This window comes from Pontibacter sp. HSC-14F20 (assembly GCF_019599265.1).
Classification (GTDB): Bacteria; Bacteroidota; Bacteroidia; order Cytophagales; family Hymenobacteraceae; genus Pontibacter.
The window spans coordinates 57672-115342 of sequence record NZ_JAHZTC010000013.1 but is presented as its reverse complement, the minus strand read 5'-3'; the positions used below and the strand labels follow the sequence as shown (position 1 = coordinate 115342).

The following is a 57671-nucleotide window of genomic DNA, read 5'->3' as shown; positions in this document are numbered from 1 at the left end:
ATGTACAAGCCCAGGCCCACCAACATCATCCACCACACCGGATCCATAGACTGAGCGGCAAAAAGCGCGGTTGAAATGCCGGCAATCGCGAAGCCAATTAGGATAAAAACGTGCGCTGTCTGCAGGGCCTTATAATTGTTTTTGATGAGCACCATGCTGCCGATCAGAACCAAGATGATGAGGGTGATAGGAGTTTCTGTTTTTGAGAAAATGGCTGGCTGATCGAAAAAGCCCAGCTCTTTCCACATTTCTGCCCCAAAATTATCGCGTATGTCCCGGAAGATAGTTGCAAAACAGTAGATGAGGACGCAGGCCACAATGCCGGCGAAAAACTCCTTCACAAAACGTTTCCGGTCTTCTTCGGTCATAGGGGCCCGCTCTGTTCGTAGCTGGATGTCTTCTTCGCTGGGTGGCGGAATCCTTTCCATCAGGAAAATAAAGAGCAGCAGCGGCAATGCGAAGACCAGACCGGTATAGAACGGCACCCAAAACTCCGACACGCCAAACTGCACCATCAGCCAGGCCCCCACCGACTTGACAAAGCCGGAGGCGAAGATGAAACTTACTGCTAATGTGGCCCCAATAAAATCAGTACTTCGCCTGCCCTCTACATAAGAGAAAACAACGCCCCAGAGCATGCCCAGCGGAAAACCGTTAACAAACAGAAAAGCAATGTTGTAAGGAGGCGGCACGAGGGCGAAAAACAGCCAGCTCAGCCAGGCTATACCTGTCAGGAGCAGAATAACGCCGCCCCGGCCCGTTCGTTTAAGCTCCGCTATATACTTGATGCCGTAGAATTTTGCCAGCAGATAACCCAGCACCTGACTGATCACCAGGATCGTCTTATAGCTATACCCGGCAATTTCCATTCCGTCGAAAGTGGCCACTGTGAAAGATTTCCGGAAGCCGAAGATCATGGTATAGGCAAAGAAAACCACCACGGCGGCGTAAAGTCCTACTTTAATCTGGCTGCTGTTTTTGTTGAAGAGTGCTGGCATTGACTTGAAGTATCCTGTTGAGGTTCTGCTTTCTTCCTAGAAATGTAGTGATTCTCGATGAGATTTCCCTAGTGAGCCCAGCCCTAATTTTACTAACTTGCCAGCTAGTTTGACAAAGCAAAAAAACAGTTTGAACAACCAGATCAGAAATCAGATAAAAGCCCTTGCGCTTTACCAGATCATCGGCGGCATTTTAGGTATAGCCCTCACCCTGTGGGTGATGTTCAGCGGCGAAATGTTTATTGACCAGACAGCACTGCGCATCGGTCTTTTCGCCGGCGGACTTTACATTTTTTCCATTCTTTGCGGACGCATGCTCTTCCGTAACCACAAACGCGGCCTCGTGCTCTCGCTCATCAACCAGCTGCTGCAGGTAGTGTACTTCTCGTTTGGAGCCTATGGCTTTCAGTATGTAGCAGGCTTGCGCATTGGTTTTGGCGTGGATATGGTCGAAGGCTGGATCTTTAAGTTCAGGCTGGCCCTCTCCTCTTTTCACTTCAGCATCGGCACCGACCTCGGCCAGAAGTTCATCGGAATCAACCTTGTTGCGCTGTTTTTGATTTTCTGGATCGAGCGTCTGATGGAGAAAACTCCCAGGTAGCGTGCCTGACAAAAAAAGAAATGAGCCCTGCGCTAAGTTACTCCAGGTATAGGTATAGCACGATCTCAAGCTTGATTCAAAAGCAAAAGCCCCGACCAAACGGCCGGGGCTTTTCATTTATACCTAGACAAGAGTCATTTGTCCTTAGACAAAGCTCTCCTTAAGCCTCAGGGTTCACATAAGCGGGATCACTGCCATGGTTGTCCGGCAGGTCACCGCCTTTGGCACGCAGCTCGGCCAGGCCCTTTTTACCATAGGCAATCCGGGTAATGACCACATACAATACCGGCACCACAAAGATTGCCAGGAAGGTAGCGGCCAGCATGCCACCAATCACAACCCAACCAATCGTCTGGCGCGATACGGCACCAGCACCGGAAGAAAGCGCCAGCGGCACCACACCCAAAATGAAGGCCAGCGAGGTCATGATGATCGGACGCAGACGAAGCTTTACGGCCTCAATTGTTGCCTCAATCAGTTCCATGCCCCGGTCCACGCGTTCCTTGGCAAACTCCACAATCAGAATGGCGTTTTTGGCTGCCAGACCGATCAGCGTCACCATACCGATCTGGGCGTACACGTTGTTGTCCAGCTTAGGCAGAAACGTCAGGGCCAGAATAGCGCCAAACATACCCAGCGGAATCGCGAACAGGATAGAGAACGGCACCGACCAGCTCTCGTAGAGCGCCGCCAGCAACAGAAGCACGAGCAGGATCGAAAGCGAGAAGATGTAGATCGTACTCGAACCTGCTGCACGTTCCTCACGGCTCAGCCCGGTAAACTCGTAGCCATAGCCGGCAGGCAGTACCTGCGCCGCCACTTCCTCCAGCGCATCCAGCGCCTGACCACTACTGTAGCCCGGGGCAGCACTGCCATTGATGTCCACAGAGCGGAAAAGGTTGTAGTGCGAAATCACAGCCGCATTCTCTACTACCCGCGAAGTAACCAAGGCACTCAGCGGCACGGATTCTCCCTGTCTGTTCATCACATAAAACTGCTTCAGGCTTTCGATGTCCATGCGGTAGGCGGTGTCGGCCTGTGCCACCACTCTAAAATTACGGCCGTAGCGCGTAAAGTCGTTCACGTAGCGGCTACCCATGTAGGTGGACATAGTGGAATAAATATCGGCAATGTTCACGCCCAGTCGCTTGGCCTTTTCGCGGTCCACGTCAATGTGGTATCCCGGTGTTTTGGCTGTAAAGAAACTGTACGCCATACCTATCTCAGGACGAGCATTGGCTGCTCCCAGGAACTGCCCCATCACCTGTTCCAACTCACGCACATCGCCGGCGGTGCGCTGCTGCAGCACAAACGAGAAACCACCCGAAGCGCCCAGACCAGGTATAGCCGGAGGCGCTACCAATCGCACGTTAGCCTCTTTGATGCCCGCTATTTTTTGCTGCACCTCGGCCATCACACCGTTCAGATGCGATGCCTCGTCTGTTCGCTGATCCCAGGGCTCCAGCTGCACGAAAAAAGTACCGCTGTTTGACTTAAATGAGAAGTTGATCGCGTTCAGACCAGCAATGGAGGTATAGTTCCGGATCGATTCCACGGAGCCCAGCTGGTTGCCAATCTCCTCCAGAATTTCAGAGGTTCTGCTCATAGAAGCGCCTTCCGGCAGCTCCACCGATACGAACATACGGCCTTCGTCCTCAGTCGGTATAAAGCCAGTTGGCTTAGTAGCGAATAGTCCGAAGGTGCCCACATAAATACAGATCAGGACGATGAGCACCAGCGGCGTTGCTTTGATACTCTTGCGTACGCCAACCGAGTACCGCTCTGTCGTGCGTGCAAACCAATTGTTAAAGTTATAGAAGAACTTGTTGATGCCGCGCGAGTCCTTATTCACGTTCATCGGCTTGAGCATGATCGAGCACAGTGCCGGCGTGAGGGTCAGTGCCACAAAAGCTGAAATCAACACAGAAATTGCAATCGTGATCGCGAATTGCTGGTATAGCCTACCCACAATGCCCGGTATAAAGCCCACAGGTATAAATACGGCTGCTAGAATAAGCGCAATGGCAATAACCGGTGCTGTGATATCTTTCATGGCCCTGCGTGTGGCTTCTCTCGCCGAGAGCTTCTCATGGTCGATGTAGTGCTGCACGGCTTCCACCACCACAATGGCATCATCCACCACAATACCAATTGAGAGCACGAAACCGAAGAGCGTGAGTGTGTTGATGGTAAAGCCCAGCGGAATAAAGAAGACGAATGTACCGATGATAGAAACAGGTATAGCCAGGATTGGAATGAGTGTGGCGCGCCAGCTCTGCAGGAACAGGAACACCACCAGGATCACCAGGATCAGGGCTTCTATCAGCGTCATGACAACCTCATTGATTGACACCTGCACCACCGATACCGTCTCAAAAGAAACGACATAATCCACATCGGCCGGGAAAGATGCTTTCAGCTCGTCCAGCGCGGCGTAGATGCCTTCGGCTGTTTCGAGGGCGTTGCTTCCAGGTGCCTGGTACAGGAGCATCATGGTAGCCGGGTTGCCGTTTATCTTCGACTGACGGCCATAATCAAAGCGACCAAACTCGATACGGGCTACATCGCGCAGGTATACCACCGAGCCATCGGCAGGGTTAGTGCGCACAATAATATCACCAAACTCCTCCTGCGTCTGCAATCGGCCGGTTACCGTGATCGGGTACTGAAAAGCCTGCGTGTTGTACTGCGGCGCACCGCCTACCGTACCGGCGGCTACCTGCAGGTTCTGCTCCTGTATCGCGGCCGTAATCTCACTTGCACCAATGCCATATTGCGCCAGTTTGTCGGGCTGCAGCCAGAGGCGCATACTGAAATCCTGGCCGATAGAAGTGATGTCCCCCACCCCGCTTACACGCATCAGGGCATCTTTGATGTAGATGTTGGTGTAGTTATCGAGGAACTGGATGTCGTGCGTGCGCTTTGGCGAGAAAATACCGATCACCATCATGATACTCGGGTTACGCTTACGCACCGTCACACCCAGTCGCCGTACCTCTTCCGGCAGCGTCGGCTGCGCAATGCTGGCGCGGTTCTGCACATCGAGCGTGGCAATGTCAATATCGGTCCCGATCTCAAACGTTACCGCCATGTTCATCTGGCCGGTACTCGTGTTGGTAGAGGTGATGTAGGCCATACCTGGCGTACCGTTGATCTGCGTCTCCACCGGTGTTGCCACCGATTGCTCCACCGTCAGGGCGTCAGAGCCGGTATAATTGGCCGATACTGAAACGGTGGGCGGCGAAATATCCGGATACTGCGTGACAGGCAAATTCATCATGGCCAGCGCACCCACCAGTACGATCACAATCGAGATCACCATAGCGGTGACGGGCCTTCTTATAAATACTTCTGAAATCATATTATCTGTTAATCTTCTGAAAGACCTATCTCCATTTATTTGCCGGCTCCTGCCTGTGGCTGTCCTTGCTCAGGACCACCTACTTGTACTTTAGCTCCCTGGCGCAGACGCTGTATACCTTCGGTCACGATCTGCTGCCCTTCTTTCAGGCCTTCGCGCACCACAATGTCAGCGCTCACCCGGGTACCCAGCTGCACGTTCTGCTGCACTACCGAATCACCCTGCACCACATATACATAGTACTCGCCCAGCTGTTCGGTCACCGACTTGTAAGGGATCACGATCTGATCACCCAGGTCCTGGTTCAGCACATTCAGGCTCACCGTCATACCTGGTATCAGCCTTTCGTCAGGGTTAGGGAACTGCACACGCACGGTTGTGGTACCAGAGCGGCGGCCGATGGCCCTGTCGATGGCGACCAGCTTGCCATTGTGCTCGTATTGCTGGCCATTGTTGAAGCGAATGGTGAAAAGTGAGTCAGGTTGCTTGCCCTGCTGCAGGTTGCTGAAACGACCAAGCTCTCCTTCGTTGATCACAATATCAACTGCAATCGGGTCGGAGGAAGAAATGGTGTTGAGTAAAGGCTGCCCCGGCGATACCTGCGCTCCTACCCGTACCTGCGAAATACCGATCACACCGCTAAAAGGCGCACTGATCACGGAATAACTCAGGTCGGTGGAGGCGCTACTCACCTGCGCCTGTGCGGCCGAAACCTGCGCGCGGGCGGTCTGTACGTCGGTGCGGGCATAGTCTACCTGCTGTCGTGCAATGGCATCGCGCTCGGCTAGGCGCTCGTAACGCTCCAGGTCCTTCTCGGCGCGAGCCAGGTTGGCTTTTGCGCTTTGCAAACTTGCCTGTGCCTGCTGTATACCTGCCTGGTATTTGTTCTGATCTATTTCGTAGAGCTTCTGCCCCTTTTTAACACGCTGCCCGTCCTGCACGAAGATGTTGGTGATATAACCGGATACCTGCGGACGCAATTCTACTTCCTGCAGCGGCACCACCGTAGCCGGATAGGTGTCGCGGCCGGTCACGCTTTGCTGCTTTACCTGAATCGTATTGACCGGAACGGCCATGGCCGCGGGGTTCATCTGTTGCTGTCCGGCATCGTCACCGCCGCAAGACACAAGTATAGTTGGGCTGATGATGGCTGCAAACAGCCAGGTGTACTTATTTTTCATTCTCCTGATTTTCTGATGTTATCGGTTGATGTCTATATTTCCAAGGGCGCGCTGCAGGTCCAGTTTGCTGGAGAGCACACTGTAAAGGGCATTGTAGTAGTTCAGTTGGGTGGTGCGCAGCTCGGTCTCGGCCACGATCAGGTCCACGTAGGCTTTCACGCCCTCGTCGTACTGTAGCTTGATGATCTCGTACACCTCTTCGGCCATTACCAGATTCTGCTGCACTGTGCGCCACTCCATATAATCGCCTTTGTAGTTAGCCAGCGCAGTCTGGTACTCGGTGTTAATAGCACGGCGCGTGTCTTCGATCTGCACATCCAGGCGGTCTTCCTGCAACTGCGCGATCTTCAGGTTCTGTAGCCTTCTGGTGCCTTGAAAGATCGGGAGAGAGGCCTGTATACCTACCGATGAGTTCGGGAAGTGCTGGTTGTAGAGGTTGGCGAACTCGTTATTGAAGTATAGCAGGTTGTAATTGGCAAAAGCCGAAACAGTCGGCAGGAAGCTCCATCGGTTGTAGGCCGTGTTCAGCTTCAGCAAGTCGCGTTGGGTTTGCAATTGCTGCAGCTCTACCCTTTTATCGAACGCGATCAGCTCGGTGGTATCCACCTGTACCTCCTGCTCCATGCGTCCATAGCTATAAGTCAGTCTCAGGTCCTGCTCCACCGGGTAGCCCATCAGCTGCTTCAGGTAAGCTAGGCTGGCTTTTATACTTTCCTGCACCCGCTTGCGGTCTGACCTGATGTTGGCCAGCGTAATAGCGGCTCGCTGGTAGTCAGTCTTGTCTACCAAACCTACCTCGTATCGACTGCGGGCGTCGTTGTACTGCTTTTCCTGACGCGAAATATTCTGATCCAGGATGCGGAGTTGTTCCTGCGTGAGCAGCACGTTGTAAAAAGCCTTACTCACCTCTACCACCGTGTTGATGCGGGTGTCAGTCACTTCTTGCTCCAGGAGTACTCTTCTGGAACGGGAGGCCTTGGATGCGAGGAGAAGGTTATTATCAAAAATGTTCTGAGTGGCCTGCAGTGCCAGGTTAGAATTGTACTTCTGTCCGAAGGTAATGATCTCTCCTCCGATCGGCTGCTGCTGCCTTTTGATGTTGTAAGTGCCCCCGAAATTGGCATTGACCTGCGGAAACCAACCAGACAGGCTGGCCCTGATCTCCCTGTCGCCAATCTGTTCGTCGATCAGCGCCTGTTCCATGGCCGCGGTGTTCTCCAGCGCATAGTTCACGACCTGTTCCAGCGTCAGACTGTCATTCGCTGCCACGCCCCTGGTGTCCTGCGCCAACAGGGCACCCGGGAACAGCAGGCAGCCTGCCAGCAAGTGTTTACAATATTTCTTTAATTTCATGTATGGTTTTAGTGTTCAGCTTTTAGGTTGAGTATTAAACGTGCAGGTATAGTATATGATGGTGGTGCATTGATCTTAATTCATTTCAGGTTTCATTTTGTGCTCTTATTTTATTGTTTAAACATTAGTAAGTTTACAATTTTTGGCGTTGCAGCAGTTGCTAGCGACCAAGGGCAATTCCATCCCAAAGCAGTTGCTGTATCTGCTGTAGCTCCTTTTTGTTGAAGCGTAGTCTGCCGCTGGCCGCCATTTTAGCCATGGAGAGGATACTGCTGTGAGCAAGCGTTCCCACAATTTTTGGACTGACATCCTTTAGTTCACCCTCCCGGATGCCACGTTCAAAAAAAGCGAACAGCAAGGTATAGAATTTGTCCTCCTCGAGCGGCGGCATGGTGGTGCGGAAAGGCGAATTCACAAATTGCTCAAAGAATCGGAGCATATCCTGGTTGTCGCGGTAAAAGGTATAGAGTCCCATCCACAGCTTAAAAAAGCTTTCCTTGAAAGGTATAGTAGCCACAGTCTCCTGCTCTACCACCGCAATAGCCTGCTGCTGTGCATAATTAAACAGTTCGCAGAGCAAATGTTCTTTGCTTTCGAAATAGTGGTAGATGGTGCCTGCTGCCACTCCGGCATGCTTGGCAACCAGGCTCATAGGTGTGCCATGAAAGCCGTTTTCTCTGACCAGCTCCATCGTACTCTTAAAAATAGCCCTCTTCTTATCCGATATCTGCTCCATAGCTTCCACCCTCAATTGAACGTTCATTCGGTTTGCAAAGCTACAGTTGTAGCTACAATTGTAAAAGCTATTCCGGCAAAAAGCTGAATTTTTTGGCCAAACGACCAGATAAACATTGCAGATAAACGGGATACTGCCCGTGAACGTAAATATAGATATAGCGCATTTGTTCAATTAATCCCGATACGTATGGTACTCGCACATGAACTCCGCCACACCCGCCGCATCAACAGCGCCAACAATCCGGTCTGGATGGACGCACTGAGAATCCTTCTCGGATTGTTCCTGTTCACCAAAGGCATGTTCTTTCTGGAGCATGTCACGGATATCTTCAACCTCTTTAACTCCAGCCAGGGAGTACTATACACCGGCAAATCTCACGTTCTCCCCAGCATGGTGCACATGGTGGGCGGCCTGATGATCGCTTTTGGGATGCTCACGCGTCTTGCCCTGCTTTGCCAGATCCCTATTCTGATAGGTGCGCTGCTGATCGTAAACCCGTTGCGTGATGGTGCCCAGGCAAGTTATGCTGAAGTGATTCCGTCGCTGTTTATCACAGCTCTCATCCTATTCTTTATGATCAAGGGTCCCGGCCGCTATTCCATCGACAACAAAGTATTGCGGCAAAGACAGCCGAAGGAAGAATAAGTTCACTAGGATAAGTTTCTGCTACTCAGTGCTGAAAAGCCACTCCAGCGCATCACCTGTTGAAAGAAAATCGCGGGATTCGCAGGGTAAGGGAGTCCTGAAAGCTATTTCGTAGATGGTTTCGATCGAGATCTGCTGAAAGATATCACTGCCCATTACATTGGCGACGCGGCTGAGTTTGCTGTGCTGCAGTATATCGGCTGCGTTCCTGGCAATCCAGGTCTGATCCTGCAAAGAAGGTGGTAGCATGAAGGTAAAGTCTGCAAGTATCAGTTCTACCTCGTGTGTGATAGTAAAATCGCAGGCAAAGATCATGGCTTCCCGGAGCGGTCCGGACGATATGTTGCCCCGCCACTGATTCCATATCATTTTATCTTCAGGGTTATGACGTATCGTAACGCAGTCCCGCTCCAGCGACTTTTCAAAGAGTTGTAGATTCATGCTCCATATCAGCTTTTCTTGTGTGCACTTTACCCTTCTTGGTATACGCTCTAAGCTGGAATAATATCATGTAATAATACAAAAGATTATACTACTTGAGGTAAAAAGGCGAAGCTAAGCCATGATCATGTTACTGGCAGTGTAAAACTTACATACCTGGTCATACCTTTGCAACAACAATAAACTCTGCCTCCATAAGGTATAGCCAGATGAGCAGGCTTTTCTATTCCAGCTTATCGACAAAGATCCGAAGCTCCTGGTATACTTGGGCCAGCTTTGGGGGCGGGAAATGTGCGTTCAGACCACTGGGATTGGGTAGCACCCACAGTTTGGTGTTCCCGATAGCCTGCTCCTGAATTCCTATACCTGCCTTTGCATTTCCGAAGGCTACGCGGTAGGCAGATATACCCAGCAAAGCCAGCACCTGAGGCTGGTACGCAGCCACTTTCTCCACCAGTTTGGCACCTCCTTCTACCAGCTCCGCAGCCGACAATTCAGCAGCATTGGCAGTGGCCCTGTCCACGATATTGGAAATCCCGAGCTCAAGGTCCAGCAGCTTACTTTCTTCTTCAGGCAGGTATAGCCGGGGCGTGAAACCCGACGCATGTAGGGTCGGCCAGAAGCGGTTGCCCGGACGTGCAAAGTGATGCCCAACCACAGCCGTGTAAAGCCCTGGGTTGATGCCGCAGAAAAGTACCTTGAGATTCGGAGCAATGATATCAGACACTGTTTTTCCGTTAGCTGCTGCCAGCTCTTCTTTGGTAGGTCTTCTTTTTTGAGGTTGCATATCTGTTGTTTACTGAAGCTTGGTGATTGCAGTTATATCTTTAGCTGCCTATACCATGGGCTGTGTGAAAAAAATTGGGTTGATGTGGGGTGAAGCTGCAGGAAGGTGAATTCGCTTTGCTGAAGAATATATGTTATTCCGTTTATCTGTTATATTTGGAGTATAGCACCAAGCAATAAGAATAAAAGTATGTCATGGTTACCAATGTATTTGGCGAAACAAGATGTCAAGCTACTTAACAACTGGCTAAATCAAGAAGAAGAACTGGCATTCCTGATTTCAAACGGAAACAGTAAATGGATTTCAAAAAAAGAACACGTCATCATTGAAGATTTAAGCAATCAAGAATCAGGAGTAGGTTTCGTAGAGTATAATTTGTGGCATGTACCATCTGGATCACTACCTCTTTTGGGCTTGAATTCGGTAGTGAGTGCTCAAATAACAGACCCTTGGACGGGATGGACAGAGGTAAGACCTGGAGCCAATCCTACCATTCCCTATTTTGGTGCGGGGCATCCTGGTGTAATTAATCTTGAAATTAAGATTGCCGGCGCGGGAGAAATTCCAATTTCTAACTTCGGATGGATAGGCAACCACTACAGGATTATTGGGAATGGGGCAGACAGGACGACGGAGAAGTTTTGGAATAAACTAAAACGCATGGCCAAAAAGGAAGCTACGCAGATTCCAAGGTGTAATGACCCCATTGGTAAAAAAGAAATTTATGCTTTCCCAGCAGCTTATAAAGAGATAGGGAACGGTCGTCTTTGCTCACTAAACTAAAAAGCCTTTACTGCTAATAAAGTGCATAATTTAGGCTCGGCTACGCTTCCCCACATTATAACGCGAGTAAAGTTGGCAAAAATTCATAATATAATTCCGCCCATACTTACACTAACATGAAGCATCTTTTCTTATTCTTACTACTGTTGTGTTTTTGCGGCACGAGCTATGCACAATTAAATTACCATATTGAAGTCTCATTTGCCGACCCCTATAACAACGCAGGCAGTGTGAAGGATGGCGATGTGGTGAAGTTGGAGCACTCGTTTGACGACGTTAAAAAGGAAGCGGTTGTAAAAGAGGGAAGGGCAGTATTCACGGGCACAGTGGCCGAACCCACCGTGGCAATGTTTAACTACAAACGCGGCGGGGTGAAATTACTGCTCGACGGAAGTAGCTATCGCCTGGCTTTGACAGTGAAAAAGGAAGGAGACAGCTTTACCTATGATGCTAAGATAGAGACAAGTTCTGCCTTTCATAACTTGTGGAGCGAGTTTTATATAAATAGGGGGAAGCAGAATAACCGCAAGCGTGAGCTGCTCGACAAGGTTGACAGCAGCCCGGATGAACAGCAGGCAAAAGCATTGCGCAGAGAACTCGCGCTGCTTGATTTAGAGATCTTAGAAAGCTTCAAGACCGTGACGCTTAAAAATCCGGATAACCATGCGGTGGCTTACTTCATGGGCGACGCCCCGGACTTCTCCTACAAAAACTACATCGGCATCTACAACGCGCTAGATGACGATGTGAAGCAGAGTTATTTAGGCCAAAGGCTGCTTGGCAAATTAAAGGCGGTAAAAAGCATGTCGGAAGCAGAGGAGGCCCCTACAAGTTCAGTTGGCAGGGAATATATCGGACAAAAGGTGCCTGAGATTGGTGGTATGGATGTTACTGGTAAAAGCGTGACGCTGGGTCCAAAGAGTCTAACCAGTAACTATACGCTTATCGAGTTCTGGGCCAGCTGGTGTGGTCCCTGTCGCAAGATTAACATCGACATGCGGGCGAAATACCCGGAGTACAGGAAGAAAGGCCTGGAGATTGTCGGTTTCTCACTTGACGCTGACGCGGAAAATTGGAAGAAAGCCGTGGAGAAAGATAACACAGGCTGGTTGCAAATCTCAGATCTGAAGGCAGGCCACTCTCCCGTGGCCCAGTTCTTCAATCTCAATGCACTGCCTGCCAATGTGGTAGTGGACCAAAATGGCATTATCGTGGCCATGGACGTGTACGGTGAGGCGCTGGAAAGACTTTTGCAATAAACCACAGGTCATACAGTTGGACTCTAGGTGGCACTCAAGGCAACCATCGCTCGAGGAAAGCAGCTGGCCTAGACACTGCGCATTCATGTAGACTATCTGAGCTTATGATAAGTGTTTCGTGTAAATATAGTTTTACAAAAAAACGAATCAAATGGATTATATTTCTACTTGCCCGCGGATGGTCGTTGCCCGGAATATCCCCTACTCTTCTCAAAAAAATATCCTTAATTTGGCCGAAAATTGGCTTACAGGGAAATTTACATTAAATGAGCGGCATTCAGGAGGCTCTTCGCTCCATACCACTTTCTCGCTTAGTGCATACCCACAATCAGCACTGGCCATACAATTACAATAGAAATGCTGCTAATCTTGACCCTTTCCTTCCCATTTATCTAAATTTGAACCGTATCTTTGCGTATAGAAAAATAACTAAGCATGCTTCACTTCTTTTTTAGTCAGCCCGATACAGTTTACGCCGTACAAACCGAGCGGGAACTAAACGCTACAGACATCCAAAAACTGGAATGGTTATTTGGCAACGCCACTCGAAAGCAGGAAACTGTGCTGAGTGGCTTTTTTGTTGGTCCTCGTGCCGCTATGATCACCCCATGGAGTACCAACGCAGTGGAGATCACGCAGAACATGGGCATCGAGGGGATTATCCGGATCGAAGAGTTTAAAACAGTTGCGGAAGATTTCACGGATTTCGATCCGATGCTTTCCCAAAGGTATAAGAACCTGGATCAGGAAATCTACACCATCAACATACAGCCAGAGCCTGTGCAGCCTGTAGAGGATATCGCAGCCTACAACAAGCAGGAAGGTCTTTCGCTGAGTGAGGAAGAGGTTGATTACCTAAATAAACTTTCTGAAAGAGTAGGCAGACCATTGACTGATTCTGAAGTATTCGGCTTCTCGCAGGTTAACTCTGAGCACTGCCGCCATAAGATCTTCAACGGCAAGTTCGTGATTGATGGTAAAGAGAAAGAAAGCTCACTCTTTAAACTGATCCGCAAAACTTCCGAAACACACCCGAACGATATCGTTTCGGCTTACAAAGATAACGTGGCCTTCGTAAAAGGGCCCGTAGTGCAGCAATTCGCACCAAAACGTGCTGATGTGCCAGACTATTATCAGGTAACTGACTTCGAATCGGTTATCTCCATCAAAGCTGAAACACACAACTTCCCGACCACGGTAGAGCCTTTCAACGGCGCTGCAACCGGCTCCGGAGGTGAGATCCGTGACCGACTGGCTGGTGGACAGGGATCACTCCCTCTTGCCGGCACAGCCGTGTACATGACTGCTTTATCACGCCTGGAGAAAGACCGTCCGTGGGAGCAGGCCACGCAGGAAAGAAAGTGGTTGTACCAAACGCCAATGGACATCCTGATCAAAGCCTCTAACGGTGCCACTGATTTTGGCAACAAGTTCGGACAGCCGTTGATCACAGGTTCGGTGCTGACTTTCGAGCACGACGAAAAAGCAGATCAGCTGGAAACGCCACGTAAACTGGGTTACGATAAAGTGATTATGCTGGCTGGTGGCGTGGGTTATGGCAAAGCGAGCCAAGCACAAAAAAGGCACCCGAAAACAGGTGATAAGATCGTGATTCTGGGTGGTGAGAACTACCGCATCGGTATGGGGGGCGCTGCCGTTTCCTCGGCCGATACTGGCGAGCATGGCACAGGCATAGAACTGAATGCGATCCAGCGCTCAAACCCTGAAATGCAGAAACGCGCCGCCAACGCTATACGCGGCTTGGTGGAAAGCGAGCACAACCCGATTGTGTCGATCCACGACCACGGTGCCGGCGGTCACTTAAACTGTCTTTCGGAGCTGGTAGAAGAAACGGGTGGCAAAATTGACCTCGACAAACTGCCGGTTGGCGACCCGACCCTTTCTGCCAAAGAGATTATTGGGAACGAATCGCAGGAGCGTATGGGCCTTGTGATTGGTGAAAAAGATATTGAGACGCTTCAGAAGATAGCGGAACGCGAACGCGCCCCGATGTATACCGTAGGCGACGTGACCGGCGACCACCGCTTTACTTTCGAGTCAGGGTCTACCGGCGAAAAACCGATGGACCTGGAGCTGAGTGACATGTTTGGCAGCTCGCCAAAAGTGGTGATGAACGATAGGACAGTTGCCAGAGAATACCAGCCAGTTACTTATGATCAAAGTCAGCTGCATACCTATTTGGAGCAAGTACTGCAACTGGAAGCCGTGGCCTGCAAAGACTGGCTCACCAACAAAGTAGACCGTTGCGTAGGTGGACGTGTGGCGAAGCAGCAGTGTGCTGGTCCGCTGCAATTGCCGCTGAACAATTGCGGCGTGATGGCGCTGGACTTCCAGGGCAAAGAGGGTGTTGCCACTTCCATTGGACACTCCCCTATCTCGGCGCTGATCGATCCGGCAGCGGGTAGCCGCAATGCCATTGGCGAATCACTCTCCAACATCGTGTGGGCTCCTATGAAAGACGGCTTGCAAAGCGTGTCGCTTTCAGCTAACTGGATGTGGGCCGCCAAAAACGAGGGTGAAGACGCCCGTCTCTACAAAGCCGTAGAAGCCTGTTCTGAATTCGCGATTGCCCTGGGCATTAACATCCCGACAGGCAAGGACTCGCTTTCGATGAAGCAGAAGTACAAGGACGAGGACGTAATTGCGCCGGGTACGGTCATCATTTCGGCAGCTGGCAATTGCAGCAACGTGCGCCAGGTGGTGGAGCCGGTGTTGCAGCACAATGGCGGTAATATCTATTACATCAACCTGTCCAACGACGCCTTTAAGCTAGGCGGTTCTTCTTTTGCGCAGGTCCTGAACAAGATCGGCAACGAAACACCGGATATTACAGACGCTTCTCTGTTCAAGAATGCGTTCAACACACTTCAACAGCTCATCAAAGAAGGCAGGATTGCCGCAGGTCATGACATCGGCAGCGGTGGTCTGATCACGACCCTGCTGGAGATGTGCTTTGCCGATAACAACCTGGGCGCTTCCATCGATTTGACTTCACTGGGCGAAGCGGATAGCGTGAAGGTGCTCTTCGCTGAAAACATCGGCGTCGTGTTCCAGGCTTCAGCAGAGGTTGAAGAAACGCTGAATGCGAACCAGGTGCCTTTCTATAAAATAGGTATAGCAACCTCTTCTGCCACGCTGGAACTGAAGAACGGAAACGATGCCTATACCTTTGATATCGCGCAGCTGCGGGATACCTGGTTTAAGACTTCCTATCTGCTCGATATCAAGCAAAGCGGTCCGCACAGCGCCAGAGAGCGTTATGAGAACTACAAGAAGCACGAACTCACCTATACCTTCCCGGCAGGATTTGACGGTAAAAAGCCAGCGATCGACAGCTCCAAGCCAAGAATCAAGGCGGCCATTATCCGGGAAAAAGGAAGTAACTCCGAGCGTGAAATGGCCAATGCCATGTACCTGGCCGGCTTCGACGTGAAGGACGTGCACATGACCGACCTGATCTCCGGAAGAGAAACGCTGGAAGATATCCGCTTCATCGGCGCGGTGGGTGGTTTCTCTAACTCTGACGTACTGGGTTCAGCCAAAGGATGGGCAGGTGCTTTTATGTACAACGAGAAAGCAAAGAATGCTATCGAGAACTTCTTCAAGCGCGAAGACACCTTATCGGTAGGTATATGCAACGGCTGTCAATTGTTCGTCGAGCTTGGCTTCATCACGATGGGCCATGACCAGAAGGCGAGAATGCTGCACAACGTAAGCCAGAAGCACGAGAGTATCTTTACCTCCCTGACCATACAGGAAAACAAATCAGTGATGCTTTCGAGCCTGGCCGGCAGCACATTGGGGGTTTGGGTATCGCATGGTGAGGGCCGCTTTAGTCTGCCGCATACCGAGGATAAGTACCAGATCGTTTCGAAGTACGCCTACGAGACGTATCCTGCCTGCCCGAACGGCTCTGACTACAACACGGCCATGATCTGCGATGAAACGGGTCGCCATCTGGTGATGATGCCGCACATCGAGCGTTCGCTCCTGCAGTGGCAGTGGGCGCACTACCCGAAAGGCCGCCACGACGAGGTATCGCCTTGGATGGAAGCTTTCGTAAATGCCAGAAAATGGCTGGAAGCGAACCAATAGGTATAAGGCTTTAAATAAATAAAAAGGCGCTCCGGTTAATTCCGGAGCGCCTTTTTTGTCCTCTGCCTTACTAAATCAAATACCCTGCAGCTGCTGCATGTAGGAAGCCCCGACTGGCACTTCATTTCCTTTGATGCATACCTGGTGGCGCTCTATTTTATCGATTTGCTTTTTGGCCACGATGTAGGACCGGTGCACCCGGACAAAACTGTCGGCAGGCAGTTGCTCGCTCAGTTCCTGTATGGTCATGCGCGAAAGGAGCTTTTTGCCTTCCAGCACAAAAGTCACATAATTACCTGCCGCCTCCAGGTATAGAATCTCGTCATAAAGTACCTTCACCTGCTCGTACCCTGTTTTCAGAAATAGGTAATCCTTTACCGGAGCCGTCGTGCCGCGCAGTTGCAGGAGTTCCTGGGCTTTGTTACAGGCCTTCACAAACCTTGGCAGCGAAAAAGGCTTCAGGAGATAGTCAACTGCATCTAGCTCAAAACTTGTAACAGCATGTTCAGAATAAGCAGTCGTGAAGATAACCATTGGCTTTTTCTGCAGGCTCGTCACAAACTCCAGCCCGGAAATATCCGGCATTTTAATATCCAGAAACAGCAAGTCGACTTGTTCGTTTTGCAGGAATTCAAGCGCTAAAAAGGCATCTGTAAAGCAACCCACCAGCTCCAGGTAGGGCACTTTGGCAGCATGTGCCCGTACCACTTCCAGCGCCATTGGTTCGTCGTCTATCGCTATTGCTTTCATACCTGTTGCTATACCTGTTCTGAAATCAAATATACTTACAATTGGAGTGTGAGGTGCACAAAGAATTCTTCTGGCGTATCGCGTATGATCAGTTCCTGTTTGCCCGCATACAAATGCTCAAGGCGCTGCTTCACGTTTTTCAGCCCTATACCTGATTTATCTTTTTCGGGATCCTGCTCCGACTTATTTTGCTTGCTGTTGTATACGTCAAAATACAGCTTATCCTGGTCCATATGCAAAGTTATTCTGATCCAGGATCTGTGTTGCAGGCTGATGCCGTGCTTAAAGGCATTCTCAATGAAAGGTATAAGCAGCATCGGGGCAATGTACTTGTCTCCTACCACGTCTTCTATCTTGGTCTCGATCGAAATGTTTGGAGAGGCAGAAGTACGCAGCAGCTGCAGATCAATGTAATTGCGCATGTACTCAATCTCGCGCGAAAGTAGTATTTTCTGCTGGTGATTCTCGTGCAGCATAAAGCGCATCATGTCGCCGAGCATCTGTATACCTTGCGCGGTGCGCTCGCTGTTTTCCTGCAGGGCTGTGCCGTAAAGGGTATTCAGGGCGTTAAACAAAAAGTGCGGGTTTATCTGGGAGCGCAGAAAGTCAAGGTTGGCAGTGGAGTTGCCCAGCTCTTTTTTGAGAACAAACATTTCTTCCTTACCGGCCAGCTGGCGTTTGAAAATCAGCCAGGTGATAGGGCCGGTTACCAGGAACTGGAACAGGGAGTTAAAAAAGCTGATTTCGAAAGCAGCGTCTTCACTATGCACGGCAACCATCAGTAACAGGGAAACAGGCACAAACGCCAAGACCTGTATCAACAGCACCCGGGCTTGGTAAGCCAGAAATTGTCGCTTTGCCTTGCGGGCTGCAGGTATCAGGTAACGAAACGAACCAAAATACAGGACTATCGCATTTAGGGAAATGATCGCCCACAAGGCTGTCTCATTATCACCGATGTTGAACACCACCATGATGAACACAGTTACCAACCAAACTATCGCCACCGTTATCAGTTCCTGGGTTACGAGGTGATACCGGGACTGAATGGCTGTGGCATTTTCAAGGAGATAGTGTGCCACATACTTGATGAAGGTATAAAAGCCGAACACCAGTAACAGCCACAGGGTGTTCTGAAAACTGCCCTGAAAAATATCTGTCCAAAACGCCTCTGCTGAATAGTAGATGAAGAGTTGGTGGCCTTTGTAATAGGTATCGGTGATGCCCGTCAGGAGACCAACCCCCACAAAGGTGAGCACCAGCAACAACGTGTGCCACCACACGGCCTCTTTGCGCATCAGGCGCGGCACTACTTTAAAGTTGAGCAGCAAAAACGCCAGGTAGATACAGGTATAGCGCACGAGCTGGGGCCAGAAAAAATGCTCGTAGTAATTATACAATACACCGGCCTGCATAAACTCATACTCATTCGGACTGTACTCGATGAAAAGCGAAAACAGGGAGGAAACAAAGATGGCGGTGGCGGCCCAAAATTCTACTTTAACCGTCTGGACAGGTTTTGCAATGTGCGTATCTAGTGTCATGTCATTCATAAAACAATGATAAATGAAAGGGTTGAGTATAAACAATAAATGTGATGAAAGCGGATGATTTTGTGACGGATGGTGCTAGAACATGGTGTCCAGCATAAAATGCATCCGTTTTGCCGACTGTTGCACATACAGTGCCTTCGTAGGAGCAGCAGGTTTCTGAATCGTCACGGGCCTGACATTGTCCATCATCTCCAGATCGATCAGCAGGTTGCGGGGATCTATACCTGCGTGGGCGGGTTTGGAAGGAACGGTGAGCTGCATCTGCTGTTCCTCTGCCTGCAACCTGTGCTTCTCCAGGTATAGCAACTTTCCTAACTGACCTTCCTGACCAGCGGCATACACCCCTACTTCGACCAGATCATGTACAGGTATAGCTGTTTCTCTGCCTAAGGTATCCACCACCGACTTCTGCGCCCGTACATCCAGCGTCACCTGCCATTGTCCATCCGCAGTCGGAACAGCTACCGCCTGTTTTGTCTCCAGATTCCAGTAGGTGTTTCTTTTAAACAGATCGGCCAATAGGTATTGCAGGGAATCAGGGGTAACGGCCTGGAGTTCGTGGTACAGGTGCAGGGAAGTGGGCAGGGGCGGCTCGCCTGAACCGTACTTTTGCAGCAGCTTGCGCAGTGCCTGGTTCACCTGCTCTTCTCCCAGGTATTCTTTTAGGATATACATTGCAAAAGGACCTTTTCTGTAACCCAGGAAGGGATCGCTGGCTCTCAGCAGCGGCACATCGGCTTTGGATCGGGGCGTGAGGTAGGACTGGCGCATCACCCACAGGAGTCTCTCCAGATGCCCGGCACCGTACGTGGCCTCTACAACCCCCAACGCGCTATACCAGGCCAGACTCTCGGTAAGCAGGGCCGCTCCTTCCATGGCAGCCGGCACCAACTGATGCGCCCACCATTGGTGCGCTATTTCATGTGCCCCTACTGCGAAAACGAGGTCTATATCCCGCCAATCTTCGGCAGGGTTCAGCATCGAGAAGTTCTCCGTCAGGGCAATAGTGCCCGGATAGGCCGATGCCCCACTTCCGGCCCCGGGATACTCCACCAGCCGGAGTTGGCGGTGCGGATAAGGTCCAAAATGTTGGGTATAGTATTTCAGCGATGCTTCCGCACTCTTAAGCAGCCGATCCGCCTGATGGGCATGTGTCGGGTGGTGGAGCACCTGAATCAGGATGTCCTGCCACTCGGTTTCGCGCAGGTCATAAGCAGCAGAGTAGAAAGTATAAAGGTTGCGGATGGGCGCGTCTGCCACGTAGTAAAAGTAGCGTCTTCCCTTATCCATCCAGGTAGATTGCAGGGAGCCGCTTGTGACAGCTGTCTGATCTGTTGAAGTGCCGACCACCGCCTCAAAGCGGATTCGCGCCTGATCTGCGTTCTGCTGTTGCACATTTCCTTCCTGCAGTGGCTGAACGGCCGGTTTTGGAGGAAGCTGATGCGCCTGTCGGTCGCGTGCAAGGTGCAATTCCCGGTTTGCCTGGTAGCCAATGGCAGGCAGCCACTCCTGGTTTATAAAGTAGCTTCCATTCGCTGTTACTGCATGGTCTGAACCTTCCCTGGCAAAGCCTTTGGGTTTATATTGTAAGTCAAAACTCAGCTCCAGTGAGTCGCCTGTTTGCAGGGCCTTTTCAAGGACGAAAATGGAATGGTGATGCTCTACATCCTCGAGCACAGTTCTGGCTGCCTGGTCGAAACGCATATACTTGGTATCTACACCAAAAGCTGTGGCTACATGGATGCTGTCAATGGCTACCTGACTTCTGTTCTGCAGGGTATACACTCCGCTCACCCACGCTTCCCCCTGATCCGGGAAAAATTCTACGTGCAGACTGGTGGCTGTCAGTGTGGGCTGGGGCATGTCCTTATGCTTTCCATAGAGGTGCTCGTAGGTGGCCCGACGCTCTATCAACTCCTCTTTCGACAGTTGCTCATGCAGTACATCTGTCTGGTAGAACACAAAAGCACCCAGGGTAAAGATCGCCAGCAATCCGCTAGCGGCCACCAGCACCAGTGATTTTGCCGGGTGCAATACCGCACGGCGCATTCGCTGCCCTATACCTGTTACCCGGCCTCTCACCCAAAACCTGAAAGCAAGCAGCGCCAGCAGCAGGGCCCAGACTGCCCAGTATAATTTAAACCAAAACCAGGGTGCTAACTGCGACCCGAAACCACGCATATCCGAGTAAGACCAGCCCAAGTCTGCACCGTAAACCAATAGCCTGTTGCCCACACCCAGTTCTGAGGCGAACACTCCGAAAAGAAAGGCAACAAAAGTGATGATGTGCGCCAGGTATTTATGATTCACCAGCACATGCACGGCCATCGCCAGCACAGCCAACAATAAATAGTCCACCAACTGCAGGCCGAAGAGTATACGCAGGTATACACCGATCTCCAGCGTTTTATACCCCTGCGATAGCTGCGTGGCTATACCTGCCAGCAGGAAAACTGTTTGCAGGGTGAGCAGCAGCAGCACCAGACTACTCAACTTACTCAGCAGTAAAACCCAATCAGGCACAGGGACCGTGTCTGCTATATCGCTGATACGGGCGTCCCGTTCACGCCAGACGAGTTGACCGGCGTATACGATCATGACCGCTACTACGATCATTCGTAACATGAACAGGTTGTAAATGGCTGTCATGCGGCCAGTTGTGGGAAGCGTCGGAACACCGAGCGAGCCCTCTAGCCACTCTGGCAAAAGCATCAGTAGCAATCCCGCTATACCTGACAAAGCAATCCAGCCCCAGCTTGTTATGTTCTCCCGATAGGTCTGTAAAGCGATGGCAGCCGTCTGATGCAGGCGGGAGTTCAGCCCGAAGTGCTTTTGTACCTGTGGAACGGCAATGGGGACATCATCTACAATCGGTGCCTCCACGGATTTACGCTTCATGATCCGGCTCCACCAACCTGAACTGGCATGGTGTGCAAACCGAAAGCGAACAAAGGCGATTGCCATAAAGCCTAAGGCGATCAGTAGCCAGAGTACCCGGTTCCAGAGCAGCCAGCCGTCCAGTGGCACTAATTGGGTGTTGATGTGGAGGGGAGTCTGTATTTTCCGGAACTCGCTTACGATCGTGAAGCCGGAGAAATCCAGCTGCTTGGCCAATTGCCAGAGCCCCAGATGGTCTGCCAGCATCTCCTTGCTCACTAGCGCCACCATAAACAGCAGTCCGCCACCCAAAAAGCTCAGCATGGCATGGCGACCCAGCAAGGCCAGCGAAAACAGGATAACTGTGGCCACAAAGGCAGCAGGAAGTGCTATCATGAGGTAGGAACTCAGGTAGGGTGAGAACTGGAAAGGACCGAAAAGCGCAGTGTCTATACCTGGCACCACCAGCGTCAGCAACAGGCCCAGTGGCAGCGCCAGCAACACCAGTGCGACTACAGCAAAGGCACCCATCAGTTTACCGCCCAGGTAGGCAAACTTACTAATAGGCGTTGTATACAGCAGCGGATCAATCCTGGTCCTTAAGTCGTGGGTCGCTGCTTCGCCGGCCACGGCTGCTATTACCAGCAGTGCCAGCAAACTGGCGATGGCTGAAATGGCCGCGATCACAACCGGGGCATTCAGGAAATAATCACCGCTGTACACATTGTCGGTAAAGCTCAGCACCATGGCAAAAGTCAGCAGCAGGAAAATGCCGAAGTAGATCCAGGTGGAAATGCGGCGCAGCAGGTAGCGCAACTCAAACCGGAACATTGCCCAGAACATCATAGCATCACCTCCTTTCGGACCTGCACCTGCCGTTTTCCGTTAAACCTGGCCATGGTGCTAAAATAAACATCCTCCAGCGATGCTTCTACAGACTCAAACCCATTGCCTGGCAAACTGCTGCTGTAGACGCGCACCACAAACTTCCCGGCCTGCAATCTGGTCGAGATCACAACATGCGCACGTTCTATTTCAGGGAGCTCCTCTTTCCGGATTACCTTACGCCATACCTGTCCCTGCATAGCGTCTATTGCCTGCATCGGCTCTGCTTCCAGGAGTATTTCGCCCTTGTTGATAATGGCCATGTGCGTGCACAGCTCCGATACATCATCCACGATGTGCGTTGAAAGTATCACGATGCTGTTCTCACCCAGCTCGCAAAGGAGGTTCAGAAACCGGACGCGCTCGGAAGGGTCCAGCCCGGCGGTAGGCTCATCCACAATCAGCAGTTTTGGGTTGCCAAGCAAGGCCACTGCCACACCAAAGCGCTGCCGCATACCGCCTGAGTAGCCGCCCAGTTTCTGTTTGCGCACATCCCAGAGGTTAGTTTGCCGCAAAAGTTGCTGCACCACATCCGTGCGGTCGGTACGGCTCGTGATACCCTTCAGAATGGCAAAATGAGAGAGCAGTTGCTCGGCCGTCACGTTGCGGTACACGCCAAACTCCTGCGGCAGATAGCCAAGTGTTTCGCGCACTTTCGCTTTTTGCCGCACCACGTCGATGCCTCCAAACAAGATCTGCCCTTCGTCCGGCTCCTGCAGCGTGGCCAGTATACGCATCAGTGTGGATTTTCCGGCACCATTCGGTCCAAGCAATCCATACATACCTGCTGGAATTGTCAGATTGGCGTTGTGCAGGGCCTGTACCCCATTCGGATAGGTTTTGGAGATATTTCTGATCGTTAATTCCATCGTTTCTTTTGTCTAGTCTTGTTCCTGTTGCACCTGGCCAGTTGATTACCAAGCCTTTAACAGGTATAAGAATAGAAAACAGGAAACAGGACTTCAACTAAATGTGATGAAACTCCGAAAAGATGTGCTAAACGAAATGTTGGAGCAGTCTTACCCTTCTCTTTGGGGTTTCTCAGCCGTACTTGGAGGCTTACTGTGCTGCTTTTACAGGAGGAACCTAGCCAATAGTGCATAAAAAAACGCTCAGGCTATGCGAGAGCGTTATTTCAAAGACAAATAATTAGCGCTATGCCTGATGCGCTGGACAGACCAGAGCAGGTATCCGATGAAGTCAGTTTAAGATTCTCAAATAAGTATGAAACGAATCGTGGTACTCAGCTTTACTCAGCATGTTATCGCGGTTTCGGTCCCAACTCTCAAAAATGCCCAGGATAAACTCGTCTTCTTTTACCATACGATCGTTGTTTAAATCCCAGTTGTTGAACAATTCAAGCCTGTCCAAGCCCTTTTCGAACTCTTCGCTAACCACATCACCGCTACCATCTTCATCCCAGGTGGCCCAGGTCTGCTTCTCGAACCGGAAGTCTTTCACAAATTTCTCCCATTGGTCTTTATTTATGGAGTATTCCTGGCTCATCATCAAGAACACGCCATTACTGAATTGTGCCTCATTAAATTCAACCCCATTCGTAAAATCAACCCCGTACCAGCCCCAGTCGATATAGTGATAAAAGCTGCCATTTTTGAAAGCATTGGCAAATGCTGCGCTGTTAATGTCGGGTGCATGAACATTGATCGAAATCGAATCTTTCGCCACATTATTTTGCCTGTCTTTTATTTCTAAGACCAGCTTATAAGTACCTGATTCTATATCGCGTGGGAAAAATGAGGCTCCGAAATCTAAAAATTTCAGCACATCAGTAAAAATAAACGGTTCTATCACTTCATGCTTTTGCCCGTCAGCAGCAACTAACCAAAATTTTAAGCTTCCCAAAGCCATGTTATCTGAAAGTCTGCCATCTATCCGAACCATGTCAATGACCAGATAAGTTGAGTTGGTTTCCGGACTTAAGATTTTAACCTTTGGACTCTCCGTGTCAGGTGGGTTATTATTTGTGTTGGGGCTTGGATCATCGTCATCGCCGCAGGATACCAGCACACACAAAAGGAGCATCAAGAAAAGTTTATAATTTTTTGCCATAGTCATAAGTTTCTAAAGGAAATAATAGACAAGCAGCACAAAATCTGCCTATAGGATAGACTGTAGTGGAATATAAAGAGAGGGAGGGCAATATGATCTTCCTGTGGGTAAGAAGAGCGATGTATTCAGGTCAGGTATCCGAAGCGGATATGAATTTTGAGTGACTCAAAATTAAGATAATTGCCGTGTAATTCAGACCTGCCCTGTTACGAAAGGTATAGCCTGTTTTACTTTAGCTCCAGGTATACCCAAGCCAGGTATAAGCAGGACTGGTGTATACCTTATGGTATACGCAAGCAGCTTTTTTCCAGCAGATGCCGGACTGATGTGCGGGGAGTTATTACGTAGATGCGCTTATTATACCTTCAAAAAGGATCCAAACGAGGGTAGATTCAGGACAGAGGATTCGGACATAATTATCGCATGCTATACCTTGTCTACCCTGACCCATTGCATGCCCGCAGCTTCTGCAGCCTGCACGCCAGGCTCTCCGTCTTCAAACACAAGGCAACGTTCGGGTGCTACGCCCAGCTTTTCTGCAGCTAGCAAAAACGGGTCTGGAAAAGGTTTGCCTTTTGCTGTGTCGCCGGCACATACCAGCACTTCCACCAGGTGATCTATCTGAAGTACTTCCAGCGTTTTCCGGATCATATGCTTTGCCCCTCCTGATACCACACCGATCTTTACCTTACCGGCATGGGCCACCAGGTGGTCTACCACAAACTGCACGGGCTTTGTCTCGGCTATGAACTCGTGGTAAAACAGCTCCGATTTTGATCTTTCGAAAGCCAGCGGATCAAAGCTGCTGCCGTAGCGTTTGTTAATCTCCACAACGACAGCAGGTATAGGCAGTCCGGCAAACTCGTCTATAATGGCAGGGTCAATGACCAGGCCCTGTCCTTGGGCCACCTTCACATAAGTATCTTTGTGCGCCTGCATGTTATCAGCCAGCGTACCGTCGCAGTCATACAAAAAGGCCTGGTAGTCCCCTGCTGTTAGCTTAAGTAGTTCCTCGTAGAGGCGCTTGTTCTGTATCGCGAAGTGATCTTGTGTCATGTTGTGGAGATTAAATTTTGCCCGGATGCAGGCATTGTTAGCGGATGGCGGCTACAAATTGCCCGATGGCTCTGCTTACAGCACCTTTTCTGGCAACCAGCCAGTTGAACAACAGGATGCCACATGCGGCGCAGATTATACCTGCCAGTACATCGAGTACATAATGGTGCGAGGTATAGACGGCCGCAAACCAGATGCCCACCGTGATGATGGTGAAAAGCACTTTCGCAACTATATCTAACTTGTTTTTCAGGGCATAGTAAAGCACGATGAGCGGATAAGCGGAGTGCAGCGAAGGCATGGCGGCAAACACATTGGAGCCCTTGGCATACAGCGAATGAAAGACCGTAATACCGAAAAACTCATCGAAGCGCACCAGACCTGCTGTGTTGCCGGGCGTAGATGCAATGAACTCGAAACCATGCAGCTGCACGTACCAAGGCGGCGCAGCCGGGTATAGGTAGTAGACTACAAAGCCCAGCAGGTTGACGAGCAGAAACGTGAGCGAGAAGTAGATAAACTGCTGTCGGTTCCAGAAGAACAGAAAGCCGGCGAAGGCCAGCGGCACCGGCACCCAACTGAGGTAAAAAATACCGCTCAGCACGTCCAGGAAGGTATAGCTGTGCAGCTGCCAGTACTCGTTGGGAGTAAGTATAACGCCACCATCACGTAGCCCGAACACTGCTTTCTCGGCGTTATACAGGTCCTCGATGTGCACGGCGTTGAACCAAAAGTTCGGGAAGGCCTTCATGTAATCGTACAGCACCCAGAACACTATAAAAATCGAAAAGCCGGTGATGAATTTGCGGGTGATGGGAGTGGCAAAATACAAGGCGTTCGCCAGGCCAATCAAAAACAGCTGATCTGTCTTAAAGCCTACCAGCAGGTACGACAGCAGCAGATACCCAACAGATAAAGCAGCCAGCACCAGTATTTCCCTGCGCGATACGCGCTTCTTCTCCCCTGCTGCCGCAGTAGTTGTACTCATGTTATTTTTTCTCAAAATCAGATCCGAAAACTTTGTTTCACAGCGCTGAGCTTAGTCTTTAGTAACAATGGAGGAGTGATGCAGTACTCCGACAAAGCAGCTAGTGAAATGCTTTGTCATCTGCAAACTAGGGTTTAAAACGACCCGTCACTGCCTTTCCGGTAGCGGCATCGTACCCGCTCAACTCAACATACAGCACATTGGGCACCCAGAATGTTCCGCCTTCGATGCGCACAAACACACGGTCCAGTATCGCTTCTTTCTTGTTGATGGTGGTGTACACGTTATACCTGCCTTCCGTGTCTTTGCGCAGGTAAAGCGCCAGTTTGCCGTAACTCACAAATTTGAGCTCGTAGTTGTCTTTACCCAGTTTTTTAGTGTTGACGCCGTAGGCAAATTTACGCTGCACATAGTTGAGTTCCCTGCGTTCTCCCCCATCGGCATACCGGATCCAGAACGGATGGATTGGCTCCGTCTCGTTCAGCGCTCCCTGCGCCGACCGGTTCAGTTCGTAGACCACGGTGTTGGCATTCGGGTCGCGCTGCACGTAAAACAGCAGCTCTTTCACACCCTTGGGTACCGGCAGCGTATCAGCTTTTGCTTCGGCTATACCTGCCGGACTGTTACCGCTGGCACTGCCTATACCTGTGTAAAGCAGCAGAAGTGCCAGGTAAATAAATTTCCTCACGTTGTTGTGCTTTTTTAGCGTGTTGCCATCTCTTTCTGCTCCATGGCTTTTTTGGAGTCCATGAGCCTGTTATAAGCCGTGATGTTCGTCATTACCGCCATCACGGTAATAGGCAGCGTGAAGACAGACATGGTTTCGAACACATGGAAAGGGATGCCCGGTACGTATACCTTGTAATCGGCCCCCACAAAATAATGGGTGATGCCGCAGGCAATAGCCGACACCCCGATCAGCACGATCCGCTCCGGTCGCTGCATCAGACCTCCCTTGCATTCCACGCCCAGCCCTTCAGCGCGCGCGCGGGTATAGCTCACCATCATCGAGCCGATCAGGGCCACAAATGCGAAAAGCGAACTGAGCAGGTAGTGGTGCGAGATCAGGTAGTAGCAGATGCCCATGAACATGATCATCTCGCTGTAGCGATCCAGTACCGAGTCGTACATAGCCCCGAAGGTAGACTTCATGTTGCCCAGCCGTGCCACCTGCCCATCGAGCATGTCGAATACGCCCGCAAAAAGCACCAGCGCTCCGGCCCAGCCCACATACCCGAGTTCTCCCCTGTTGCTGGTTTCTCCGCCCCAGATAAAGATACCCGCCACCCCGATGTTGAGGATAAGACCCGTGGTAGTGACGGCATTGGGCGTAAAGCCGAACCTGATCAGTAGCCTCACAAAAGGGTTGATTACCGTGTAGATCCCCTGCTGCAGCGCGTCGCGTAATTTTTCCATGCTCATGCGTTATCTGTTGATTGCTTAAAAATCAAACTTAAACCTGCCCCTTATACCTAATTCCGACACATTTGGATGATCCAGGTAGGTCAGGCGCTTCACCAGGTCAATTCTGAAGAAGTTAAAGATGTTGCCTATACCTACGCTCGCTTCCATATAAGGCTTGTTTTCCAGGGTATACGTGATCGGCAACCCGTTTGCATCAGTCGGGAAGCGCAATAGGTCAGGATTTTCGTTTGGCATGTTTTCTTCGCGCACTTTGCCATACAGGGCCTTAAAGGTAACAAACTCCCGCAATTTGGTTTTCTTGATCAAGGGGAGCTTGTTAAAGATGAAACCGTTGAAGCTGTGGTCGATGTGCACGCTGGCATACTGGTCGCTCACAAATTCCAGGAAGTTCATCAGGTTATAAGACTGCAACTGGTATGAGTAGCTCTGGTTGGCACGATGGATCGTCAGCAGCGGGAACGGCACCAGCCCGAAGGTATAGCCGCCTTCCGTCACGACATCCGAATAACCCAGCTGCGACAGATAAAAGCGCTTGCTCATGTTCAGGGCCACTTTCTGGTATTCAAACTGCCCTCCTAATGTCCCTTTCAGACCAGCCGCTGCCCGCAGCGTAAACACCGGGTATCGGTTAGCGACAGGTGTACGGTAAATCTTGCCCTGCAAAAACTGCTCGTTCGGTGCCCAGCGCAGTTCCAGCGAGGCCTCTGTTGTGGTCAGGTGTTTCAGTGCCAGTGTCTCGTCATCGCCGCCTCCATCTCCTACAGGTATATAGTGCAGCGAACCGGCTGGTGTCTGTTTCCAGTTTCGGAAACCGATACGGTAGGACATGTGGTTCTTGAACTCCCGCAGGTAATCGATGTTGTAGGTTTCGTTGTAAAGCCATTTATCGTTGTCGCCGCGCTTAAAGGAAAGCAGGAAATTGTCTTCCTGCACAAACTGCAGTTCCTGACCCGGTATGTTAGTATCCTTCTGGTAGCTCACACGGATAGCCCGCACCGGAAATTCCCAGATGGAGCGGTCGGTGAGCGAGTAAGTGCCGCCCAGGTAATACTTCCACTTTTCGTCCTTGAAACCATAGGCCGTGTAGGTCTCCAGCATCACTTTCTTGCTGAAGTTGTTGGTTGTGCGTCCGCCTAAGCGCAGCCGGAAGCCCTCTACAGGGTTGAAGCTATAAAAGGTGTTGATCGGACCAATCTCGACAGTAGAACCCGCCCGCTTATACCCTGCAATCAGGGCAGTGGCCCAGTCCATGGTGCGTCTGAAAGATCTCATGTTCACCAGGCTGTCGATGTTGGTATAGGTGTTGACCTCCACAGACGAGAGCGAGTCGTGCCGGCTGGCCTGCCAGAAATCCTCGTCCATACCTGCTGTTTGCTGTAACCGCACCAGCGCCTCGCCTTCGTAGCGCGAGGCAGGCTGCGCTTCATTTATTTTGTAGTCTTTAAAGGAAACCACACGCTCCCCGTAAAAGCCCATGTCGCTGTTCTGCGTCAGGCCGAAGTCTGCTTTAAGACCGCTTCTGCTCAGGTGGTAGCGTCCGTCCGGGTTCTGCTCAAAGTCCAGTTTGATTTTGAGGTCGCGCACCCAGTTGATGCTCACACCCTCGCTCACCTCCATGTCCACACTTTGCACCGCGTAAGTGCCATCGAGCGTTACATATAGACTACCGGTGAACATAAAGGCTGATGGGTTGCGCGGCTCAAACTGGAGTCTGGCCAGTTGCTGTCCCTCATCGGTTCTCACCGTGTCCTTGAGGTAGAACTTGTAGAACGTAGGCGCCATGTCGGCGATTGGGCTGAGGAACTGGTTGGTCAGGATGGTGATGTTGTTCTCGTAAATGTCGACGTCCTGGTACATGTGCTGCATGTAGGCCATGATGCCCTGGTTGTCGACAAACTCTCCGAAATCAACTTTCTTCTCAGCCTTCACCACAGTCTTGCGCGTTTGCGGCGACTTGCGGAAATAGTGCTCTGTCAGCTCCTCCTGTATGAAGAAAGGCAGCACTGCTCTGCCCGGGAGCACGGTTGTATCGATGTTGCTGGTGATGAAGTCATACTTGCGCAGCAGGAGATTGCGCTTCAGCTTCTCAGCCGTATTCACCAGCGACATCTGCGTTTTCTCGTACTGCTCGTACTGCACGTAGTCGTAGTTTTCCGGTCTGTTCTTCGGCTTGTTGGCCACAATTTCGCGGATCAGGTCAACGGCAGGGTTATTTTTGTTGCTGTAGTGCACCTTGCGCTTTTTGCCTACCACGACCACTTCATTCAGCTGCCTGGCGTCCGTCTCGAGGCGCACGTTCAGGGTCTGCTCTTCGCCCGGTTTGATGGTAAACGTCGCCGTTCTGTAACCCAGGTATGAGAGTTGTATTTTATCTTGTTGTTGGTTTGTCCTGATTTGAAAATTACCCTCGTAGTCGGTGCTGGTACCGATGCTGGTGCCAGGTATAAAAACCGAAACACCGATCAGGGCTTCTTTGGTGGTGGCATCAGTTACGGTCCCTTTCACGGTCGTAATCCCAATCTGGGCCATCACAGTGCCTGCATTTAATCCCGATAACAGTAGCACCAGAAAGCAAAGCGTAAAATGGATATATACCTTATATATACCCTTAGCGGAATACATATTTTTTTTGAATAATGTAGTTATAAGAAAATCCGACGAACAGCGAAACCAGCACTTTGGAGAAGATGTAGTTCACCCCGCCATATTGCGTCACCATATACACACCCGATGCATTCAGTACCAGGCTGCCGTTCCAGACCATAAAATATTTGAGAAATTGTGTAGGTATGGTTTTGTCTGAGGCTTTAAAAACCCATGTTCTGCCCAGGGAAAAATGTGTGATTCCGCCTGAAACAGTGCCCATTACAGTGCCTGTCACGTACCATAAACCAACCAGCTCCACGGCCAGGATCGTCATCACGAAGTCGACACCAGAGGCTATAAGCGAAGCGGCCTGTGCCCTTAGGAAGGTGAGCATCTAAAGAATGTTGAAGTAGAAAAGTAGCTGTAAAATGATATTTGCGTAAACGCCCGCCACTACGTCGTCCAGCATTACGCCCAGTCCTCCCCTCACTTTCTCCAGTTTTCGAATATACAGCGGCTTCACAATATCAAAGAAGCGAAACAGTACCAGGCCAACTAGCAGTGTGCTGAGTGTGACAGGTATAAACAGCATGGTAATCAGCATACCTGCTACCTCGTCTATCACTACTTTCTTATCGTCTTTGCCCCAGTATGGCTCCACTTCGTTGGCTGACCAGACCCCCAACACCGTGAGCAGCAGGGTGATGACAGGAAGCCAGTTAACAAGCTGGCTCCCGCCAGCCGGCTGCGCGGCATACAGGCACAGACAGGTAGCCACAGCTGCTACTGTGCCGCCTCCCTTGCCCATGTAGCCGATGCCCAGGCTGGTGGAAACTAGTTTGTGTACTCTTATCATTTGATCAGACTAGAGCGATTCTACCAGGTCCTGATAATAATCCAGGCCCAGGTGCGTGATCAGGTCTTCGCCCATGATGTGGCGCAGCGTGTTCTGCAGCTTGATCAACTGTTTGAAGATGTCATGCTCCGGACGCAGGCCTTCGGCAGTTTGCGGCGACTTGTAGTAGAACGACAGCCACTCCTGTATACCGCTCATACCTGCGCGCTGTGCCAGGTCCGTAAACAGGGCCAGGTCCAGCACGATAGGCGCTGCCAAAATGGAATCGCGGCACAGGAAGTTGATTTTGATCTGCATCTTGTAACCCAGCCAGCCGAAAATGTCGATGTTATCCCAGCTCTCTTTGTTGTCGCCGTGAGGTGGGTAATAGTTGATGCGTACCTTGTGGTACAGATCGCCGTACAGTTCCGGGTTGTCCTCCGGGTGCAGAATGTCTTCGAGCACACCCAGTTTCGATACTTCTTTTGTCTTGAAGTTATCCGGATCGTCGAGCACCAAACCATCGCGGTTACCCAGGATGTTAGAAGAGAACCAGCCATTGATACCCAGCGCTCTTGCCTGCAGACCAGGTGCTACGATGGTCTTCATCAGCGTCTGACCTGTTTTGAAGTCTTTACCGGAAATAGCCACGCCATTCTCTTTCGCCAGCTCCACCAGCGCAGGTATATCCACTGTCAGGTTAGGGGCACCGTTTGCGTAAGGCACACCCATTTTGAGCGCGGCGTACGCATAGATCATGCTTGGCGCGATGCGCGGGTCGTTGTTGCGCAGGCCTTCTTCAAAGGCAGCTACTGTCATGTGCACGTCGCTTACCTCGGTGTATACCTCCGTAGAACCACACCAAACGATTACCAGGCGATCACAGCCATTCACCTCTTTGAAAGTACGCATGTCTTCCATCAGTGCTTCAGCCAGTTCATACTTGGTGGCGGCTTCTTTCACGTTAGTGCCGTCCAGGTTGCGGGCATAGGCTTTGTCAAACACGGCTTTCATCGGCTTGATCGACTCCAGTTCCGCCTTAATAGAGTGCAGCAGCATCGGCTCCAGCACCTGCGCGTTTACAGCAGCTTCAAAAACGTTGTCTTCGTACACATCCCAGCCACCAAAAACGATGTCGTTCAGGTTTGCCAATGGCACAAAGTCTTTGATCAGCGGGTTGCGGTTATCTGTACGCTTGCCCAGGCGGATGTTGCCCATCTGAGAAAGTGAACCTACCGGCTTAGAGAAACCTTTTTTGATTGCCTCTACCCCTGCAATGAATGTGGTCGCAACTGCTCCCAGACCCGGAAGCAGGATACCCAAGCGCCCTTCGGCTGGTTTTACTTGATATTCCATCTTATTCACTTAAAGTCTAAAACTGTTTTAAAATTACTACTTATAGCCAATTGTTTTCTTTATACCATTTCAATGTTTGCGCCAGCCCCTTCTCCAGGTCATATTCCGGCACAAAACCCAGGTCCTGCCTAATGCGCTCAATACTGCAGTTCCAGTTTTCGGCAGCCAGCTCGTTGAGCTTCTCCTGGTTGAGTGCCGGCATCTTACTGCTGCTTGCATAGGCCGCCTCCAGTAGCCGGGCCATCACATTCACCACCCCCATCGGCACATGAAACCGGATGGACTTCTTCCCCAGAATGCGCTTGGTAATAGTAGCCAGGGCATATCGGTCGTAACTGTTGCCGTCGGACACGTTGTAAGCCGCATGATTTATACCTGCGCCGAGTGACTGTATCACCGCTTTGGTCAGATCTTTTACATACACAAAGCTCAGCCACTGCGGCTTGTTGCTGATGTAGGGTTCCAGTCCCAGGTTCAGGGTTTTGAGGATGATGAAAATATCCTTCTCCCGCGGGCCGTATACTGCCGTCGGGCGCAGCACCACCAGAGGCAGGTCTTTTATCTCGGCCAGGTATTGCTCAGCCAGCAGTTTGCTCTTGCCATAGGCTGTGACCGGTTGGGGCTTATTCTGTTCATGTATCGGAGTCGCCTCGTTGTACACCACCGGCCCCAGCGCCGCCAGACTGCTGATAAAGACAAACTTCCGCAGCGGTATAGCGGCTTTTGTGGCAGCCAGAGCCAGCTTTTGGGTGTAGCCGGCGTTTACCTGAATATACTCCTGCTCAGTCTTGGCTTTGGTGATGCCTGCCGCATGAATAATGTAGTGGTACTGCTTCTCCTCCAGTTCTTTCACCAATGCTTCGGTGTTGCTGAAGTCGAGCGAGGTATAGCGGATACCGAAAGGCTCCAGGTGTGCCACGTCGCTGGAAGGTCGCACGGCGGCGTATACCTCCAGTCCGGCCTGCACAGCAGCCTCCACCAGGTGATGGCCTACAAATCCGCTTGCCCCCGTTATCAGTACCCGTTCTTTCATAGCGCTTTCTCGAAAATCCTGTACTTTTTATAAGGCTTGGCACCCATTTTTATCAGCCCCTGGTTCATCAGCAGATTGTTTTCCAGTATCCAGGAGGCTTCTGCTGAATGCATTTTCTTTTCCCGGTGCTTCTGCATGGCAGCGCCATAAAAACAGGCTTCTATCCCCATTTTCCTATACCCTTCGATCACACCCAGCGCCAGAATACGAACGGCAGTTATCTTTTTGCGCAGCAGAAGCAATTTAAAAATACCAGTCGGTAACAAACGCCCTTTTCTGATCTTTTTCAGGATCTGGTTGATATCAGGTATAGCCAGTGAAAAACCTACTACTTTTCCGTTGTGCTCGGCAATCAGACAGAAATCCGGGTCCACGATCATTTTCAGGTCTTTGGCCATGTAGTCAAATTCCTTTGGCGTCATCGGCACAAAGCCCATGTTTTTATCCCAGGCTGAGTTGTAGATCCCGCGCAGACTTTCCGCTTCCTGCTTATAGTTTTTCAGATTGATCGGACGGATAATAATGCCTTTCTGCTCTAAGCGCTCGCGAAGCGCCGTTGCCATGCGGGCAGCTTTGTCGTTGTAACCTTCAGCCAGGAACTGGTAAGCCAGCAGGTCCACCTTTTTCTGAAAGCCCAGTTCTTCCAGCAACTGTATGTAGTAGCTGTAGTTATAGGGCATCATGGCCACAGGCGAACTGTCGAAGCCCTCCACCAGCATGCCGCAGGTTTCGTTGGTCGAGAAGTTCACCGGCCCGATCATGGTCGCTACCTGCTTTGTTAACAGCCACTGCTGCGCCTCCTGTATCAGCATGCCGGCCACTTCCCCATCATTCACGCAGTCAAAAAAACCGAAGAAACCGTCCCGGCTGTTGTTGAAAGCATTGTGGTTGTTGTTGAGGATAGCCGCAATCCGCCCCACCACCTGCTCATCCTGGTATGCCAGGTATAGCTGCAGGGTAGAGTGCTCATAAAAAGGGTGTTTACCCGGCGTCAACAAATCCTTCTGCGCAACATAAAGCTCGGGCACATAATGTGGGTCGTCTTTATACAGCGCATGCGGAAAGTCAATGAAGGCTTTCAACTGCTGCTTGGTCTTAACAGGCAGTACGCGCTTCATAAGGTGTGTTTCGGGAGTTAATGCCTAGCAATTTAAATGCATCAGCCATTTTAGTTACTGCCTCTTCAATCTGTCCGAAGGTATGTGTAGCCATAATAGAGAGGCGCAGCAAGGTGGAATCAGCAGGGACTGCCGGCGCCACCACCGGGTTCACGAAAATGCCATTGTCCTGCAGCACTTTGGTCACCTGAAAGGTCAGGTCGTTGTCGCGTACAAACACAGGTATAATCGGCGTCTCGGTCGGCCCCAGTTCCAGACCGGCGGCATTCAGGAGTTCTATGGCATAATTGGTGTTTTGCCACAGTTGCTCACGGCGCTCCGGCTCTGACTGAATGATGTCGAGGGCGGCGAGTGTGCTGGCCACCGAAGCAGGCGACATACTCGCGCTAAAAATGAGGGAACGGGCATGGTGCTTCAGGTACTGGATCGTATCGAAATCGCTCGCAATAAAGCCACCCAGCGAGGCGAGTGATTTACTGAACGTTCCCATGATCAGGTCCACCTGGTCTGTCAGCCCAAAATGAGAAGCCGTGCCAGCACCCTGTTCACCGATCACACCCAATGCGTGGGCATCATCTACCATAATGCTGCCACCGTAGCGTTCGGACAGGGCCACCAGTTCCGGCAATTTTACAATATCGCCTTCCATACTGAAAACCCCGTCCACTACGATCAGCTTAATGGCATCTGCAGGCAGGCGGCTCAGCTTGCTTTCCAGGTCCTGCATGTCGTTGTGCTTATACTTGATCACCTTGGAAAAAGAGAGCCTGCTTCCGTCGATGATGGAGGCGTGGTTGTACTCATCCAGCAGCATGTAATCGTTGCGCCCGGTGAGGCTGGAAATCACGCCCAGGTTTACCTGAAAGCCGGTGCTGAACACCAGGGCATCCTCTTTGCCAACATAGGCGGCCAGCCTTCTCTCCAACTCCATGTGGATGTCGAGCGTGCCGTTCAGGAAGCGCGAACCCGCGCAGCCACTGCCATATTTCATTATGGCATCGATGGCCGCCTCCTTCACCTTCGGATGGTTGGTAAGCCCCAAATAAGCGTTTGACCCAAACATCAGCACCTTCTGGCCATTGATGATCACTTCCGTATCCTGAGCAGACTCTATTGATCTGAAATAAGGATAGGCTCCCTGCGCCATCGCCCGTTCAGCTGCATGGTATGCAGCGCTCTTCTCACGGGCGAGGATTTTCTCACGAAGTAAATTGCCCATCTACAATACTTTAAATATTATTTGCATTTAATTAACTGGCACTAACCCAATTACGTCATTAGCCTGATTAAAGCTGAGTATAAAGCTTATCGGGTTCTCTTGGTTCATAAATTATAGAACTACTTATACCTAATATTGTTGCCTAGTATTAAAATTATTATTTTTTTAGGAATATTTTAGGATTATTCTTTAGAAAGATCAGAATTCTTTGTTTTCAGGCCCCGCATCAAAATATCATTGATCAGATCCATCCTGCCCTCCAGCGCAGCAAATTTATTCTCGACCAGCAAACCAACCTCCAGACCCCGAAAAGCACATACCATGGCGAATGCGATGGAGTCGATATCATCTGCTGCATACTGAGCAAATTCTTTGCGCTCAAGCCCAAACCGGAGGATGTTTCGGACCAGGCTGATTTCTCTTAACTCGTAGCGCCTGTGCAGATCCCTCAGACGCGGAATATTTGCTTCTATGTCGCCTCTGATCACATTGTAAAGGTTTGCCTTCTCTTTGAGGATATTGAACCTGGTCAGGCACAGCGTTCTCATTTTGTCTTCAGCAGTCTGCACTTTGTTCACCTCCTCCTGCAGCTTCCGGAAAACCTCATCCATTTCGCGCGTCAGGACTTCATCAAAGATCTCGTCTTTACTTTTATAGTAGTAATAGAGGGTGCTCTTTCCTTTCCCGGCTGCTTTGGCAATGTCCTCCATGGTAGTTTTGGACCAACCGAAATGCCTGAAGAGTTTTTGAGCCTCGTCGAGAATCTCTTTTCTTACAAGTTCATCCTTCTCGTTCATACCCGTTAGACCAAAATCGTTTTTCGGTCCAAAGGTAAATGAAAGTTAATTATCAAACTACTTTTGGAGAGTCAATATTTTTGAAATTTGTGTAGAGCGGGTTACCTCTACCTGCCTGGAAGCAACGCTATACCTGCTATACCTTAAGAAAGTGCCTGCGGTGCTGGTCCGCCGGCGGGCTTCGAACGGTCAGCGGGTAGCGGCACAAATTCCAGGTTATCGGTAGGCGGCAACAGGATGCGTCCTTCTTTCCAGTCGGCTTTCGCCTGTTCTATCCTTTCTTTGCGCGACGATACAAAATTCCACCAGATATAGCGTTCGCCAAGCGGTTCCCCGCCCAGTAGCATCAGTGTACTTGGTTCTTTTGCCAGTATGAGCGGATCCGCACCTTTGTTAAATACCAGCATCTGCCCGACAGTATACGTCCTGTGCGCAACTTCTATACTGCCTTTCGCCACGTAAATACCACGCTCCATGTGCTCTTTTGGCAAACCAAAGCGGGTGCCTTTTTCCAGCACAACATGCAAATAAAACAGGGGTGAATGAGTTTTTACATCGTTCCGGAGTCCGTAAGCATCTCCGGCTATCAGGCGCATCCATACGCCGGTTTCTGTAAAAATGGGTAACTGTTCAGGCTTGTAATTCTCAAAAGCAGGAGCTGCTTCTTCGTCTTTCTCGGGCAGGGCTACCCAGGTCTGTATCATTTCCAGTTCGCCGCCTGCCAGGGTGGCCGGGTCTTCGAACCGCTCGGAGTGCGCAATGCCGCTTCCAGCTGTCATCCAGTTCACTTCTCCCGGCCGGATGATCTGCTCAACGCCCAGGCTGTCGCGGTGCGTTACTTGTCCGCCAAACAGGTAGCTGACTGTAGAAAGACCGATGTGCGGGTGCGGCAGCACGTCCATGTCGTGGGTAAGCGGTGGCTGCACGTCCACAGGACCGGCATGGTCCATGAAGATGAAGGGACCAACCATACGGCGCAACCGAAAAGGCAGAATGCGTCGCACATCCATCCCGGGGGCGAGCGAAGCTTTGCGTGCTTCAATAACAATATCCAGCATAAATAAGCATTTAGATCAATCTTATACCTGATGTAAAAGCACCCGCTTCTTTAGCTAACAATGTTCGGAGTGCTGCCAGCTCTATTTATTGAAGTATACGCTGAAGGTCGTTCCCACGCCTATCTCGCTCTCCACTTCTATCCTGCCGCCGGCATTTTCCACTATCCTTTTCACCATATACAAACCCACGCCCGTGCCTTCTACGTGGTCGTGAAAGCGCTTGAACATGGTAAAGAGTTTGGCCTGTTGCGCAGGCCGTAAGCCTAAACCATTATCCCGAACCTGAAGCACCTGAAAACCATTTTCGTGGCTGCAACTCACTTTTAGACGAGGTTTTCTTTCCGGGTGACTGTATTTAATGCCGTTCGACAGCAGATTGTAGAGGATGCTGCGGAGGTTTTTCTCTGAAAAAGCCATGGTCGAGCAATCAGCAATATCCGTCTCGATGCGGGCGTCTTTTTCGGCGATCTTTTTCCCGAGATCAAGCTCCACTTCCCTTACTACGTCTGCCACCACCACGAGCTCCTCCTTATTCAGCTCCTCTTTCTGAATCTTGGAGATATCCGTCAGACTGGAGATCGTTTTCTTGAACCTGGACACAGAGCCCTGAATCATGCTGAGAATCCGTTTCACATCTGGTTTGTCAAGGCTATCTTCCGAAAGTTCGAGTAGTAACTCCCCTATGAGCATTTCGATGTTGGAAATCGGAGCCTTTAAATCGTGCGAAGCCGTGTAGATAAAGTTATCGAGGTCTTTGTTGATGTAGACGAGCTGCTGATTGGCAATATTGAATTCTTTGTTAGCTTTCTGCAGACGTTCTTCGCTTGCTTCTACCGCCATGCGGGACTGCACCTGCTCCGTTACCTCCAAGGCAAACACTACCACCCCGTCGATCTGGTTTTGCTCATTGTAGCGGGCCTGCTGTATGTAGCGGAAGTACCTGTCTTCCATTGTACCATCGAGCCGGGCAAACGGAATGTACATTTCTTTCTCCTCGTGGGTGCGCCCTGTCTCGTATACCTCCCGAAACGTTTTGTAAACTGTATTGCCTTCTATTTCAGGCAGCGCCTCCAGTATGGGCTTGCCGAGCAGCTCCCGTTCAGGAAACAGCGCGGCATATGCCGGGTTAACCAGCTCGTACACCAGGTCGGGCCCGCTTAAAATACAGATGGCGGCAGGGGCTCCCATAAACAGGCCTTGCAGGCGTTTGCTTTGGCGCTCCGCTTCTGCCTGCGCCTGCTCCAGCTCAAAAGTGCGGCGATTGATCACCTCTTCCAGCCCGAGGTTCATGGTTTGCAGTGAGGCAGCATTCGATTCCACCTGCTGGCGCGCTACTACAAAGTCCGTCACATCCAGCGCGAAAATCAAAATGCCGTTTACCTGGCCATCGGCATCCAGAAGAGCCTGGTATATAAAATTCCAATAGATGTCTTCGGTTGGCTGCCCTTCGTAGCGGGCCACTGGCACCAGCACTTCTTTCCCCTTGTAAGTCTCGCCGGTTCTGTATACCTCTTGCATGATCTCATAAACTGCCTGGTCTCTTAGTTCTGGCAAAGCCTCAAACAGGGGCAGGTTTAACATCTCGCGGCCCGGAAAAAGCTGTTGATAAGCTGTGTTGATCACCCTGTAGATGAAAGTGGGCCCTTCGAGCATGGCACAGGCCGCCGGTGCGTGATCAAAAAGGCGCTCCATACGCAGGCGCTGTTGCTCTGCCTGGGCCAGTGCCATCTGTTCTTTTTCACGACTTTCGCGCAGCTGAGCTTTCGTTTTCAGGTCATCTGAAATATTTTTTGTTTCATGCAGGATGCAGACCAGTTTGTTCTCACTGTTGTAGATGGGGGTGTTTGTAGTACTCCAGAAACGCTCAATGAATTCTCCAGGTTTGCCGGGGGCCTGGATGTCGTAGCGAATGACATCTATTTTGTCGGTTTGACGGGTAGCGACCGCACGCTCGATCGATGCACGAATAGTTGCCGAAGGAGAGTTTTCGGGGGTATGCGGGTTGTCTGTAAAGACAGTGAATAGCTGCTTGCCCATGATGTGCTCACGGCTTACAAGTGTTTCACGTAAATAAGCATCTGAGGCACCCATCACTGTCAGGTCAGGTGAAATGAGTAGTATTAACCCACTCTGTACTTCCAATAAGCGTTGAAATGGAATGGATTGACCAGGCTGATTCTCCTGAGCATTGGCTGCACTACGTAGCATGGGAGGCTTCATTAAATAACACTGATTACGTGTAGGTATAAACGATGTTACCAGGCTTTTGGGCAGAGCTGCCACTGAGCCATCTAACCAGACTATACCTCTACTCTAAAAATAGGGGAAGTTTTCTTGTCTTACTAAGGAATTTTCCGGAGCCTGTCTATACCTGAGTGTCAGGTATAGACAGGCTCCCCATTTAGCAAATTTTTGTTTGACGGAAGCTCACAATAAACCTGGAGCCTACTCCCTCTTCACTCTTCACAGCGATGCTGTCGCCGGCATTGTCGAGGATGCGCTTCACCAGGTACAGCCCTATACCTGAACCCTCCACATGGTCGTGGGCGCGCTTAAAAAGTGAGAAAATCTTACCGATCTGACTCGGGGCAAGCCCTAAGCCGTTGTCCTGCACGGAGAGCTCGTGTATACCTTCTTTGGTGATAACCGTGCTGATATTGACAATTGGTGTGCGATTGGGATCCGAGTATTTGATGGCATTGGATACCAAATTGAACAGAATGCTCCGAAGATTTTTGCGGGCATAGCGCAGCGTTCCGAATTCCATGCTGTTACATTGCACCACGGCACCGGTGTGTTCTATATAAGGCTGCAGACTGATCTTGATGTCTTCCAGCATATCCTTGATCTGCACGTCCTCAGGCGATTCCTGCTCATGCTTCAGTTTGGTGACATCTGACAAATCGGCGATCACATTTTTAAGCGTGCCGAGCGCACTCCCCATGTAATTTAACAGCACTTCATGCTGCTCCATGTCATTTCCCAGGTCTTCTTTCAGTGCCTGCAGCAGGCCTTCGAGGTTAGTGATGGGTGCCTTCAGGTCGTGCGAGGCGGCGTACACAAAATTGTCAAGCTCATTGTTGATCTTGATCAGCTCACTGTTTTTGTGCATCAGCTCCTCGTTGCGCCGCCGCTCGGTCAGGTCGCGGGTCACTTTGGAGTAGCCCAGCAGGCGTTTTTTGCTGTTATAGATCGGCGTAATCACCACGTTGGCCCAGAAAGCGGTGCCGTCTTTGCGAATACGCCAGCCTTCGTCCTCAAAACGACCCATCTCCTGCGCCTTCCTGAGTTCGTATTGCGGGAACCCCTTCGCGATAGATTCCCTATTGTAAAAAGTAGAGAAGTGGCGGCCAATGATCTCTTTAGGTTTGTAGCCCTTGATGCGCTCGGCGCCTTCGTTCCAGCTCATGACGATTCCCTCCGGATTCAGCATCAGGATGGCATAATCCTTCACGCTGTCAATCATGAGCCGACTTTTTTCTTCGCTTTCGCGCAGCTCTTCATTGATCTGGAAAAGCTGTTGTTCCATTTTCAGTCTTTCCGTAAGATCGCGGGTGATCTTTGAAAAACCGATCAGCTCCTTTTGGGAATTGTATATAGCCGTGATCACCGTATTGGCCCAGAAAGCCGAACCGTCTTTCCGGTAGCGCCAGCCATTATCCTCGAAGCGGCCGTGCTCTTTTGCCTGCCTGAGTTCATAATCCGGGAAGCTTTGTGCGATCAACTCCTGGCTGTAGAACCTGGAAAAATACTTCCCGATGATCTCGTGCGCTTCATAGCCATTCATACGGTGGGCACCGTGGTTCCAGGTAGCTACATTGCCATCCGGGTCCAGCATAAAAATGGCATAATCGGTAACCCCCTCGATCAGCAGGCGAAAGCGCTCTTCGCTCTCTTTCAGCTCCTCGAAGGCCCGGTACAGGTCATCTTCAGCTTTTTTGCGTTCAGACAGGTCGCGGGTTATTTTAGAGAAAGCGATCAGCTGCCCGGCATCGTTATACACGGGCGTGATGACCACATTGGCCCAGAAAGCAGAGCCATCTTTTTTGACACGCCAGCCCTCCTCTTCATACTTACCCTCGGCAATCGCTTTGGTCAGTTCCTGTGCCGGGTAGTTATCATCAATATCCTTTTGCGTGTAAAAGATCGAAAAGTGCTTCCCGATGATCTCCTCGGCATCGTAGCCCTTGATCTGCTTCGCACCGGTGTTCCAGGTGATGATATACCCTTCAGTATTGAGCAGGAAAATAGCATAGTCCGTGATGCTGTCAATAAGAATCCGGTACTGCTCCACGCCGTTGGTGTCTATACCTGCTGCGGTGGCAGTAGCTGGTTTTAAGTTTATATCCATTCCAAAAAGCTGCTTAGGCAAGGTGAGTAAGGTGTGTAGTGTCCAGCCTTTGCTGTATAAAAACTGCTGGTATTGGGCTAATATAAGCGAAAAAATCGGTTAAAAATGGTCTGGCTTTTAAAAATGGACGGGCTATACCTCCTGCGGCTGCAGGTCAGTGTTTCGCTCAGTTGGCATGGCAGGTTGGTCCAGTCGCCTGATGACGCGGGCGGGATTTCCTACGGCGACGCAGTTATCGGGAATGTCCTTTACTACGACCGAGCCCGCGCCAATACGCACATTGTTGCCGACACGCACCTCCCCGATGATGCACACGTTAGAGCCTAACTCCACATTGTTACCGATGATGGGGGAACCTGTGTAACTGCCGTCCTCGCGGCGTATATTACCCAAGGTAGTAGAATGGCGGAAAAAGCAGTTTTCACCGATCACGGAGCAGCCGTTGACGACCAGGGCCTGTCCGTGACCCAGGAAAAAATTCTTCCCCACGGTAGTCCAGTGCGGCAGCTCTATACCTAAAATCCATTCGACAAAGATCTTGTAGAAAGCCAGGTAAGGCAACCAGATGATACGGAAAAAGGTGTTGATGGAAGCAGGGCGGCCCAGTCGGAAAAGCACCATCACAAGGCGCCCTTTCAGGTTTCCTTTGTTGGCTTTCCAGTCCTGGAACACATAAGACAAAAACATAGGCGTGAGTAAATTATATTCCGCATACGCTATGTTGCGGCCCGGCGTTGCAACTTTTAGCCCAGGTTTTTATCCTCTCCGGGTTTCTGTTTGAGGGCTCCATAGAGCACAGGGCTGAAAAAACGCAGGTTTTCCAGTACACAGGCCATACCGAAAAATTTTTCAGGGTCAATCTCTGGTTCCTCTGCCATGGTGGCCAGCAGCATGTCCAGGGTATAGGTAAATGTGGCATCGAACTCTTCTTCTGTCATTTTTTGCGCTATTTTGGTGTAAGCTATACCTGAAACAAACTGGCAGGCATTTAATTTCAAAAGGCGACCATGTTTTGCATCCGGACACTATACACCCAACATGCGCCGCCTGCGACCGTACCTTATTAAAGTATAATCAATTTCCCGATAAAACAACGTACAACTATGACGACCAAACTTAAACCATTAAAAGACCAGGTGATGGTAATTACCGGCGCATCGAGTGGTATCGGACTGGCAACAGCATTTGCCGCCGCCGAAAAAGGCGCTCGCCTGGTGCTGGCAGCCCGCAATGAGCAGGCCCTGCAGGAAATTGCCCAGGAAATAAATGACAACGGTGGCCAGGCCATTGCCGTGCGGGCAGATGTAGGCCGGCAGCAGGATGTGCAGCGCATCGCAGATGCGGCCCTCTCCCATTTTGGAGGCTTCGATACGTGGGTGAATGATGCGGGTGTTTCCATTTACGGCCGCCTGCTCGAGGTGAGCGACGAAGACAACCGCCGCCTCTTCGACACCAACTTCTGGGGACTGGTATATGGTTCGCAAATGGCAGCCATGCACCTGCGCAACCGGGGCGGTGCCATCATCAACATCGGCAGTGTGCTCTCGGATGTAGCCATACCTATGCAAGGTATGTACGGCGCCACCAAACATGCCGTGAAGGGCTTTACAGATGCCCTGCGCATCGAACTGGAGGAGGAAGGTGCTCCTATTTCGGTTACACTGATCAAGCCGGCCGCTATCAACACACCCTACCCGGACCATGCCAAAAACTACACGAACCACAAACTGACCCTCCCACCACCAGTATATGAACCGGAAGAAGTAGCCAATGCCATCTTATACGCAGCGACACATCAGAAACGCGACATTATGGTGGGCGGCGGAGGCAAGCTCATGAGCCTGACCAACAAACTGGCACCGGGCCTGATGGACCTCTCCGGTGAAAAATTGATGACCGATCAGCAGTTGCTCGATGAGCCGGCGCAGCACCGCGAGGGCGCTTTGCATCAGCCAGGTGAGGGCGGTCGTATACATGGTCGCATCAAAGACACGATGCCAACCAGCCTCTATACCCGCGCTGTCACGAATCCGATGGTAGCAGGCGCAGTTGTGGCCGCCGCTGGTGCCGCCGCTCTGGCATTGATGGGCAAAAAGCGCACAAACAGTAAGAACAGCTATAAACAGGCGAATACCAGACCTGAGATGGTGGAGGTTGTAGAGATTGTCGAAGAAGTACACGTTACCCCGCGTCCTCCACAGCGACCTATCTAAAACGCAGTTACAGATTCGTACCTTTTTGTGCGGATCTTCACTATAAATAACTTCAAAACAGGTGCGAAGGCCAGAACTTTTGCACCTGTTTTTGTTTTACAAAAGAAACCGATGCATTTAAATTATTTCACAAAATTAGTATAATACAATTAAAACAAATATTAAGACTTATTCACCCTGCTTTCAAGCATGCTATACCTTGTGCTAAAACATGGCTTTAGATCCCATAAAAACTACATTCCAGATCTTAAACCCTACAGATACGTCTGATATTATATTTATAATTTGCAAATCACTATATCAAAAAACTACTAAATTACGTTGAATTATATTGTAAGACACGCTGTTAGAGGTACTGTGTCTGGTTAATGGATCCCCTTGAAACGGAGGTAGTTAAACTATTTTCAGGTATAGCAACCTGCACTGATGTATAACCACAGATTTTGCCGTTATATTTGCAGACTTTTGACCAATAGCATCGCTTATTTATAATCTCAATATGTTCGAAACGCTTCTTTATACCTTTCTTTTGAGTATCTCCCCTTTTGGAGAAGCGCGGGCAGGCATACCGTACGCCATTTTGAATAATGTGCATTTTATACTGGCCTTCCTGGTTGGTACTATCGCCAATACGCTGGTTTTCCCACTTTTCATGTGGCTGATCGATACCTTCAGTCAACGGTTCTGGCCATTCAGGATGTACAAAAGAGGAGTGGTGTTCTTATCAAAAAGGGCCAAAAAAATGGCAGGTAAGGATTTGCAGAAGCATGGCTTCTGGGGCCTGATGGTGTTTGTGATGATCCCGCTGCCAGGTACGGGTGCCTACATGGGCACAATTGCTGCCAGCATTTTCAAGATTGAGCGCAAACGGGCTTTCCTGGCGATCAGCATCGGTGTGCTGATTTCCTCGATCTTTATGGCCCTGGCAACGCACTTTGGTCACATGGGCGTTACGCAGCTTTCTTCTAATTAACGCAACTTTGCGTCTATACGCACAAGCCCTGTTTGCCATGCCGGTCCGGCCGAAAGCAAACAGGGCTTTTTGTTTGCCCGCCTTCCCCGCCTAGCAAAAGAATGTGTAATTTTGGCCCATGACGCTCAAAAGAATCACGTCCTACTTTTTGCTTTCGCTCCTGTTGCTGCTAAGTGTGGCCGGATGCAGTTTTATGCACCTCTCCCCGCAGTTTGGTGCTGAGGCCAAAGGCGAACGGCTACAGCTGATGCAGACTTCTTCCAATTACGAAGACGGTATCTTTCACAACCCGGTGCCTACCAGCATGGAGATTGGCTTTAAAGGCTACATCAAGATGATCAACTCGCGCCTCTTCGATAAAATAGAGAACCAGGCGCCTGACTGGCCTATACCTATAGAGAAACTGGATCCGGGTAAACTCGAAAACATCCAGGACACCGCCACGGTGCTCACCTGGTTCGGGCACTCCACTTTTCTGATTGAACTGGAGGGCAAGCGCCTGCTCGTAGACCCCATGCTGGGCGACAGGGCTTCTCCACTCAGCTTCCTGGGCCCGAAGCGTTTTTCCGACGAACTACCCATTACCGTAGAAGATCTCCCCTTTATTGATGCCGTGCTCATCTCGCACGACCACTACGACCACCTCGATTATGGCTCCATCAAAAAGCTGGCAGCAAAGACCGGACACTTTTACGTGGCCCTGGGCGTAGGCGCACACCTGGAGCGCTGGGACATTCCGGCCGAAAAGATCACAGAACTGGACTGGTGGGACGAGGCTGAACTGGCAGGTATAAAATTTGTGGCCACACCGGCACGGCACTTCTCCGGCCGCGGTATCTCCGACCGCATGAAAACCCTCTGGACCTCCTGGGTGATACAGGGCAAAAACGACAGGATCTTCTTCAGCGGCGACACGGGTTATTTTGAAGGTTTCAGGGAAATCGGCGAACGCTATGGTCCCTTCGACATCACGTTATTGGAATGCGGACAGTATAACGAACTCTGGTCCGGCATACACATGATGCCGGAGGAGACGGTGCAGGCTAACCTCGACCTGAAAGGAAAATTGATGATGCCGATCCACTGGGGTGGCTTTGCCCTGGCCATGCACAGCTGGACCGACCCGATTGAGCGCGTAACAAAAAAAGCAAAGGAACTGAACGTGCCCATGACCACGCCCCGCATCGGCGAACCCATCATCCTGAAGCGACAGATACCACAGTCAAAGTGGTGGGAATAGGGACAGGTATAGCCCTTTCGGAAACACAGCAAGGCCCGGCACAGTAATGGAGTATAGGTATAAATTTGAAGGCAGGAATTCGTGAAAAATAACGCAAACACAACACAGGCAGCAAAGCCCAAACGCCTGTTTGATTGCATTGACTGGCAACTGAAAAACTTTCCGCTGGAAGATATGCTGGCCGCCAAGGAAGACGGCGAGTGGCTCAGGTATAGCACGCGCGATGTGCAGGACAAGGTGAACCGCATCAGCGCTGCCCTGCTCGGCCTGGGCCTTACCAAAGGCGATGGCAGCCCCGAGGGCAGAGACAAAATCGCGATCATCAGCCCTAACTGCCCCGAGTGGATACTGGTGGACATGGCCATTCAGCAGATCGGTGCTATTTCGGTGCCCATCTACCCGACCATCAGCGACAACGAGCTGGAGTTTATTCTGCAGGATGCCGCCGTGAAACTGGCCTTTGTCGGCAATGAGGTGCTTTATCGAAAGATTCTGGGAATGCAGGACGCGCTTGCTGCGCTGGAAACTGTCTATACCTTCAAGTCAGTGAAGGATGCTCCTTCCTGGAAAGAGCTTTTAGCGGAGCCTTCTGCCTATACCTTGCAACAACTGGACTTGCTGCGCGATGCCGTGGATGAGCACGAACTGGCAACCATTCTCTATACCTCCGGCACCACCGGCACACCCAAGGGCGTAATGCTCTCGCACTACAACCTCCTGAACAATATGTTTGACAGTGCGCTCATCATCCAGGAAGTGGGCGTGTTCCGCAAAAAAGCCATTAGCTTCCTGCCGCTCAACCACGCCTTCGAGCGCATGGCCACCTACTGTTATTTCTACTGCGGCGTGTCGATCTACTATGCCGAAGGGATGGAAACCATTGCCGCCAACCTGCGCGAAGTCAAGCCGACTATGTTCACCACCGTGCCGCGCCTGCTCGAGAAGGTATACGAAGGCATTGTGGCTAAAGGATCTGAACTCACTGGTAACAAAAAGAAGCTCTTTTTCTGGGCACTGGAACTGGCCGAGCGCTTTGAAATCAACAAACCACTGCCGCTCACTTACCGGCTGCAACTGGCCATTGCCGACCGCCTGGTGTTCAGCAAGTGGCGACAGGCGCTGGGTGGCGAAGTGAAATCGATCATCACGGGGGCCGCTGCCTGCCAGGTGCGCCTGCTCCGCATTTTCACGGCTGCCGGCATTGTGATACAGGAAGGCTACGGCCTGACCGAGGCCTCTCCGATCATCAGTGGCAACCGCTATCCGGAGGAGAACCGTATGTTCGGCACCGTGGGTCCGCTGCTCAAAAGCGTGGAAGTGAAAATTGCCGCAGACGGGGAAATACTCTGCAAAGGCCCGAACGTGATGATGGGCTATTACAAACGTCCGGACCTGACTGCTGAAGTAATTGACCAGGACGGCTGGCTCCATACCGGCGACATCGGCACCATGATCGACGGCAAATTCCTGAAAATAACCGACCGCAAGAAAGAACTCTTCAAGACCAGCGGCGGCAAGTATGTAGCCCCGCAGCCGATTGAGAACAAGATGGTGGAAAGCAACTGGATTGAACAAATCATGGTGGTGGGCGAAACGCAGAAGTTTGTGGGAGCGCTCATTGTGCCGGCTTTCAACAAGCTGCGGGAGTGGTACGACACACAGGGCAAATCCTACCCGGGTAACCGGGAGGTGCTGGAAGACAAAGAGGTATGGACGCTGATCAAGCAGGCAGTGAACCACTATAACCGGGAGTTTAACCCGGTGGAACAGGTCAAGAAGTTCGCGCTTATACCTGGCGAGTGGTCCATCGAAAACGGGGAACTTACCCCTACCCTCAAGCTCAAGCGCCGGGTAATCCTGGAAAGGTATAAAGATCTTGTAAACTCGCTGTACGTATAGCCCGGCTCCCGGCCAAACAATGCCAGTTACCGGAGCAAACCGGAAAACCAACTGCTTTACGGAACAGTATGTACAGGTATGATTAACGAAGAAGAAACGCTGGAAGAAACCGGTACCGTATTGCCCGACCCACAGACGCTTGTACCAACTACGCTGAACAAATCGAATGTTTTGTTTATCGGGGCTGTGGAGAATGGCTATTTTAATCCGGTGCCGGATATGAAGCACAGTCCTCCCCGCTGGGAACCGGGCACCTACAGCCTTGCAGCGGGCAAGTGGCCCTCGCCTAACCTCACCGCCGACCTGCTCGACCTTACGCCCTACAATGGGCAGTCCATCATGGTCATTGCCTCTGACTGGAACGAGGAAGTGATCAGTGAAGCACGGATATTCGGTGTGCTGGATAAAGTCGCCTGTGATGTGATCCAGAAGTTCGCCTACGAGCACATGCAGGACAAAGAGGAAGAAATCGCCTCCTACATTTCAGGTATAAGCAATTAATACAAGTTGTAACTGTAAGAAACTACTTACAGGACTAATAAGGTATTAGTGCCGCCGTATTCATTGGGTGCCTCACCGTCAGCATCCGGGTCGTTGCGCCAATCCGCACCGTCTACCAGGTACTTAAACTCGTGCTGGCTGTTCTTGGGCAGTGTTTGCACACATTCAAATACGCCCTTCTTTTTCTTGCTCATTTTGATCGGGGTGTTCCAATCGTTGTTGAGGCCCAGTATTTCCACCTTATCTGCATTTTCTGTGCTGACTGAGAACTTGACCTTGCACTGGTCTTTCGTCTTCATGTAGGTTTTCTGAATCATTTCTTCGTGTTTTCTATGACGTAAGGTTACTTAAGCGAATCAGTGTTGGAAGGTATTGCATTTCCCTGCCCACAATAACATGTACTATTTCCTGACAAGTTTTGTTAATATATTGGGTTTCAGTCAGGCTACCCCCAAGCACCTGTGGAGGTACAGCTCCTCCTTACAGAGCCCCGATCATATTAGCATTGAGATTGACAAGGCTAATCAGACCCTCAGCTTTGCTGATTAATCTGTTCTGCATGAAAAATGACTGAATTTTAAAATAGCACCCTTTCAAAAGAAAGAATAAACGTATCTAAAGGCTTTACTTTTTAGCAACTTGCGACTTTATTTTAACGCAATGCATTCTATCACCACGAACCGGCTTTCGCTTAGTCTTTTTTTCCTTCTTTCCGGCTTCAACTTTTCAAGCTGGGCATCCCGCATCCCCACCATCGTTTCCAAGCTTCACCTGAATGAGGCCGAACTGGGCAGTATCCTGCTGACCATGCCGGTGAGCTCGCTGATCGGCTTGCCTTTATCGAGCTGGCTTGTCACCAGGTTCGACAGCCGGTTTCCCCTGATTGTGGCCATGGTCCTAAATGCTGCTTCGCTCTTGCTGATCGGGATCGCCGCCACACCATTTGCCCTGGTAGTGGCCTTATTCCTGTTTTCGCTGAGCATGCGTGTGTTCAACATCGCGATCAATACCCAGGCCATTACGCTGCAGAAACTCTACGACCGCAAAATAAACGGCGCCTTCCACGGTCTCTGGAGCACAGGCGGTATTGTGGGCGTGGGCGTTACCACACTGCTGGTTTCGCTTGGCATATCCATTGTGCCACACCTGGTAGCGGTCTCTATCATCACCACACTGATTGTGCTGGGCGCCTTCCCATACCTGCTGCGTAACGACCGCTCCACGACGGGCAATAAGCTCACGCTTGGCAAGCCCGATCCGTACATCCTATACCTGGGGCTGCTTGTGTTCTTTGCAGCCGTTTGCGAAGGTGGCATGTTCGACTGGAGTGGCATTTACTTCCAGCAGGTGGTGGGCGAAGAGGTCTTTACCGCAGGCTATCTCATTTTCATGTCGTTTATGGCGCTTTCGCGGTTCGTTTCAGATCGTATCATCGAGAAGATCGGGATGGAAAGAACCTACGTGCTCAGTGCCAGCCTTATTTTCTCAGGTATAGCACTGGCCATTCTGTTCCCAAGTTTCTGGCCTGCCATGATTGGCTTCTCACTGGTAGGCTTCGGCACCGCCTCGGTTATACCGATGACGTACACGCTTGCGGGCGCCTCCAAAAAGTACTCGCCTGGCATCGCCATCTCCATGATCGTAACATTCGGCATTGTGGGGATGCTCATGGGGCCGCCGCTTATCGGCTACCTGGCCCACGCCTTCAATCTGAAGGTATCATTCATGCTCTTCGCTTTCGCAGGTATCATGCTGATCCCTATCTCCAGAAAGTTCTTCCGGTTGGAGCGGTAAGTGAGTGTTTTAGGGATATCTGTTATCTATACCCGTTGTATGGTCTGTTAATCCGTATTTTTTTATTACCAGAAGGGAATCTCGGCTAAGGCTGAGGTGCCCTTTTTCAATGGCTATGCAACTCAACATGAGCAATTTATTACACACTTATACGCAGCAATTCTTTTTCAAACCTGCCTGCGCCACTTAGAATAACCCGGAATAAAGCCGTGACTTATTAAATTTTCTTCTTAATTTAAAATTCTGAAAAACGCTGGTTTTTACAATAACAGGCTGCTAACCTATACTTTACAATATTTTTATCCTGCCATCAACTTATGGAAAACATTATCAGTTCGGTGAACGACATCGTCTGGAGCAATGCACTTATCGTACTTTGCCTAGGGGCAGGTGTATACTTCTCCTTCGCTACCAAATTTCTGCAGATCCGCTATATCGGCGAAATGCTGCGCCTGCTCTTTAAGGGGGAATCCTCGAACAAAGGCATCAGTTCTTTTCAGGCTTTTACAGTAGCCATTGCCGGGCGAGTAGGCACGGGTAACATTGCCGGTGTTGCCACGGCCATTGCGATGGGCGGACCAGGTGCCGTCTTCTGGATGTGGGTGATCGCCTTCCTGGGCAGTTCGTCTGCCTTTATAGAGGCCACGCTGGGCCAGATCTACAAGCAGGTAAAAGATGGCCAGTACAGAGGCGGCCCGGCCTACTACATCGAAAAAGGACTTGGCGTAAAGTGGTATGCCGTGCTCTTTGCTGTCGCTACCATTATCAGTATGGCCCTGTTCCTGCCGGGTGTGCAGAGTAACAGCATCGCATCAGGTATAAGCAATGCTTTTGAGATACCGGTGGCATATACGGGTGGTGCCGTTACCCTGCTGCTTGCGCTTATCATTATTGGTGGTGTTAAGCGCATTGGTAACGTGGCACAGATTGTCGTACCGTTTATGGCGGGTGCTTATATCCTGATGGCGGTGGTCATCATTCTGATGAACATTTCGGAGGTTCCGGCCATCTTTGGCCTCATCTTCCGTTCTGCATTTGACCTGGAGCCTGCTTTTGCCGGTGTGTTTGGCATGGCCATCGCGTGGGGCGTGAAGCGAGGCATCTACTCAAACGAAGCAGGACAGGGTACTGCCCCGCATGCTGCTGCGGCCGCCGAAGTAAGCCATCCTGCCAAGCAGGGTTTGGTACAGGCCTTTTCTGTTTACGTCGATACGCTTTTCGTTTGTTCAGCTACAGCCTTCATGATCCTGTTTACAGGGCAGTATAATGTGGCAAACCCGGAAGGGGGCTTCCTGGTGGAGAACCTGCCGGGTATACCCTACGGGCCAGAGTATACGCAGCTAGCTGTTAGCACGCACTTCCCTGCCCTGGGTAGCGGCTTTGTCGCTATTTCGCTGTTCTTCTTCGCCTTTACCACTATCATGGCGTACTACTACATTGCTGAAACCAATCTGAGCTACCTGAACACCAAAAACAGAAAATGGATGCTTTGGGCGCTTCGCCTGCTGATACTTGCCGCCACCTTCTACGGCTCGGTGAAGACGGCAGAATCGGCCTGGACACTGGGTGATATTGGGGTGGGCATTATGGCGTGGCTGAACATAGTGGCCATTTTCCTGCTACGCAAGCCCGCCTTACGCACCCTGCAGGACTACCTGGCGCAGCGCAAAGCCGGCCTCGACCCGACATTTGACCCGGAGAAACTAGGTATAAAGAACGCCGGAGACTGGAACAAAGCCATAGGTGTTGACGAGCAGGAAGCACCAGATCAAAAAGAACTGAAAGCAGTTTAGCTGCGCAGTTAAGGGTTATAAACAAGAAAAGAGACGCTGGTGCAGCGTCTCTTTTCTTGTTATAGTAATGCCGTTTCGTGCTCAGAGATTATCTCCTTGAGAGGATTATAGGGGTGTAATCGTTAGCAGGCACTTTCGATTTTTTTATTGGCCACTACCCCTCTCCCAATTCACTTCCGGAAACACCACTTCCAGCTGCCGTTTGATCACCCGGTAATTCCCTTTCCAGAAGCTCGCCAGGTCCGACACGGTGGTGATCGGCTTTAGCTCCGGGGTAAGCAAAGCCAGTTCTACGGTCATTTCGCCTTCGTCTACCATCGGGCTCTCCTCCCAGCCCAGCACGTCCTGCAGCTGGATCTCCAGCTTTGGCTGAGAACCATCCGCTTTATACGATAGCTCTATACCTGAACCATCCGGCAAAATTAATTTTGCAGGAGCCAATACCTCCAACCTTGCCAGCTGCTCTTCGTTCAGGAACTGCTTTTCCAGGATTGGTAGCAGTTCCAGCTCCATCAATTCATCCGGGTGCTCGATGTCGAAGAGGTAAGGCTTCAGCCAATCCCAGTTCGTTAGCAGCAAGGTACTGGTACTCACATCAGGCCAGAACTCGGAGGGGCGCCATTTTCTTAAACTCAGCACACGGTTTTGCCATTGCGTTAACTCGTGGTTGAAGTCCAGCAGGTGCTCGCCTTCTACTTTGATGGCCTCGGAAATGGCCGGTACACGGTGCTTCTCGTTGGGTGGTGGCAGCGGTTTGCTTTGCAGCACGATGCTTCCAATGCGGGTGTCTAGTGAAGCGGTAAGCTCGCCGTCGTTTAGGTCCCAGTGGTAACTTTCCTGCTGCTTCAACAGCGGAGACAGGTCGCGGGGATTGAGCGGCGAGGCCAGGAAAATACGGCCCGGGTTATCACCGGAGCCGGCATGCATGTGCGCTACGGCCAGCCAGGACTCGTGAGCCAGGTCATCGCGGTGGCCGGCGGCGGCGTATTGGCCGCTGGCCAGTTGAAACTGCGCGTTGTTGCCGGGGCGGGCGTAGGCAATGCGCTCGGGGTAGCAATGCGCCAGCAGCACACCGGTTTCATAGTCGTCGAAGCTGCCGTTGTCCGGCTCAACCACGAACAAAGAGCGGTACGAACGGGCGATCTTCTCGATCTTGGCAAAACGCTTCCCCTGTCCCTGTTCTTTTCTATACCTACGGAGGGCTTCCACTCTTAAATTAATGTCGATGCCGGCGTTTCGGTCCAGCGGGTCGCGTTCTTCCAGCACAGCGGCTATGTCGGAGGCCAGTGGCACCTGTTCTGTTTCCTCAGCTTTGAGCAGCATATGCGCAATGCGTGGGTGACAGGGCAGCGTGTGCATACGCTTGCCGTGCTCTGTAATGCGGCCATGCTCCAGCGCCTGCAGCTGGTGCAACATCTCGGTGGCATATTGCAGGGCGGCACGCGGCGGCGGGTTCAGCCAGGTCAGGCCCCGGATATCCGTGATGCCCCACTGCGCCATGTCGAGCACTAGGTTCGACAAATCGGCTTCCATGATCTCGGGAGTTCGGTGCGGGGCCATGCGCTCCTGCGTGGTTTTGCTCCACATGCGGTAGGCGGTGCCGGGCCCCAAACGACCGGCACGACCGGCACGCTGGTCGGCGGCGTCTTTGGAGATGCGCACCGTTTCGAGGCGGGACAAGCCGGACTTCGGATCGAAGCGGGAGGTTTTGCCAAAGCCCGTATCCACCACTACCGAAATGCCTTCTATCGTCAAACTGGTCTCGGCGATGCTGGTCGCCAGCACTACTTTGCGCCTGCCTTCGCGGTCAGGCATAATGGCGGCGTACTGTTTACCGAAAGGCAGCATCCCGAACAGCGGGTGAATTCTGAATTCGCGCAGCTGCCTGCGCAGGAGTTCTTCTACTTTGCGGATGTCGTTTTCGCCGGGCAGGAACACGAGGATATCCCCATCCTGCTCCTTTGCCGCCTGCACCACTACTTTGGCCGTCATCTCAGGTAGCATGCGGTCGTCGGCGTCACCGGTGTAAAAGGTTTCGATGGGGTATTGCCGCCCCATGCTTTGCGCCACCGGGGCCTTGAGCAGACTCGTGAGCTGTGGCATGTCCAGCGTGGCCGACATCACCATAATGCGCAAATCCGGACGAAGTGCCTGCTGCGCCTCGCGGCTCAGCGCCATGGCCACATCGGCATGAATGCTACGCTCATGAAATTCATCGAAGATCACGATGCCTATACCTGTGAGGGAGCGGTCGCTGTGGATCATGCGGGTGAGGATGCCTTCGGTCACGACCTCGATGCGGGTCTTGTCGGAAATGCGCGTCTCGAAGCGGATGCGATAACCGACGGTCTGGCCTACCTCCTCGCCCAGCAGCTGCGCCAGGCGCTCGGCAATGGTTTTGGCCGCCAGGCGCCGGGGCTCCAGCATGATGATCTTCTGATCTTTCAGCCAGGGCTCGTCTAGTATCGCCAGCGGCAGCAAGGTGCTTTTACCGGCTCCCGGAGGGGCATTTACAATCAAAGTGTTCTGCGCCGACAGATGCTCTCTTACGGCAGGTATGATTTCCCGAACGGGTAAGTCTATGGTAAATGGGTCGAAAGGCAAGAGAATTTAAATGTTAATGGGTTTAGGAGTACTTATTTTCTATACTTACGGAATTTTTGACCGGCCATTCCCTTATGAGGAAAGGAGTTTATACCTGCCAATTCCTCCAGCATGAGGTATAGACGGCTTTTCATCGAGGCTATAAAAGCTTAAAATTACGAGAAAGAAGCTAATTTTCCATTTTGGAGGTGTACACGGGAGGGCTTCCAATACTCATTTAGCTAAAGGCACCAGGATGGGCACTGCGCTTCGCTCCCTTTACTTTTTAAAATCATAGGGGATGTAATTTTCCCATTGCCAGGGCGTGAAGGTATCGCCAATCGTTTTTTCGAGTAATTCCTTAATGATGCGCTCCCCGTTATCGCTGTTTGTCAGGATCAGAATTCCGGTGCCTGTTTCCGGGAAAATAATGGAATAGTGCTGGTAGCCTTCTGAATGTCCTTCTTTGAAAGCGCCCACACCATGAGGTGATTTCAGCACGCTCCATCCCAAGCCGTAGCCTAAGTCGATGTTCCTGTTTTCGTCTGTTTCAATTTGTGCCAGAGGTCCGAACTGGCGCTTGCTCCTGATCGCTACCTGTTGTGTAAAGAGCTCCCGCATAGACTCTTTTTTCAGCAATTTCTGGTTCAGGATAGCAGCTAGAAATTTCGTGTAATCTGCCTGTGTAGTGCCCATACTGCCTGCTGCACCGGCATCATCTACCTCGTCTTTGGGGAGTACGTGCTGTTTGTTGTCATGCGCGTAGGCGTATTGCTTTTCCTGCCCCGGCTGCCACACATAAATGTAACTGGTCCCGCTCATGCCAAGCGGTTTAAAAATGCGTTCCTGCGCCATTTCTTCCAGGCCCTGCCCGCTAAGTTGCTCCAGCACAAACTGAAGCAGGCTCATTCCTTCTCCGGAGTAACTGTAGCGGGTTCCGGGTTCAAACTGAAAATACAGCTTCCCCTTCGCGTCGTAGCCCTTCTCTGTTAAAAAACGCCAGTTCGGAAAACCAGTGGTATGCGCCAGGCACATGCGAGCCGTGATGGCCTTATACCTGGTGTCGCCTTTCAGGTCGTGGTAGCCACGCCAGCTTTTGGTAAAGGTATAGTCCGGAAGCGGCTTTGGGAGGTAATGCTGGAGCGGGGTATCGAGCTCGATCACGCCTTCTTCTACCAACTGCATCACCAGCACAGCGAAAACAGCTTTGCTCAGCGAAGCGCCGTAAAAAATGGTGTTGCTGCTGAGGGTGTCTTTTGTGTCGTAGTTGCTGAACCCAAAAGCCTTCTGGTATACGCTTTGGCCTTCATTCAGAATCGAGATCGCCAATCCTGTCACATTTGCTGTGTCCATCAATCGCTCCGCCACCTTATCTATTTCCCGGGCCGAAATGTAGCTGCCATCCAGCTGCTGAATTTTTCTGGCCTGCCCAAACAGCGCAGTGCTGCCAATAAGTAAGGTCGGTAGTAAGAGCAGGATTGATTTTAACATGCCGCTTTCCATTTTAGGCGTGATGAAGTATAGAGCCAAAGCTAGGGTAGTAAATCAGGACATCCTGTGACACCCTCCTGTCATTTACGTGACATCTGGGGTTTAGCTTTCACCTGACCCGGAAGGGGCATATAGGATCAGGATTTTCTGCGCCTAAAGCTGCTCTCCGACGGCAGGTATAATTAGTACACTACTGCCCTAAGCCGCTTTTCCCTCAGATCAGCTTAAGCTGGTAAGTAAACCCGAAAGGTGGTCCCAACGTTTTGTTTGCTCTCCACTTCTATCCTTCCGTCTGTATTTTCCACTATCTTCTTGACCATATAAAGCCCGATGCCAGTGCCTTCCACATGGTCGTGAAAACGTTTGAACATAGTAAAAAGGCCTTTTCGCTGACCGGGAGTCATGCCGAGCCCGTTATCGGCAAAAGTCAGCACATGGAACTGGTCTTCTGTATGGCAACTGATCTGAACCCGGGGGATTCGATCAGCAGCGCGGTACTTGATGGCATTGGAGAGCAGGTTGTATACCACGCTCCGCATGTTCTTGCCGGAGATGTGGATAGCCGTGTGCGGCGCTACATTCGTTTCCAGCACAGCCTGGGTGGATTTTATCTGGGGCGCCAGGTCCAGGGTCACTTCTTTGATCACCTCCGCCACATCCACTAACTCGACATTGATTTCGTTCTGCTGCTGAAGCTTGGCCACCTCCGTCAGGCTGTCGATGGTTTTCTTGAAGCGCTCCACAGAGCCCTTCATCATGTCCAGAATCAACTGTGTGTCACTGTTCTGATCGCCTATGGCGGTGTACCCTTCAGGTAGGAGCGCCAGCAGACCTTCGATATTGAGGATGGGAGCCTTCAGATCGTGGGAGGCGGTATAAATAAAATTATCCAGGTCGTTGTTGATGCTGATCAGGTGTCTGTTGTTTACTTCCAATGCCTCCTGTTGTTCCTTCCGCTCGTGC

At 51.0% G+C, this 57671-nt stretch carries 45 protein-coding genes (2 of these 45 cut by a window edge); 12 read left to right on the top strand and 33 right to left on the bottom strand.

Going from position 1 to position 57671, the window contains the following annotated elements; translation table 11 throughout:
* Positions 1–998, bottom strand: the 5' portion of a protein-coding gene (locus K3G39_RS13710; RefSeq protein WP_220626734.1) for a DUF5690 family protein. It extends 304 nt beyond the left edge of the window; 998 of the gene's 1302 nt are visible here — the first part of the coding sequence; the start codon lies at positions 996–998; its stop codon lies off the left edge, out of view.
* Between the two features lie 130 nt (positions 999–1128).
* Here K3G39_RS13710 and K3G39_RS13705 point away from each other — a divergent pair, with 130 nt between their 5' ends.
* Complete coding sequence (locus K3G39_RS13705; protein WP_220626733.1) at positions 1129–1599, top strand: hypothetical protein; 471 nt, start codon at positions 1129–1131, stop codon at positions 1597–1599.
* Between the two features lie 160 nt (positions 1600–1759).
* Here the strand turns inward: K3G39_RS13705 and K3G39_RS13700 are convergent, their stop codons facing one another.
* The 4 genes from K3G39_RS13700 to K3G39_RS13685 form a co-directional block, all read right to left on the bottom strand.
* The gene (locus tag K3G39_RS13700; RefSeq protein WP_220626732.1) at positions 1760–4960 is read right to left on the bottom strand and encodes an efflux RND transporter permease subunit; all 3201 of its coding nucleotides are present in this window, start codon (positions 4958–4960) and stop codon (positions 1760–1762) included.
* A gap of 35 nt (positions 4961–4995) precedes the next feature.
* Positions 4996–6141 carry an efflux RND transporter periplasmic adaptor subunit gene (locus K3G39_RS13695; RefSeq protein ID WP_220626731.1) on the bottom strand — a complete coding sequence of 382 codons (1146 nt, stop codon included), beginning with the start codon at positions 6139–6141 and terminating at the stop codon, positions 4996–4998.
* Positions 6142–6159: 18 nt separating this feature from the next.
* Positions 6160–7494, bottom strand: coding sequence for a TolC family protein (locus K3G39_RS13690; protein WP_220626730.1), 1335 nt, complete (start codon positions 7492–7494; stop codon positions 6160–6162).
* A 160-nt stretch (positions 7495–7654) separates the two neighbouring features.
* Entirely contained in the window at positions 7655–8257 is a 603-nt protein-coding gene (locus tag K3G39_RS13685) for a TetR/AcrR family transcriptional regulator (RefSeq protein WP_255594336.1), read from the bottom strand.
* A gap of 162 nt (positions 8258–8419) precedes the next feature.
* Here K3G39_RS13685 and K3G39_RS13680 point away from each other — a divergent pair, with 162 nt between their 5' ends.
* A complete protein-coding gene (locus tag K3G39_RS13680) occupies positions 8420–8878 on the top strand; it encodes a DoxX family protein (RefSeq protein WP_220626729.1) in 459 nt (152 codons plus the stop codon).
* Positions 8879–8899: 21 nt separating this feature from the next.
* On the opposite strand, the gene K3G39_RS13675 is transcribed toward K3G39_RS13680, so the two are convergent.
* Together K3G39_RS13675 and mug are read right to left on the bottom strand one after the other, a co-directional pair.
* Positions 8900–9319 (bottom strand): hypothetical protein, encoded by a 420-nt coding sequence (locus K3G39_RS13675; protein ID WP_220626728.1) that lies wholly within the window; start codon positions 9317–9319, stop codon positions 8900–8902.
* Positions 9320–9542: 223 nt separating this feature from the next.
* Positions 9543–10106, bottom strand: coding sequence for a G/U mismatch-specific DNA glycosylase (gene mug / locus K3G39_RS13670; RefSeq protein WP_220626727.1), 564 nt, complete (start codon positions 10104–10106; stop codon positions 9543–9545).
* 189 nt (positions 10107–10295) lie between these two features.
* On the opposite strand from mug, the gene K3G39_RS13665 reads away from it, so the two are divergent.
* The 3 genes from K3G39_RS13665 to purL all read left to right on the top strand — a co-directional run bounded on the left by K3G39_RS13665 (position 10296) and on the right by purL (position 16264).
* A complete protein-coding gene (locus tag K3G39_RS13665; RefSeq protein WP_220626726.1) occupies positions 10296–10889 on the top strand; it encodes a hypothetical protein in 594 nt (197 codons plus the stop codon).
* 116 nt (positions 10890–11005) lie between these two features.
* Positions 11006–12148: a peroxiredoxin gene (locus K3G39_RS13660; protein ID WP_220626725.1), complete on the top strand. Its 1143-nt coding sequence runs from the start codon at positions 11006–11008 to the stop codon at positions 12146–12148.
* A gap of 435 nt (positions 12149–12583) precedes the next feature.
* Entirely contained in the window at positions 12584–16264 is a 3681-nt protein-coding gene (purL, locus tag K3G39_RS13655) for a phosphoribosylformylglycinamidine synthase (protein ID WP_220626724.1), read from the top strand.
* 75 nt (positions 16265–16339) lie between these two features.
* On the opposite strand, the gene K3G39_RS13650 is transcribed toward purL, so the two are convergent.
* From K3G39_RS13650 to K3G39_RS13545, 22 genes are all read right to left on the bottom strand, one after another.
* The gene (locus K3G39_RS13650; protein WP_220626723.1) at positions 16340–17014 is read right to left on the bottom strand and encodes a LytTR family DNA-binding domain-containing protein; all 675 of its coding nucleotides are present in this window, start codon (positions 17012–17014) and stop codon (positions 16340–16342) included.
* 35 nt (positions 17015–17049) lie between these two features.
* Positions 17050–18558, bottom strand: a complete 1509-nt coding sequence (locus K3G39_RS13645) for a sensor histidine kinase (RefSeq protein ID WP_255594334.1) — start codon at positions 18556–18558, stop codon at positions 17050–17052.
* Positions 18559–18642: 84 nt separating this feature from the next.
* Complete coding sequence (locus tag K3G39_RS13640; protein WP_220626721.1) at positions 18643–22290, bottom strand: M1 family aminopeptidase; 3648 nt, start codon at positions 22288–22290, stop codon at positions 18643–18645.
* Positions 22287–23198 (bottom strand): ABC transporter ATP-binding protein, encoded by a 912-nt coding sequence (locus K3G39_RS13635; RefSeq protein WP_220626720.1) that lies wholly within the window; start codon positions 23196–23198, stop codon positions 22287–22289. The genes K3G39_RS13640 and K3G39_RS13635 overlap by 4 nt, the downstream gene beginning before the upstream one ends.
* A 331-nt stretch (positions 23199–23529) precedes the next feature.
* Positions 23530–24399, bottom strand: coding sequence for a hypothetical protein (locus K3G39_RS13630; protein ID WP_220626719.1), 870 nt, complete (start codon positions 24397–24399; stop codon positions 23530–23532).
* A 426-nt stretch (positions 24400–24825) separates the two neighbouring features.
* Positions 24826–25455, bottom strand: coding sequence for an HAD family phosphatase (locus K3G39_RS13625; protein ID WP_220626718.1), 630 nt, complete (start codon positions 25453–25455; stop codon positions 24826–24828).
* A 37-nt stretch (positions 25456–25492) separates the two neighbouring features.
* Positions 25493–26443 (bottom strand): phosphatase PAP2 family protein, encoded by a 951-nt coding sequence (locus tag K3G39_RS13620; protein ID WP_220626717.1) that lies wholly within the window; start codon positions 26441–26443, stop codon positions 25493–25495.
* Between the two features lie 127 nt (positions 26444–26570).
* Positions 26571–27131 (bottom strand): DUF4833 domain-containing protein, encoded by a 561-nt coding sequence (locus K3G39_RS13615; protein ID WP_220626716.1) that lies wholly within the window; start codon positions 27129–27131, stop codon positions 26571–26573.
* Positions 27132–27145: 14 nt separating this feature from the next.
* Complete coding sequence (locus K3G39_RS13610; RefSeq protein ID WP_255594333.1) at positions 27146–27859, bottom strand: CDP-alcohol phosphatidyltransferase family protein; 714 nt, start codon at positions 27857–27859, stop codon at positions 27146–27148.
* A gap of 24 nt (positions 27860–27883) precedes the next feature.
* On the bottom strand, positions 27884–30397 hold the full coding sequence (locus K3G39_RS13605) for a DUF5686 and carboxypeptidase-like regulatory domain-containing protein (RefSeq protein WP_255594332.1): 2514 nt from the start codon (positions 30395–30397) through the stop codon (positions 27884–27886).
* A 79-nt stretch (positions 30398–30476) separates the two neighbouring features.
* Entirely contained in the window at positions 30477–30848 is a 372-nt protein-coding gene (locus K3G39_RS13600) for a GtrA family protein (RefSeq protein ID WP_220626713.1), read from the bottom strand.
* Entirely contained in the window at positions 30849–31310 is a 462-nt protein-coding gene (locus tag K3G39_RS13595; RefSeq protein WP_220626712.1) for a phosphatidylglycerophosphatase A, read from the bottom strand.
* Positions 31311–31319: 9 nt separating this feature from the next.
* Positions 31320–32645: an inositol-3-phosphate synthase gene (locus K3G39_RS13590; protein WP_220626711.1), complete on the bottom strand. Its 1326-nt coding sequence runs from the start codon at positions 32643–32645 to the stop codon at positions 31320–31322.
* A gap of 40 nt (positions 32646–32685) precedes the next feature.
* A complete protein-coding gene (locus K3G39_RS13585; RefSeq protein WP_220626710.1) occupies positions 32686–33678 on the bottom strand; it encodes an NAD(P)-dependent oxidoreductase in 993 nt (330 codons plus the stop codon).
* Complete coding sequence (locus K3G39_RS13580; RefSeq protein WP_220626709.1) at positions 33675–34796, bottom strand: hypothetical protein; 1122 nt, start codon at positions 34794–34796, stop codon at positions 33675–33677. Before K3G39_RS13580 ends, K3G39_RS13585 begins: the two co-directional genes overlap by 4 nt.
* Positions 34774–36015 (bottom strand): pyridoxal phosphate-dependent aminotransferase family protein, encoded by a 1242-nt coding sequence (locus K3G39_RS13575; protein ID WP_220626708.1) that lies wholly within the window; start codon positions 36013–36015, stop codon positions 34774–34776. The genes K3G39_RS13580 and K3G39_RS13575 overlap by 23 nt, the downstream gene beginning before the upstream one ends.
* 182 nt (positions 36016–36197) lie before the next feature.
* Positions 36198–36812, bottom strand: coding sequence for a TetR/AcrR family transcriptional regulator (locus tag K3G39_RS13570; RefSeq protein ID WP_220626707.1), 615 nt, complete (start codon positions 36810–36812; stop codon positions 36198–36200).
* Between the two features lie 143 nt (positions 36813–36955).
* Positions 36956–37870, bottom strand: a complete 915-nt coding sequence (locus K3G39_RS13565; RefSeq protein WP_220626706.1) for a pirin family protein — start codon at positions 37868–37870, stop codon at positions 36956–36958.
* A gap of 81 nt (positions 37871–37951) precedes the next feature.
* Positions 37952–40078: a PAS domain-containing protein gene (locus K3G39_RS13560; RefSeq protein ID WP_220626705.1), complete on the bottom strand. Its 2127-nt coding sequence runs from the start codon at positions 40076–40078 to the stop codon at positions 37952–37954.
* A 193-nt stretch (positions 40079–40271) separates the two neighbouring features.
* Positions 40272–42221, bottom strand: a complete 1950-nt coding sequence (locus tag K3G39_RS13555; RefSeq protein WP_220626704.1) for a PAS domain-containing sensor histidine kinase — start codon at positions 42219–42221, stop codon at positions 40272–40274.
* Positions 42222–42353: 132 nt separating this feature from the next.
* Entirely contained in the window at positions 42354–42908 is a 555-nt protein-coding gene (locus tag K3G39_RS13550; RefSeq protein ID WP_220626703.1) for a serine acetyltransferase, read from the bottom strand.
* 56 nt (positions 42909–42964) lie between these two features.
* Positions 42965–43219, bottom strand: coding sequence for a hypothetical protein (locus K3G39_RS13545; protein ID WP_255594325.1), 255 nt, complete (start codon positions 43217–43219; stop codon positions 42965–42967).
* A 105-nt stretch (positions 43220–43324) separates the two neighbouring features.
* On the opposite strand from K3G39_RS13545, the gene K3G39_RS13540 reads away from it, so the two are divergent.
* From K3G39_RS13540 to K3G39_RS13520, 5 genes are all read left to right on the top strand, one after another.
* Complete coding sequence (locus tag K3G39_RS13540; protein ID WP_220626702.1) at positions 43325–44434, top strand: SDR family oxidoreductase; 1110 nt, start codon at positions 43325–43327, stop codon at positions 44432–44434.
* A gap of 499 nt (positions 44435–44933) precedes the next feature.
* Positions 44934–45407: a small multi-drug export protein gene (locus tag K3G39_RS13535; protein ID WP_220626701.1), complete on the top strand. Its 474-nt coding sequence runs from the start codon at positions 44934–44936 to the stop codon at positions 45405–45407.
* Positions 45408–45525: 118 nt separating this feature from the next.
* Positions 45526–46647 (top strand): MBL fold metallo-hydrolase, encoded by a 1122-nt coding sequence (locus tag K3G39_RS13530; RefSeq protein WP_220626700.1) that lies wholly within the window; start codon positions 45526–45528, stop codon positions 46645–46647.
* 81 nt (positions 46648–46728) lie between these two features.
* Positions 46729–48546, top strand: coding sequence for a long-chain fatty acid--CoA ligase (locus tag K3G39_RS13525; protein ID WP_370627264.1), 1818 nt, complete (start codon positions 46729–46731; stop codon positions 48544–48546).
* A gap of 78 nt (positions 48547–48624) precedes the next feature.
* Positions 48625–49047 carry a hypothetical protein gene (locus K3G39_RS13520; protein WP_220626699.1) on the top strand — a complete coding sequence of 141 codons (423 nt, stop codon included), beginning with the start codon at positions 48625–48627 and terminating at the stop codon, positions 49045–49047.
* Positions 49048–49073: 26 nt separating this feature from the next.
* On the opposite strand, the gene K3G39_RS13515 is transcribed toward K3G39_RS13520, so the two are convergent.
* Positions 49074–49364 carry an isoamylase early set domain-containing protein gene (locus K3G39_RS13515; RefSeq protein ID WP_220626698.1) on the bottom strand — a complete coding sequence of 97 codons (291 nt, stop codon included), beginning with the start codon at positions 49362–49364 and terminating at the stop codon, positions 49074–49076.
* Positions 49365–49707: 343 nt separating this feature from the next.
* On the opposite strand from K3G39_RS13515, the gene K3G39_RS13510 reads away from it, so the two are divergent.
* Complete coding sequence (locus tag K3G39_RS13510) at positions 49708–50841, top strand: MFS transporter (protein WP_220626697.1); 1134 nt, start codon at positions 49708–49710, stop codon at positions 50839–50841.
* A gap of 317 nt (positions 50842–51158) precedes the next feature.
* Positions 51159–52634 carry a sodium:alanine symporter family protein gene (locus K3G39_RS13505; RefSeq protein WP_220626696.1) on the top strand — a complete coding sequence of 492 codons (1476 nt, stop codon included), beginning with the start codon at positions 51159–51161 and terminating at the stop codon, positions 52632–52634.
* Positions 52635–52778: 144 nt separating this feature from the next.
* Here the strand turns inward: K3G39_RS13505 and hrpB are convergent, their stop codons facing one another.
* The 3 genes from hrpB to K3G39_RS13490 all read right to left on the bottom strand — a co-directional run.
* Positions 52779–55238 carry an ATP-dependent helicase HrpB gene (gene hrpB / locus K3G39_RS13500; protein WP_220626695.1) on the bottom strand — a complete coding sequence of 820 codons (2460 nt, stop codon included), beginning with the start codon at positions 55236–55238 and terminating at the stop codon, positions 52779–52781.
* A gap of 258 nt (positions 55239–55496) precedes the next feature.
* On the bottom strand, positions 55497–56708 hold the full coding sequence (locus K3G39_RS13495; RefSeq protein ID WP_220626694.1) for a serine hydrolase: 1212 nt from the start codon (positions 56706–56708) through the stop codon (positions 55497–55499).
* 224 nt (positions 56709–56932) lie between these two features.
* Positions 56933–57671: the 3' portion of a PAS domain-containing protein gene (locus K3G39_RS13490; RefSeq protein WP_220626693.1), read on the bottom strand. Its footprint extends 2372 nt past the window's final position; 739 of the gene's 3111 nt are visible here — the last part of the coding sequence; its start codon lies off the right edge, out of view; it ends in the stop codon at positions 56933–56935.

Excerpts from the sequence above, each read along its gene's own strand:
- K3G39_RS13540 (WP_220626702.1), top strand. The coding sequence starts at position 43,325 with ATGACGACCAAACTTAAACCATTAAAAGACCAGGTGATGGTAATTACC.
- purL (WP_220626724.1), top strand. The coding sequence starts at position 12,584 with ATGCTTCACTTCTTTTTTAGTCAGCCCGATACAGTTTACGCCGTACAA.
- K3G39_RS13530 (WP_220626700.1), top strand. The coding sequence starts at position 45,526 with ATGACGCTCAAAAGAATCACGTCCTACTTTTTGCTTTCGCTCCTGTTG.
- K3G39_RS13505 (WP_220626696.1), top strand. The coding sequence starts at position 51,159 with ATGGAAAACATTATCAGTTCGGTGAACGACATCGTCTGGAGCAATGCA.
- K3G39_RS13580 (WP_220626709.1), bottom strand. The coding sequence starts at position 34,796 with ATGAAGCGCGTACTGCCTGTTAAGACCAAGCAGCAGTTGAAAGCCTTC.
- K3G39_RS13570 (WP_220626707.1), bottom strand. The coding sequence starts at position 36,812 with ATGAACGAGAAGGATGAACTTGTAAGAAAAGAGATTCTCGACGAGGCT.
- K3G39_RS13630 (WP_220626719.1), bottom strand. The coding sequence starts at position 24,399 with ATGGCAAAAAATTATAAACTTTTCTTGATGCTCCTTTTGTGTGTGCTG.
- K3G39_RS13605 (WP_255594332.1), bottom strand. The coding sequence starts at position 30,397 with ATGGCCCAGATTGGGATTACGACCGTGAAAGGGACCGTAACTGATGCC.
- K3G39_RS13515 (WP_220626698.1), bottom strand. The coding sequence starts at position 49,364 with ATGATTCAGAAAACCTACATGAAGACGAAAGACCAGTGCAAGGTCAAG.
- K3G39_RS13575 (WP_220626708.1), bottom strand. The coding sequence starts at position 36,015 with ATGGGCAATTTACTTCGTGAGAAAATCCTCGCCCGTGAGAAGAGCGCT.
- K3G39_RS13520 (WP_220626699.1), top strand. The coding sequence starts at position 48,625 with ATGATTAACGAAGAAGAAACGCTGGAAGAAACCGGTACCGTATTGCCC.
- K3G39_RS13645 (WP_255594334.1), bottom strand. The coding sequence starts at position 18,558 with ATGACACTAGATACGCACATTGCAAAACCTGTCCAGACGGTTAAAGTA.
- K3G39_RS13610 (WP_255594333.1), bottom strand. The coding sequence starts at position 27,859 with ATGGAAAAATTACGCGACGCGCTGCAGCAGGGGATCTACACGGTAATC.
- K3G39_RS13510 (WP_220626697.1), top strand. The coding sequence starts at position 49,708 with ATGCATTCTATCACCACGAACCGGCTTTCGCTTAGTCTTTTTTTCCTT.
- K3G39_RS13635 (WP_220626720.1), bottom strand. The coding sequence starts at position 23,198 with ATGGAATTAACGATCAGAAATATCTCCAAAACCTATCCGAATGGGGTA.
- K3G39_RS13625 (WP_220626718.1), bottom strand. The coding sequence starts at position 25,455 with ATGACACAAGATCACTTCGCGATACAGAACAAGCGCCTCTACGAGGAA.
- K3G39_RS13495 (WP_220626694.1), bottom strand. The coding sequence starts at position 56,708 with ATGTTAAAATCAATCCTGCTCTTACTACCGACCTTACTTATTGGCAGC.
- K3G39_RS13675 (WP_220626728.1), bottom strand. The coding sequence starts at position 9,319 with ATGAATCTACAACTCTTTGAAAAGTCGCTGGAGCGGGACTGCGTTACG.
- K3G39_RS13690 (WP_220626730.1), bottom strand. The coding sequence starts at position 7,494 with ATGAAATTAAAGAAATATTGTAAACACTTGCTGGCAGGCTGCCTGCTG.
- K3G39_RS13535 (WP_220626701.1), top strand. The coding sequence starts at position 44,934 with ATGTTCGAAACGCTTCTTTATACCTTTCTTTTGAGTATCTCCCCTTTT.
- K3G39_RS13680 (WP_220626729.1), top strand. The coding sequence starts at position 8,420 with ATGGTACTCGCACATGAACTCCGCCACACCCGCCGCATCAACAGCGCC.
- K3G39_RS13600 (WP_220626713.1), bottom strand. The coding sequence starts at position 30,848 with ATGCTCACCTTCCTAAGGGCACAGGCCGCTTCGCTTATAGCCTCTGGT.
- K3G39_RS13620 (WP_220626717.1), bottom strand. The coding sequence starts at position 26,443 with ATGAGTACAACTACTGCGGCAGCAGGGGAGAAGAAGCGCGTATCGCGC.
- K3G39_RS13550 (WP_220626703.1), bottom strand. The coding sequence starts at position 42,908 with ATGTTTTTGTCTTATGTGTTCCAGGACTGGAAAGCCAACAAAGGAAAC.
- K3G39_RS13585 (WP_220626710.1), bottom strand. The coding sequence starts at position 33,678 with ATGAAAGAACGGGTACTGATAACGGGGGCAAGCGGATTTGTAGGCCAT.
- K3G39_RS13555 (WP_220626704.1), bottom strand. The coding sequence starts at position 42,221 with ATGGATATAAACTTAAAACCAGCTACTGCCACCGCAGCAGGTATAGAC.
- K3G39_RS13660 (WP_220626725.1), top strand. The coding sequence starts at position 11,006 with ATGAAGCATCTTTTCTTATTCTTACTACTGTTGTGTTTTTGCGGCACG.
- K3G39_RS13640 (WP_220626721.1), bottom strand. The coding sequence starts at position 22,290 with ATGATGTTCTGGGCAATGTTCCGGTTTGAGTTGCGCTACCTGCTGCGC.
- K3G39_RS13590 (WP_220626711.1), bottom strand. The coding sequence starts at position 32,645 with ATGGAATATCAAGTAAAACCAGCCGAAGGGCGCTTGGGTATCCTGCTT.
- K3G39_RS13700 (WP_220626732.1), bottom strand. The coding sequence starts at position 4,960 with ATGATTTCAGAAGTATTTATAAGAAGGCCCGTCACCGCTATGGTGATC.
- K3G39_RS13695 (WP_220626731.1), bottom strand. The coding sequence starts at position 6,141 with ATGAAAAATAAGTACACCTGGCTGTTTGCAGCCATCATCAGCCCAACT.
- K3G39_RS13685 (WP_255594336.1), bottom strand. The coding sequence starts at position 8,257 with ATGAACGTTCAATTGAGGGTGGAAGCTATGGAGCAGATATCGGATAAG.
- K3G39_RS13595 (WP_220626712.1), bottom strand. The coding sequence starts at position 31,310 with ATGATAAGAGTACACAAACTAGTTTCCACCAGCCTGGGCATCGGCTAC.
- K3G39_RS13665 (WP_220626726.1), top strand. The coding sequence starts at position 10,296 with ATGTCATGGTTACCAATGTATTTGGCGAAACAAGATGTCAAGCTACTT.
- K3G39_RS13565 (WP_220626706.1), bottom strand. The coding sequence starts at position 37,870 with ATGCTGGATATTGTTATTGAAGCACGCAAAGCTTCGCTCGCCCCCGGG.
- K3G39_RS13650 (WP_220626723.1), bottom strand. The coding sequence starts at position 17,014 with ATGAAAGCAATAGCGATAGACGACGAACCAATGGCGCTGGAAGTGGTA.
- mug (WP_220626727.1), bottom strand. The coding sequence starts at position 10,106 with ATGCAACCTCAAAAAAGAAGACCTACCAAAGAAGAGCTGGCAGCAGCT.
- K3G39_RS13560 (WP_220626705.1), bottom strand. The coding sequence starts at position 40,078 with ATGCTACGTAGTGCAGCCAATGCTCAGGAGAATCAGCCTGGTCAATCC.